This is a genomic window from Amycolatopsis sp. (genome assembly GCF_025464955.1).
Taxonomy (GTDB): Bacteria; Actinomycetota; Actinomycetes; order Mycobacteriales; family Pseudonocardiaceae; genus Amycolatopsis.
The window spans coordinates 1-55,848 of record NZ_JAODNM010000116.1 but is presented as its reverse complement, the minus strand read 5'-3'; the positions used below and the strand labels follow the sequence as shown (position 1 = coordinate 55,848).

Genomic DNA, 55,848 nt, shown 5'->3' with positions numbered 1-55,848 from the left:
GCTGGTCCACGGTGTCGACAGCGGCGGGGTGAGCCGGTGCCAAGCCGGTTGCGGGGAAGCGTTGGCGGGGGACACGCTGATCACGGCCAGCGCGGTACTGACGACGGCGCCGAGCAAGACCCAGCGTCTGGATTTCCGAAGCATCACAACACCTTTCTCAGATGAAGCGCCAGAGGTGATCGGGGGTGCCGTTGTCCGTCCACTGGGTGACCTGCGCGCCGTCGGCCAGCGACTGCTGGTCCACGGAAAGGACCTTGCCGCTGAGGACGTTCACGATCTTCGACCAGCCGCCGCCGGCGTCGACGATCTGCCAGACGTGGGCGGGTGTCCCGTTGTCCTTGAATTGCTGGACGTGGGCGCCGTCGACCAGGCTCTGGTCGTGCACGGCGAGGACCTTGCCGCTGTTGCGGTTGGCGATCCGGACCGTGCCGCCGCCGTTGTCGATCAGCGTCCAGACGTGGTCGGCGGTGCCGTTGTCGGTCCACTGCGTGACTTCGGTGATGTCCGCCAGCGACATGCCCGACACCGCGAGCACCTTGTTCGAGTGCTGGTTCTGGATGCGCATCCACCGCGTCGTGCTCGGCGCGGCTGGCACCATCAGGGCGAACGCGCCGCCCATCACCGGCCGCGCCGCGAACCCGCGTTGCGTGCCGTCGGCGACGACGTACCAGTCCGAGAACGGAACCCGTTGCGGGGAAGCGTTCGCGTAACTGTAGACACCTTCGACGAGGGTGTTCCGGATGTTCGGCTGGTCGGTGAGCCACGCTGCCGTCCACAGCTCCCAGTCGGCCTTGGTGTAGTTGTTGCGCGGATCGAGCAGGACGCCGTGGGCGCCCGAGTTCGCCTGGTACCAAGCGGCTTCCTGCGACGCGACCCCGGTCGGGACGAGGTCTAGCCCGAGCAGCCGGTCGGAAAAGCCGTTGTACTTCAAGCTCCACGAGCCGTCGTCGTCATAGGCGAGCTTGAGGTGCTTGCCCGACGAGTCTTGCCCGAGGCTCACCCACTGGCTGATGTAACTGCGCGAGACCGTCGCGTAGTGGTTCGCGTCGGCGGCGTTCCCGGCCGCGGTGGCGATGACGCCCATCGCGCCGACGCCGATGATCCCCTTCAGCGCGAGGTTGGCGCTGTGCGCGATGAACCCGGTGAAGTCGTCGGTCTGGTTCTGCAGGCCGGGGTCGAGCGCGTTGCCGACGAGGTACTCGGCCCACTGGTGCAGCATCGGGTAGTGCGTGGTGGCGAACGACCGCGCGTCGGCCGCCGGGAGCCGTTGGATCACCGCGGCGGCCATGATGAGCATGTTCGCCGACTCCTCGACGGGCATGTCCTCTTCTTTGCCGTCGTTGTGTCCGGTCGCGTTGGGGTAGCTCGAGCCGAGGTCGTGTTCGGCGAACTTGTTCGCCGCCGGCCAGCCGCCGTGCTCGGCGTAGTCGAGCACCGGTTCGAGCAGGAGCCGCAGGTAGGCCGGGGAAAGGTAGAGGTACGCGGGGAACGCCGGATAGGTGACGTCCACAGTGGACACATTGCCGTCCGACGAGATCTCCTTGAGGAACGCCCACGGCGAGCCGTTGCGGTCGGCCAGTTCGGTGCCGCCGACGGCTTGCCGCAGCGCCAGTGCGCACACCGCCGCGTAGTGTTCGCCGGTCGTGCCGCCGCCGGCCACCCGGACGGCGTCGTCGTGCACGCGCTGATCGAGCGCCACGGCTGAAGCCAGCGCGGCGCTGTAGTCGGCGTCGAACCAGTCGACCATGTCGTTCTGCGCGCCCCAATAGCGCGTCCACCAGGGCTTGAGCTGGGTGCCGAGGTAGCTCACCGCGGGCGTGCGGACGTGCCCGAGTGTCACGGTGAAGGCAGCCGACGACGTGCCGGGCGCGACCGTGCCGAGGTTCCGGTTGAGCCCGAGCACCGGCCAGCGGTCGTTGATCGCGCGCGGCTGCGCGGTGTCGGACGTCCCGTTGAGCGCGCCCTGCCCGGCCGATGCCGAGCGGACGACGGTGTCCTGCCCGATCTGCCAGGTCAGGCCGCTGCTGGGCGCCGCGACGACAAGTGATCCCCAGGATGCCTGGTCGCGATTCTCCTGCAGCACCCCGGGGTTGGCCGGCTGGCAGGTCAGGACCGTCATCCCGGCCGTCTGTGACTTCGACCAGGTGATCGGGGTGGTGCTGTCGCCGTGGACCCATTCGCCGGACGCGTCGAAGTGGATGTCGACGGTGTGACTCTTGCCGTCACCGCCGGCGGCCTGCACGGTGACGTAGCTCAGCGGGACGCTCTGACGCTGCAGATTGCCGAGGTCGACGGGGGAGAAGAACGTGACGGTCAGGGTGACCCCGCCGCCCGACAGCGTGTAGATCGATCGTGTCGCGGTGAGCTGCAGCGAGGTCTGGCTCATCATGCTCAACGCGGGGCCGCCGGGCAGCGCCGGGCTGCCGGCGAAGACGTACGGCGTGCCGTCGATCCGCGCGATCCCGCACAGCGCGGCGGTTTTGCCGGTCCAGAACGTGGGCCAGGAGCCGGGCAGCGTGTCGTCCGCGAGCCACGTCGACAGGTATGGCGATCGGACGGCCAGCGGGGTCGCGGGTGGTCTGATCGGACTGAACGTCGTTGCTGCTGCCGTCGGGCTCGTTGCGGCAGAAGCGATTCCGGTAGGGAACCAGGCCGTGCCGGCCGCGACGGCGGTGGCGATCCCGGTCCAGCGCAGCAGATCCCTGCGCGACAGTGCTGAATGTGCTGGGGCTGAACCTTCTGGGGAGGGGGAGGGAGAGCGGTGCATCGAGTGGTCCTTCCAAGGGTCTAAGCCGTGGGGAGCGAACCGATCGTGAGCAGGATGTTGGCGTAGTGGGCCTGGTCGCCGGTGGCGATGGTGGCTGCCAGGTCCGTGCTGCGGCAGGCGTCGTAGAAATCCTTGCGTGGCAAAGAGTCCATCGGGACGTCCGCGCCGAGATACCGCCGGTAGAGTGTCTCGACCGGACAGGATGAGCCGTCGTCCGGCGCCATCAGCGCGGCCGACTCGATCGGGCTGGCATCCACAATGGACTCCAGCACCTGTTCGACGGTCAGCAGTCCCGGCCGCAGGTTCAGGTGGATGACGCGGGCGAGCGAGTTCGTGTTGGTGTGGTGGGCGTAGTTGCCGTCCGCGATCAGGATCCGGCTGCCGTGGCCGGATTCGGCGAGCACGGTCAGCAGGTCAGGATGGATGAGCGGGTAACGCAGCATCGCGGACTCCCCAAGGCTAGATGGTTCAGTGACGGGGTCGGGCGCGGGCCAGTGACCGCTGGATGATCACCACGACCAGTAGGAAGGTGCCGCTGACCACGGACTGGTAGTTGCTGTCGAGGGTGCCGATCTGGTTGATGATGTTCTGGATGACGTTGCGCAGCAGCACGCCGATGACCGTGCCGAGCACCGTGCCGGCGCCACCGACCAGCAGCGTCCCGCCGATCACGACCACCGAGATGGCGTCGAGTTCGGTGCCGACACCGATCACGGTGACCCCGGACTGCAGGTACGCGGCGGTCATCGCGCCGGAGAACCCGGCCAGCAGCCCGCTGAGGGTGTAGACCATGACCTTGGTCCGAGCCACCGGTAGGCCCATCAGCAGCGCGGACGATTCGGAGCCGCCGGTCGCGAACACCGACTGACCGAACCGCGTCTGTCGCAAAAGGACACCGCCGAGCGCGCACAGGATCAGCGCGAGGTACACCGGATAGCCGATGCCCAGGAAGGTTCCGCGGCCGATTTGCAGGAACGCCGCGTTGCCGCTGATCTTGTACGTCGTCGAGCCTTCGTGGGTGATGGCGAGCAGCAGTCCGCGGGCGAACAGCAGCGACGCCAGTGTGACGATGAACGGCGCCATGCCGGTGCGCGCCACGAGCAGACCGTTGATCAGCCCGATCGCGCCGCACACGACCAGTGGCAACAGAAGTGCGACGAAGAACCCCCACTGCGAGCCGTATGCCGCGAGCACGCCGCCGAGCGCGTAGACCGAGCCGACGGACAGGTCGATGCCGCCGGTGATGATCACGAACGTCATTCCGAGCGCGATCACGGCCAGGAACGAGCTCTGCAACGCCAGATCGCGCAGGTTGTCGCCGGTCCCGAACTTCGGGTACGACAGCCACGCGACGATCACCACGAGCACCAGCACGATCGCCGCGCCCTGCCGCTGGAGCAGGCCGGTCATGAGTTCGCGGCGGGTCCGTGCGGCCAGCGCGGGCTCTGCCGGGTCTTCGGTAACAGGAGTCTGGACGGTCACCGGCTGCTCCTGTCACGTGCGGTGTAGACGGCGACGACGATGATCGCCGCCTGGACCATCTGGGCGGTCGAATCGGGGAGGTCGTGCTTGATCAGCGTGGCGTTGACGAGCTGCATGAGCACCGCGCCCATCACCGTCCCGAGGACGCGGACGCGCCCGCCGGTCAGCGGGGTCCCGCCGACCACGACCGCGGTGATCGCGGACAGTTCCATCAACAGGCCGACATCGGCCGGGTCGCTGGCGCCGAGCCGCGCTGTCGCGAGCACTCCGGCGACACCGGCGAGCACCCCGCACAACGCGTAGACGCCGACCAGCACGCGTTTGACCGGCAGCCCGGCCAACGTGCTGGCGGACCGGTTTCCGCCGATCGCGACCAGCCGGCGGCCGAACGTCGTGCGGCGCACGAGCAGCCCGACCAGCACCGCCAGCACCGCCGCGACCAGCACGCTGATCGGAATGCCGACGATGTCTCCGGTGCCCAGCGAAAGGAAGTCCGCGTCCCGGACCTCGACGAGCCGGCCGTGCGCGATCACCAGCGCCAGCCCTCGTCCGCCGACCAGTAACGCCAGTGTCGCGACGATCGGTTGGATGCCCACGTACGCGACCAGGAAGCCGTTGAACAGCCCGGCCGCGAGCCCGGCGATCAGCGCGACGACGATCGACGCGACGACGCCGTAACCGAGGTACAGCGGGATAAGTGCCGCTGACAACGACATCACCGCACCGACCGACAGGTCAACGCCTTCGGTACCGATCACCAGCGCCATACCCAACGCCACGATGCAGACCGGCGCGGCCTGGAGCAGCTGGGTGCGGAAGTTCGCCGCGGACAGGAAGTTCTTGGTGAACAGGAGATTGAACACGAGCAGCACGACGACGGCGAGATAGACGCCATACGCCTGAAGCCACGCTGACATGCGAAATGGCTTCGCACTCGCAGCGACGGCAGTGTCCATGGCAGTGTCAGTAGCGGTGTCAGACACCTTGGTTTCCTTCCGCGATCGCGGAGAGCACGTTGCCCTCGGTGACCTCGTCGCCGACGAGTTCGGAGACGACCGCGCCGTCGCGCAACACGATCAGCCGGTCGGCGCCGTCGATGAGCTCGTCCATCTCCGAGGAGATCAGCAGCACGCCGAGCCCTTCGGAGGCGAGTTCGTCGATCAGCGACTGGACTTCGGCCTTCGCGCCGACGTCGATGCCGCGTGTCGGCTCGTCCAGCAGCAGGACCTTCGGCTGCATGCACAGCCAGCGGGCGAGCAGCACCTTCTGCTGGTTCCCGCCGGACAGCTCGGAAACCAGCTGGTCGGGGCTCGACGCCTTGATGCGCAACCGTTTCATGAACGTGTCGACGACCTTGTCCTGCTTGGCGCGGCTCACCAGACCGAAGCGGGACAGTCTGGGCAACGCCGCGAGCACGATGTTCTCGCGCACCGAGAGGTTGCCGATGATGCCGTCGGCCTTGCGGTCCTCCGAAAGCATGCTGATCCCGGCCCGCATCGCCGCCGGGACGCTGCCCGCGCGGACCGTCTTGCCGGCCAGCACGATCGTGCCGCCGTCGAGCGGCAGCGAACCCGCGATGGCACGCGCCGTTTCACTGCGGCCCGAACCGAGCAGCCCGGCCAGCCCGACGACCTCGCCGGGGCGGACGGTGACCGACACCCCGGACAGGCGATGCGGGCTGGACAGGTTTTCCGCCTGGAGCAACGGTTCTTTCCCGGCGTGGCTGTCGGCGCCGAAGCTGGTCGCGCCGTGACGTCGGATGTCTCCGACGTCACGGCCGAGCATGAGCGACACCAGCTCGATGCGGCTGAGCCCGGCGAGCTCGCCGGTATGGACCAGTTTCCCGTCCCGCAGCACGGTTACGCGGTCCGCGATGCGGTAGAGCTCGTCCATCCGGTGACTGACGTAGACCACCGCGATGCCCTCGCCGCGCAGTCGTCCGATGACCGCGAGCAGCGTCTCCACTTCACGGGGCTCGAGCGACGACGTCGGCTCGTCCATGATCACCACCCGCGCGTCGACCGAAACCGCGCGCGCCAGCGCGACCATCTGCTGCGCGCCGACGCCGAGGCTGCCGAGCGGACGCCGGACGTCGCCGATGATGCCGTAGCCCTTGAGGAGCTCGGCCGCCATCTTGTTCAGCTTGGGCCAGTCGATCAGGCCGAACCGCGTGCGCGGCTCGCGGCCGAGGTAGACGTTGCCGGCGATGCTGCGCAGTGGGATGAGGTTGACCTCCTGGTAGATCGTGGAGATCCCCGCCTGCTGAGCCTGGATCGGCGTGGCGAAGGTGACCTGCGCACCCCTGCACCGCAGCTCACCGCCGTCCGGCTGGTGGACCCCGGTCAGTACCTTGATCAGGGTCGACTTGCCGGCCCCGTTCTCTCCGACGAGCGCGTGCACCTCGCCGGGGAGGACCGAGAACGCCACGCCGTCAAGGGCTTTGACGCCGAGGAACTCCTTCGAGACTCCGACGACCTCCAGTACCGATTCCAGCACCGATTCCATTGACGTGCTCCCCTTGCCGACGCCGGTCAGAACGAGTTGCCGACCTTCTGGGCCGCGTTCGTCTCGTCGTACTGGTCGTCGGTGATGATCACCTTGGCCGGCACGGACTTGCCGTCCTCGAAGTCCTGCAGCGCCTGGAAGGCGAGGTTGCCGAAGCGGGGGTTCGACTCGATGACGGCGTTGTAGCTGCCGTCGACGATGAGCTGCACCGCGTTGTGCGTGCCGTCGACCGAAACGACCTTGATGTCCTTGCCCGGGTTCTTGCCCGCGGCCTTCAGCGCGTTGACCGCGCCGATGCCCATTTCGTCGTTCTCGGCGTACACCGCGGTGATGTCGGGGTGGCTCTGGATGAGCTGCTCCATCACCGACTGGCCCTTGGACCGGTCGAAGGCACCGGTTTGCTCGGCGATGACGGACAGCCCCTTCGCGGTGGCGAGTTGGTCCTTGAAGCCCGCCGTCCGGTCGGTGGTGACGTTGTTGCCGGACGAGCCGAGCAGCACGGCGACCTTGCCGGTGCCACCGGTCACGCGGATCATCTCGTCCGCCGCGCGCTTGCCCTGCTCGACGAAGTTCGAGCCGATGAACGTCAGGTAGTCCGTGCAGACCGGCGAGCTGACCTGCCGGTCGATGGTGACGACCGGGACCTTCTTCGCTTTCGCGGCGTCGAACGCGGGCTGGAGGCCGTCGGAGTTCAGCGGCGCGACGATGAGCAGTTGCGCGCCCTTGTCGAGCATCGACTTGATGTCGCTGATCTGCTTGTTGAGGTCGCTCTGCGCGTTGGTGGTCAGCAGGTGGGCAGCAGGGATGCCCAGCTTCGCGGCCTGGTCCTTGATCGACTGCGTCTCGGTGATGCGGAACGGGTTGTCCTCTTTTTCGGACTGGGAGAACCCGATGACCGCGGTCTTCAGGTCGACCTTCGGGTAGCCGGTCTGCGTCAGCGTGCAGCCGGGACCGGCCGCGGCCTGCGACGGAGCGGCGGACGCGGCCGGCCCGCCGCTGCTGCTCGGGGCGGCGCCGCTGTTTTCGCTCTTCGCGCAGCCCCCGAGCGCGACGGTGGAGGCCATGGCGGCCAGCAGCACGGTGACTTGCGCTCGGCGGCGACGCAGGGGGTGGGTTGAGACGAACATGGCTGCTCCTTGGATCTGCGCGGGTGGGGAGAGGATCCACGGTGACCCGGGTCACCTGCTGGGAATGTTTTTACATCGTTGATACAACGTTGTAAAGACATCGGATGCCTGGTTACACTCACGGCGCGCACTCAGTCGGCTAAGGGATGCCCGCCGAAGGGACGCTCTCGAAGGGACGCTCTCGAAGGGACACTGCCGATGGTCGCCACGCTCAAGGACGTCGCCACGTTGGCCGGGGTCTCGGTGAAGACGGTGTCCAACGTCGTCAACGGCTACGCTTTCGTGAAGCCGGAAAACCGCCGTCGCGTGGAGGAAGCGCTCACTGCCACGGGTTATCGGCCCAATGTCGGCGCGCGGAACCTTCGCCGCGGTCGCACCGGTTTCATCGCGCTGATGGTCCCCGAGCTGAGCATCCCGTACTTCGGTGAGCTCGCCGGGCTCGTCATCACCGCGGCGCAGAAGCAGGACTGGAGTGTGCTCATCGAGCAGACCCAGGGAACGCGCGACCGCGAGCGCCGCACGCTGGCGTCGCTCGGTCCGCACATGGTCGACGGCGCGATCGTGAGCCCTGAAGCGCTCGAAGCGGAGGACTTCGCCGGCGTCACTGGGGGAGTGCCGCTTGTCATGCTCGGTGAACACGCCGTCGACGTGCCGCTGGACCACGTCGCGATCGACAACGTCCTGGCCGCGCGAACGGCTGTCGGGCACCTGACCGGGCTGGGCCGCCGCCGGATCGCGGCCATCGGGCAGAACCCGCACCGCGGGACGGCGGCGTTGCGGCTGGAGGGCTACCGATCTGCGCTGGCCGAGGCGGGCCTCCCGCAGCCGGACGAACTCGTCGCGCCCGCGTTGAACTACCACCGGCGCGACGGCGCCGAGGCGATGGCGCATCTGCTGAGCCTCCCGGAACCGCCCGACGCGGTCTTCTGCTTCAACGACCTGCTTGCCATCGGTGCGCTGCGGGCGGCCGCGGAACGGGGTTTCCGGGTGCCGGCGGACATCGCGATCGTCGGCTTCGACAACACCGAGGAGAGCGCGTACAGCCTGCCGTCGCTGACCACGATCGCGCCGGACAAGACCGCCATCGCGCAGACGGCCGTGGACCTGATCCGTCGTCGCTCCGAGCCCGGCGAGCCGTTCGAACGGCAGGACGTCCAGACGCCGTTCTCGCTCGAGATCCGGGAAAGCACCGGCACCTGAGGTTGTCACTAAGCTGTCCCGATGGAGACCGAAGGCCATGACCCGCAGGCCTGCGACAGCGCGCTGGCACGCGCGTTCGGGTTCCTCGGGAAGCGCTGGAACGGCATCCTGCTGGCGACGTTGCTCAACGGGTCGGCGGGCTTCTCCGAGCTGAGGCGCGCCGTGGCGGGCATCAGTGACTCGGTGCTTTCGGAGCGTCTCAGCGGTTTGGTCAAGGCCGGTCTGGTGCAGCGCTCAGTCGACGCCGGTCCGCCCATCGCCGTGTCCTACGCGCTGACTTCGCGCGGTGCCGCGCTGCTTCCCGCGCTCCGCGAGCTGACAACCTGGGCCCAGAACAACCTGCCCACTTAGCCGCTGGTGGAGACTCGTGAGTGTTCCGGCCGGTGAGAACCGGCCGGAACACTCACGAGTCCTGGGCGTTCCGTCAGCTCGAAATCCCGACCAGGTCGCCCTTGCCGAATTCGACGCCCTTGCGTTCCTTGCCCACCGCGGTGAGCACGATGACCGCCAGCAGCACCGGGCCGATCGTCCACACCAGCGCGAACGAGTAGCTGTGATGTTCGGCGAGCGACTGCTGGATCGGCAGGTTCAACGATGCCAGCAGGTTCCCCAACTGGTAGGTGACCCCGGGGTAGAACCCGCGGACCTCGTCCGGCGACATTTCGCTCAGGTGCGCGGGAATCACGCCCCAGGCGCCTTGGACCACGAGCTGCATCAGGAACGAGCCGAGGACGAGCAGGCCGGTGCCGTGGTCGACGGCGAAGATCGGGATGACCGGCAATCCGAGCACCGCGGCGAAGATGATCGTGTGCCGGCGGCCCAACCTCTCCGACAACGTGCCGAACGTCAGCCCGCCGATGATCGCGCCGACGTTGTAGATCACCGCGACCCAGGTTGCCGTGGACGCCGAGAGCCCCGCACCGCCGTGTTCGGTCGCTTTGAGGAACGTCGGGTACACGTCCTGGGTGCCGTGGCTCATCCAGTTGAACGCGGTCATCAGCGCGATCAGGTAGAGGAAGCGCCGGATCACCTTCGGCCGGAACAGCACGTCCTTGATCGAGGTGCGGCTCGCGCGCATCTTCGCCTGCGCGGCCTCCCAGACCTCGGACTCCTTGACCCGCGAGCGGATCAGCAAGCTGAGCAGTGCCGGGAGGATGCTCAGCGCGAAGATCCAGCGCCAGTTGAGGTCGAACGCGGAGTGGAACAGCAGGTACGCGAGCGCGGCGAGCAGATAGCCGAACGCGTAGCCCTCCTGCAGGAGTCCGGAGAAGAACCCTCGGCGGGAGACCGGGATCTTCTCCATCGCCAGCGCCGCGCCGAGGCCCCATTCGCCGCCCATCCCGATGCCGTAGATGAAGCGCAGGATCAGCAGCACGGTGAAGTTCGGCGCGAACGCGCAGAGCAGCCCGGCGGTCGAATACAGCACGACGTCGACCATCAGCGGGATCCGGCGGCCGACGCGGTCCGCCCACAGCCCGAACACCAGTGCGCCGACCGGCCGCATGACCAGCGTCGCCGTCGTGATGAACGCGAGCTGGGTTGTCGTGGCGCCGAACGACTTGTCCTTGGCGATGTCGGCGATGATGAAGACGACGATGAAGTAGTCGAACGAGTCCATCGTCCAGCCGAGCACGGCCGCGAGGAACGAGTTCCGCTGGTCAGAAGTCAGACGTTGCTTCTGCTTGCCCGAAGCGGCCGATTTATCCACAAAGGTCCCTTTCTTCGGATTCGCGAAAGCCTCCGGGGAAGGGTTTACACCCAACAACAGTAGTTGGGCAAAGAGCCGCGCGGGGTGCTACAACGGATCATGTCGTTGCCCCAGGACTCCCACGTCCACACCGAGTGGTCGTGGGATGCCATGCGCGGTTCGATGACAGCGTCGTGCGCGCGGGCGGTCGAGATCGGGCTGCCGTCGCTCGCGTTCACCGAGCACGCCGACCTCACCCCGTGGACGATCCAGCCCGACCACGTCCAGTACCTGCCCGAGCATTTCCAGGTCCTTTTGCGGCCCGACGGCCTGTTCGAAGCCCCGGCCATGAACGTCGACGGCTACCTGGAGTGCGTCGAGGAGTGCCGCGAGCGGTATCCGGGCCTGCGCATCCTGTCCGGGGTCGAGCTGAGCGAGCCGCACTGGCACGCAGACCGGGCCGACGCGCTGCTGCGGTCGACGGCGTTCGACCGGATCCTCGGTTCGGTGCACACGATCAGGAACGAAGACGGCAACCACCTGGCCGACCTGCTGACCGGGCGGTGGCCGTTCGAGCGGGTCATCCGCGAGTACCTGGCCGAGGTGCTGGAGCTGGTCGAGTCCTCGAGCGAGTTCGAAGTCCTGGCGCACATCGACTACCCCGCGCGCCACTGGCCGGATCCCGTCACGCCGTACGCACCCGAGGCGTTCGAGGACGAGTTCAGGACGGTCCTGCGCGCGCTGGCCCGCAGCGGACGTGCGCTGGAGATCAACACCAAGGTCCCGCTGCGCGCCGAAGTTGTCCGCTGGTGGCATGAAGCCGGAGGAGACGCGGTGAGCTTCGGCAGCGACGCCCACGACCCGGTCGACATCGCCCGCGGCTTCGCCGAAGCGGCCGCAATGGCCGAGTACCACGGTTTCCACCCCGGCCGCGACCCGCACGACCTCTGGCGGCGGCACCTGTGACGGGCGTTCAGATCTTGGCGACGGCCAGCCTCAGTTCCGCGCAGGTCTGCGCCGTGCCGGGGAAGACCGCGACCATGCCGGTCATCGCTTTGGCGGCGCGGGAGTCGAGGACGCAGGCGATCAGCGGCGGCGCGATGCGGGGCTGCCCGTCGGGAATCCACTGGTAGACGTCGTCAGTCCAGGCGCTCCGGCAGATCTCCATGGCGCCGCTGGCCGCGTCGCCGTCGGAGATGCCGAACAGGACGTGCTGGTTAGTCGCGACGCTGCCGATGTCGGCTGTCCGGTAGCAGTACGCGCCGCTGCGGTCGGTGGGGGCGGCGTAGCGGATTCCGTGGGCAGGGGTGGTCAGCGCGGCGGAGTGCGACATCGCGGCGATGATCCCGCCCACGGCAAGCACCACTGCTGCCGCCGCGCCGCCCAGTGCCAGCTTCGATCGACGTCGGACAGCGCGAGCGCCGACGGCCTCGATGGCTTCGAAGTCGAGCGTGACCGGCGGCTCGTCGACGCCTAGTGCCCGCTCGAACAGCTCATGTTCGGTCATCGCAGCTTCAGCCCCTCGGTCGTCACAACGGATTCGCCCAGCAGGGACCTCAGCGTGTCCAGGCCTCGTGCGCTCTGGGACTTGACAGTGCCTTCGCTGACTTTCAGCGTCGACGCCGTCTGCGACACCGAAAGATCGCAGTAGAAGCGAAGCACCAGCACTGCTCGCTGGCGCGGAGCGAGGTGGTCCAGCGCGCTTCGGACGTCGAAGCCGTCTTCGCCAGGCGGCGCGCTCGCCCGCTCCGGGGGCGACGTGAGCACTTCGGCCCGGCGATGCGGGCGCCGCGCTTCGTCGATGGCCAGCCGTGAGATGACCTTGCGGGCATACGCGTCGACGCCTTCGAGGTCGATGCGGTGCCAGTGCTTGTACAGGCGCACCAGCGCGACCTGGACGAGGTCCTCGGCCACGGCCCAGTCCCCGCACATCAGGAACGCCGTCCGCCGCCACGGCACCGTCCGCTCACGCGCTGTCTGGGCGAAAGCCCGTCGATCTGCCACCGTGCACCCCCTAGGCCCCTCCATACGAGCGGAACCCCTCCGCGGGTTGCACGTGTCAGCAGCTGAGTGTGGGACTCACCGACCGCTAACCACGCCCACTCGCCCCGGTCCTTGCTGCGGTAAACGCAACCAGCCCAGTCCAATCAGCCCCTCAACCACCATGGACCCACACAGACGACACAAGAGCCACAAAACGACTCGGGGGACCTTCGCGCAGTACGAAGGTCCCCCGAGCCGGAACGAGCTCAGACGGTGGTGGTGGTCCGTTCGGCGGCCGCCCGCGGAGCGAGGTGGCGTTGCACCAGCGCACCGAACAGGACGCCCATGGTCGTCCACATGACCAGCTGGGTGCCCAGCGAGGCGATGCGGAAGTTCCACAGCACGTTCGCGGGGAAGCCGTTCGGCGTCTCGCTGATGACCGGCATCAGCGCCTCGACGACGGCGACGACCACGATGAACGCGAGGATGGACACCAGCGCCGCGTTCCACGCGCCCAGCCGGGGTACGAGCCGCCTGCCGAGATAGGTCGCGGCGACGGCCAGCGCGAGGGACACCACGACCATGACGACGTAGATGATCGTCCGCTGGTCGATGGTGTCCGGGTTGCCGATCGACGGCGGGTTGGACGGGTACTTCAGGAACGGCACGACGAACGCGGTGAGGTAGCCGCCGAGCGCGACGACCACGGCCGTCGCCTTCGGGCTGAGTCGTCCGATCCGGCCGTGCGCGACGGCGAAGGCCAGCGCGAACAGGCCGCCGAACGCAACCGCGTAGACGAGCACGCCGGTGGCGAGCCCCAGCGTGCTCTGGATGCCGCGGCTGACCAGCTCGGGCTCCGGCGGGTCGCCCTTGGCCGCGTTCAGCGCGGACTCGAAGCCGATCGCGCTGCCGACCTGGGGTTCACCGAAGAGCCGGGCGAACGCGAGCGCGAGTACGCCCGCCACCACTCCGGACAGCATGCCGCGGATCAGGAGAAGTCTCATCATGCGGAGGTTCGCCTGCCGATCAGTGGCAAGGGAAACCGAGGAGGTGCCGGGCGTCGTGCACGAACTCGTGCACGTAGTGCCCCGATACGAGCGAGGTGGCGCCCTGCTCGGCGCCGACGAAGTACAGCGCGAGGACGGCGAGGAAGCCGATGAAGATCGCCCACGGCAGAACCTGGCGCAGCGGGATGCGGATCGGAATCGGAACCGACGCGGGAAGGGGAGCGGCAAGGCTCATGGCGGTACCTCCTTGGGTTGACGCGACCCTCTAGATGGTGCTGGTTAACTCGTTGACGTCTGGGTGTCTGACTCACGAGTCCCAGGCGGGACGCGTTCACAGTGGCGCGACCGTGCCGGTTTCACACCGGCTTACGCCAGACGTCGGTCGATAGACCGTAGGCACCGTGTGAGGTGGGTGTCAATCAGCCGAATCGGTTGCGAGATCATCCTCACCCACCGTCCCGAGTCCCCGAGGGAGTTCCCAGCGGATGACCACCCGCCTGATCCTGGTCTGCCACGCGCCGACAGCCGCCACCCGCGCGGCCGATTTCCCCGACGACGAGCCGCTCGACGAGCACGGAACCACGCAGGCCGAGGCCAATGCCGGGGCGTTGCGCCGGGTCGGTGCCGTGTGGTGCGGCCCCGAGAGACGCTGCTCGCAGACGGCCGCGGCGCTCGGGGTCTCCCCAGTCGTCGACCCCGCGTTGGCGGATCTTGACGTCGGCTCGTGGCGAGGTCACGGGCTTGCCGACCTCGAGAGCCTCGACCCGACCGCGCTGATGTCCTGGCTGACCGAGCCCGAAGCCGCCCCGCACGGCGGCGAGTCGCTGCGCGGGTTGCTCGACCGGACGGCCGCGTGGCTCGACGGCCTCGGCGACGACGCCGGACGCGTCGCGGCGATCACCCATCCCTCGGTGATCAGGGCCATCGTCGTGAACGTCCTGGGCGCGCACGCGGAGTCGTTCTGGCGCATCGACGTCTCGCCGCTGTCGCAGACCATCGTGTCGGCGCACGGCGGCCGCTGGACGCTGCGCGAGACCGGGCATCCACTGGCCGACAGCAGAGGAGAGCCATGACGGACGCGTTTCCCAAGATCGGCGCGCCGGCCACCCGGGCGCTCGCCGCGGCTGGTTACACGCGGCTGGAGCAGCTGACCGAGGTCTCCGAAGCCGAGCTCAGTAAGTTGCACGGTATGGGCCCGAAGGCGCTCGGCATCCTCCGCGCGGCGCTCGCCGAGCAGGGCCGGACGTTCGCCGACGCCGGCTGAACGCCTGCCTCCCCGAAGTTTCGGGGGGAGGCAGGCCTGTTCAACCGAGCAACTCGGCCACTGTGCCCGCGGCCACGGTCCGGCCGCCCTCGCGGACGGCGAAACCGAGCCCGACGGTCATCGCGACCGGCTTGCCGAGCTCGACGGTGAACTCGGCGTCGTCACCGGGCCGCGCGATGCCCGCCTCGCCGAGCCCCACCACACCGACGACGTCACTCGTGCGGAAGTGGAACTGCGGCCGGTAGTTGTCGGCGAACGGCGTCCGGCGCCCGCCTTCTTTCTCCGACAGCACGTACACGTTGGCGCGGAAGCGGTGGTGCGGCGTCACGCTGCCCGGCAGGCAGAGCACCTGCCCGCGCCTGACTTCGTGCCGCTTCACCCCGCGCAGGAGCACCGCGGCGTTGTCCCCGGCCTGCGCCTGGTCCAGTGCCTTGCCGAAGGTCTCCAGCCCAGTGCAGACGCTGGTCACGGTCGGCCCGAGCCCGACGACCTCCACCGCCTCGCCGACACGGATCGTGCCCTGCTCCACGGCCCCGGTGACCACCGTGCCGCGGCCGCTGATGGTCAGCACGTTCTCGATGGCCATCAGGAACGGCTCGTCGAGCAGCCGCGGCGGCACCGGCACGTGCTCGTCGACCGCGGCGAGCAGGTCGACGACGCGCTGAGACCACTCCGGGTCGCCGTCGAGCGCCCGCAGCCCGGAGACGCGGACCACCGGCACCGTGTCGCCGTCGAACCCGTACTGCGTGAGCAGCTCGCGGACCTCCAGCTCCACCAGGTCCAGCAGGTCCTCGTCGGCGACGAGGTCCGCCTTGTTCAGCGCGACCACGATGTGCGGCACCCCGATCCGCCGCGCGAGCACGACGTGCTCCCGCGTCTGCGGCATGGAACCGTCCTGCGCGGACACGACCAGGATCGCGCCGTCCAACTGGGCGGCGCCGGTGATCATGTTCTTGACGTAGTCCGCGTGGCCGGGCATGTCGACGTGCGCGTAGTGCCGGGTCGCCGTCTCGTACTCGACGTGCGCGATGTTGATGGTGATCCCGCGCTCGATCTCCTCGGGCGCGCGGTCGATGCGGTCGAACGCGACGAAGCTGTTCGTCGCGCCCTCGCGCTCGGCGAGCACCTTCGTGATCGCGGCGGTCAGCGTCGTCTTGCCGTGGTCGACGTGGCCCATGGTGCCGATGTTCAGGTGCGGCTTCGTCCGCACGTACTGCTGCTTGCTCATGATTTTTCCCTTGCGGTGGCCGAAAAATAGCGCGAGACCGACGCGTGACCACCCTTCTCCGCCGGTCCCGCGGAAAGGGAAAGGAGAAGGGTCAGCTTCGAGCGCCGGCCGCCCACGGCGACATCGCGCCCGGCAGGGACAGGCCTGCGGGCGTTGCGATATCGGTCACCGGGAACATGGGACAACGATGTCAGGACCAGGTGGCCGTTGTCATCCGATTTTGGGTGGCTGCGAGGATGGCGGCATGACACTTCGCGTGGCTGTACCGAACAAGGGATCGTTGAGCGCCGACGCCATCAGGCTGCTGACCGACGCCGGGTACCGCGCGCATCGTGACCACCGCGAGCTGCGGAGCATCGACAACGAGAACGACATCCTGTTCTTTTTCCAGCGCCCCAAGGACATCGCGACCTACGTCGGCTCGGGCTCGCTCGACGTCGGGATCACCGGGCTGGACCTGCTGGTGAACTCCGGCGCGCCGGCGAAGTCCATTCTGGACCTCGGGTTCGCGAAGGCGTCGTTCCGCTTCGCCGCGCCGCCGGGCGGGATCTCCACCATCGCCGAGCTCGACGGGTGCCGCGTCGCGACGAGCTTCCCGGCGCTGGTGGAGAAGCACCTGGCCGAGACCGGGATCAAGGTCGACCTCGTCCAGCTCGACGGCGCGGTCGAGAACGCCATCGAGCTCGGCGTCGCCGATGCGGTCGCCGACGTCGTCGAGACCGGCGAGTCGCTGCAGAAGGCGGGGCTCGTCACGTTCGGTGAGCCGCTGATGCGGTCCGAAGCGATCCTCGTCCAGAGCACCGCCCGGACTCTCGACGACGAGCAGACCGAAGCGGTCCGGTCGCTGGTCGAACGGCTGCGTGGCGTCCTGAACTCGCGGATTTACGCGATCATGGACTACGACTGCCCGAAGGTCGCCCTCGAGCGGGCATGCGCGCTGACCCCCGGCCTCGAGTCGCCGACCCTCTCGCCGATGGCCGACGAGAACTGGGTCGCCGTGCGCTCGCTGGTCAAGCGGCGGGAATCGCAGCGGATCATGGACGAGCTCCAGAAGATCGGCGCGAAGGGTATCCTCGTCACCGCCATCGAAGGCTGCCGCGTCTAGCGGTCAGTTGCCGCTGAGCATGGACAGGACGTTGTCGTAGGTGCCGTTGGCCTCGGCGTAGCGCAGGAACTTGACGTTCTCTACGAGGATTTCCCGGGCATCGGGCTGGGTCCGTAGCAGGTTCATGGCCTCGGCGAGGAAGTCCTGCAGTGGCATGGCCTGCTCGCTGTCCTGCTGCCCCAGCAGGGTCGTCCGCACGGCCGGCGGGACCAGTTCGATCACCTGGACCGCGGTGCCGGCGAGCTGGACGCGCAGGCTTTCGGTAAAGAAGTGGATCGCGGCTTTGGTGGCGTTGTAGGTCGGCGTCAAGGGCAGCGGTACGAACGCCAGCCCGGAGCTGACGTTGATGATGACGGCGTCGTCCTTGGCCACCAGCTGGGGCAGGAAGGCGTTGACCAGCCGGATGGGGCCGAGCAGGTTGGTGGTGACGGTGTCCTCGGCGACCTGCAAGGAGCCGGCATCGAGGAGGATTTCCGGCAGCATGATGCCCGCGTTGTTGACCAGGACGTTCACCTCCGGATAGGTAGTGGTCACCGTCTCGCTGAGGTGGGCGATCGACGCGGGGTCGGTGACGTCGAGGACGATCGTCTCGATGCCGGGGTGGTCGGTCGTGATCTGATCGAGCAGCTCCTTGCGCCGTCCGGCGACGATCACCTTGTTGCCGGCCTCAAGAAAGCGCAGGGCCAGACCGAGCCCGATGCCCGAGGTGCCGCCGGTGATCAGAATCGTGTTGCCCGTGGCCTTCATGGGAATGTTCGCTCTCTTCCGGTGCGGGGCTGAGGTGCCCCGCACCGCCAACTATGCGGGCGACTCCGGCCGGGCGGGAGAGGAGCGCTTATCCAGGGATTCGCGATCCCTGGCGAGACGCAGGTCGACTCAGAGTGAGTCGTACATGGCGGCCAGCCGGTTCAAGACCTCGGTGGCGACGGACAGCGAAGCCTCGTCCAGATCGGCGAGACTTTCCTTGAGCAGCAAGGAAAGATGGTCCTCCCGCTCGGTGTGCCGGAGTCGGCCGCTCTCGGTCAGGGCGACCGTCGAGGTTCGGCGGTCGCCGGTGCTCGCCCGGTCGCGGGTGACGAAACCGGCGGCTTCCAGGCCGTTGACCAGCTGAGTGACCGCGGCGCCGGTGGTTTCCACCCGCGTCGCCAGTTGGCCGACCGTCATCGGGCCTGCCTCGGCCAGGCTCTTCAACGCCCGTGCATGGGCCAGCGAAAGCGCGTCCCGGCTTCGGGTCGCGCGTCCTCGCAGCCGCGAGTCCGCAGCGCTGAGCCGGTACGCGCCGCGCGCGAGTTCCTGGATGGCCTCGGTGCGTTCGGCAGAGGCGGGTCGGTCGGTCACGTTCGCATCCTTCCTGATTTGTCGGCAGCTTGCGGGTCTGGGGATGATGAGCTACTTTAGCTAAGTACTTAGTCAAATGGTTGGAGGCATCATGACGACACGGTCGGAAGGACAGAACTGGTCCCTGGATCTCGCCCTGGCTCAGGGCGGATTCGACGCACTGCACCCGGGAGCCAAGCCGACGCTCGAGCAGCTGGGTCACGACACCACTGATTTCGACAAGGTGTTCGCGCTGGTCAAGAGCGGGGCGATGCTGCCGAAGGCCTGGGCGACGATCGCGGCGCAGGCCGAAGAGCGGGCGCGGCACCACGAGCTGCACGGTTTCGGTAGGGCGGCTTCGGACCTCTACCTGCGCGCCGCGGTGATGTTCGGCCGAGCCCAGTACTCCCTGTTTGACGCCGGCGACGAGCGGAAGACGTTGCTGCGCGGGCGATGCGATCACTGCGTCGAGCGGCTGGGCGTGCTGCGGGGAAACACCGTGCGCCGGGTCGAGCTGGACTTCGAGGGCGAAAAGATCTTCGGGCTGTTGCACCTTCCTGCCGGGCCTGTGTCCGGGGCGCCGGCGGTGATCCTGGGGCCGGGGATGGACATGATCAAAGAGGACTACATCTATGCCGCCGAGCGGTACTACACCTCGAGAGGTGTTGTCGCCCTGTCGATCGAAGGCCCGGGTCAGGGTGAGTCGCGGGCCAGGGGACTGGTCGTCGACCTGGACAACTACAGCCGGGCGATCGAGACCTACGCCGCGTATCTCGCCTCGCTGCCGGAGGTCGACGAGACTCGGATCGGCATGTTCGGGATCAGCATGAGCGGGTACTGGGCGCTGCGGGCAATGGCGTTATCGGGCACGCGGTTGCGTGCCGCGGCCACGATGGAAGCCGTCATCGGTGACTTCGAGACCATCTTCGAGCGCGCCCAGCCGAGCTTCAAGAACAACTACCTGTACATGTCGGGATACGAGGACGAAGCGGCTTTCGACCGCGAGGTCAAGGCCGCCATGCCATTGGGCGACCTGCTTTCCGGGATTCGGCGGCCGGTGCTGGTGGGAGTCGGCGAATTCGACGAGCTGACACCGGTCGAGCGGGCACTCGCCGCCTACGAAAAGATCTCCGCACCGAAGGAGATGCGCGTCTACGAGGACGAATTCCACCCACTCGGCGGAGTTGCCGCCGAGATGTTCTCCTTCTCCGCCGAATGGATCGTCCGTGCCCTCGACGGCGACTTCGACGAACCGGGTCGCGACGAGCGGTACTTCGTGCACCGCGACGGCCGCACGACCGACGGATCGGCCGACCCGATCTGGTGGTCGGGCGGAGTACCCGCGGGCCTCGCGAAGGTCCGATAAGGACACCGACAGGTCCGCGGACGCTTAGTCGATCCAGTAGCGGCGTTTCGCCGCGCCTCCCGGCTTTTCGTACTCCAAGGACTCGAACACCCCGCCCGCCCGTTCGATAATGGTGGCCGAGCCGGTGTTCGTCTCGTCGCAGGTCACGAGTACCCGGTCGACCCCGACGGATCGGGCGATGATCACGGACTGCCGCAGCATCTCGGTGGCGTAGCCCCGCCTCCGGTGCTGCGGCAGCACGGCGTAACCGATGTGGCCACCGAAGCGCAGGAGATAGTCGTTGAGCGAATGACGGATGCTCGCGCGCCCGACGAGTTCGCCGTCGACCTCGGCCACCAGGAAGGTGTCCTGGACGAAGCCTTTCGGCATTTCGATCCCGGTGCGCATCCGGTCGAGCCGCATCAGGTAGGTACTCCACCGCATGGGCGGCAGGTAGTGCAGAGCGAACGTGAACTCGTCGAGTGCCAGCGACTCGTGGGCCGAGAGGACTGCGGCCTCGTCGTCCAGCCGGAGGGGCCGGAGGCGAAGCCCGGTGCCGGTCGACGTCTTGTCCGGCGTTCGGTGGGTGACCGTCATCCCGCCACGATAGCCAACACCATGCGACGCTTGCCGCTTCCACTGCTTGAGAGCGCAAGGACCGGCGTCGCACTTTTGCGCTTTTGTGGGGTTTCTTAGTTTCTAAGAGACCGCAAGTCGCCGTCGAGTTGCGTGGCGGTGGAGGCTAGGGGCCGGGTGTGGGACTCGGTTCCGTCAGTGTGGGACTCGCCGACGGGGTGCGTGGGACTCGCCGACGGCGCCGGGGTATACCGCGAGTCCCACGATCGGGGCGCTGAGTTCCACGTTCGCGACCCCAGCGCATATGACCGAAGCGTGGACAAAAGTCCCCACGCGTCATTCGTTAATTACGACTCGCGCGGTTTTTGACAGCATTCTTCGAATGAATGTGCGCCTCGGGAAATCTGCTGTCCCAAAACCCACATCCACGTTTTTTCTTATTCCGCCGGTCCTATTCCGGGGGTATTCTCAAGTTGAAGCTCGCGGGGGGCAATCACCTTGAACAGGAGTCACAATGTCGAGATCTCTCGGTTCGGTGGCCGCGTTGGTAGCGGCGGTTCTGGCGGTACCAGCTCTGGCAGTTCCCGCTCTGGCAGTTCCCACTGCGGATGCGGCCACGGCGGCGCGCGTCGCGACGTGGGGGCCGAGCATGACGATCGGCGGCCCCGACTTCACCGACCAGACGATCCGGATGGTGGTCCATACCACCGTCGGCGGATCGTCCGTGCGTCTCAAACTGTCGAACCTGCGCAGCACCACACCGCTGTCCGTGGGCGCGATGGATGTCGCCCTCCAGTCGGACAAAGCCACCGCTGTCGCGGGTTCGCACCACTCGGTCACGTTCTCCCACGCGAAAACCGTGACGATCCCGGCCGGGGCGGAGGTGTTCAGCGATCCCGTCCCGATCACGGTCGCGCCGCAAAGCAGTCTGCTGGTCAGCCTCTACCTGCCTCGGGCGACCAGTTCCGCCACCTGGCATTCCGACGCCTTCGACACGACCTACCTGTCCAAACCGGGAAACCACACCGCCGAAGACGAGGACGGCAACTACATCACCGCCACGACCTCCTGGTACTACCTGTCCGGAATGGACGTCGTGGCACCGGCCGCCCGCGGCACCGTCGTGGCCTTCGGTGACTCGATCACCGACGGCTACAACACCCCGGGCGGGGCGTACCACACCTGGCCCGACGATCTGGCCCGCCGGCTTGGCGGCGGCCACCCACTGGGAGTGGTGAACGCCGGCCTCGGTGGCAACCGGGTGCTGACCGACGTCCCCAATATCTGGCAGGGGGTCAGCGCGATCAAGCGGTTCGCCCACGACGTGCTCGGCCAGCCCGGCGTCCGCGACGTGATCCTGATGGAAGGGATCAACGACATCGGCAACAACGCCGGTCCAAACGGCGGCCCGCTCACCGCGCAGGACCTCATCGGCGGTTACCAAAACCTCATCGCCCAGGCCCACACGGCCGGTGTCCGGATCATCGGGGGCACGATTCTCCCGGACTTCGGTGCCGGCTACTACAGCGCTTCCGCCGAAGCGATCCGGCAGGCCGCGAACACCTGGATACGCACCAGCGGCGCCTTTGACGGCGTTGTCGACTTCGACAAGGCAGTGCAAGATCCCTCCAACCCGGCAGCACTGAACCCGGCCTTCGATTCGGGTGACCATCTCCACCCGAACGAAGCCGGCATGCAGGCACTCGCGAACGCGATCGACCTGGGACTGCTGAAGTGAGCAGGCGTCTGGGGACATCGAGTCCCGTTGCGGGGTAAGAGGTCCCCAGACGCCTGCTGCTTTCCCGTGCGGAGTTCTTACTGCACCGTGAATCCGTCGACCAGGAAGTACGTTCCACTCAGCTTGGTCACGGTCAGCGTGTGCGGTCCGGCGGCCAGTCCCGATACCGAGTAGAGCGGGTGCTGGGACTGTCGCTGGGCCGTGTTGGCACTGACCGTCGGCTGCGCGGCGCCGTCGAGCGTGACGCCGACATCTCCCTCGTCGGAGTTCGTCTCGGTCAGGAAGGAGATCCCGGTTCCGGTGAACGTGATCGTCGCGGAATCACCGTTCTGCTGCGTGTAGTGGACACCGTTGTCGAGATCGCCAAGGCCGCGCGAACCACTTGACGACCAGCTGCCGGTGTAGCCGATCCGCAGATCGTCGTCGTCGAGGACCTTGCCGGTGGTCTTTCCCGGCCCGGCCGCGTCGATGATCGCCTGCGCCGGCGCGGGCCAGCGGCCGTCCGGGACCACGGTCGAGGGCTTGAAGGCGATGTTGGTGCCGTTGTTGTTGAACCGGTCGGTGTCGGTGTAGTTGTCGTGAATGGAGTCGTCGTGGATGCTCGGCGTCCACAGGTTCAGCCACAGCGAGCCGTTGCTGAACTCCACCACGTTGTCATGGGTGTTCCACAACGAGCTGCCCTCGTCGTGGTAGATCATGTTGCACCCGCCGATGCACTCGCCGAGGACGTTGCCGTCGAACTCCGAACCCGAAGCCTCACCGCCGAGGGTGTAGACCGGGCCCCCGTCGCTCAACGTGCCCATGACGCTGTGCACATGGTTGCCGACCACGTGGTTGCCGCCGGTGTAGGTCGTGCCGTGCCGGCAGTTCGGCAGGCCCTGCTTCGCCTGCAACGTGCAGTCCGAAGCCCAGCCCCAGCCCCAGCCGATGGAGATGCCGGAGTATGGCGTGTAGCCGATGTCGTTGTGCGACAACGTGGTCCCGCGGCTGTGGCCGACCCAGATGCCGACGGCGTCCTTGTACTCCTGGCCCGGCCGCTGCACCACGCTGGTGGACACGGTGTTGCCACTGGTCATGAGTGAAGGCTGGGTCTGGTAGTAGTCGTCGACCTCGCCGATCGACACGCCGCCGCCCGATGTGTCCGTGATCGAGCTGCCGGTCACCGACGAGTTCTGCGTCTGGTCGGCAAGATCGATCCCGCTGGTTCCGGTGTGCTGGACGACGTCGCCGGTGAAGGAGATCCGCGAACCGCGGTGCACCTGCACCGCCGCCGGGATGCGGATCGGGGTCCGGGTGGTCGGATCCCACAGCACCCCGGCCTGGTTGTCGATGTAGCCCTGGGTGGTGGGGGCGTTCCACGTCGTGTAAGCGAAGGTGAGCCCGGTGAACGCGACGTCGTGCACCGGCGCGATGACGTCCGGGATGACGGTCATGCCGTCGATCAGCAGGTAGTCACCGCTGGTCTTGACCACGCGCACGGTGTGCTTGGCCTTGGTGAGCCCGGTGATCGAAACCATCGCTTGCTGGGCGAGCCGGGTGGGTCCGTTTCCGGAGACCGTCTGCACCTTCTTGCCGTCGACGTAGACGTCGGCGTTGCCTTCGCTGGCGTCGGTCTCGGACAGCACCTGGATTCCGGTCCCGGTGAAGGTGTAGCTGAACGCGTCACCGTTCGTTTGGGTGTAGTGCACGTCGTCGCCGAGGTCACCGAGGTGCCGCCCGTTCGAGACGTTCCAGGCACCGGTGTAGGTGGCACGCCAGTCGTTGTCGTTCAACGGGGCCAGATGACCCGGGGTGCCGGCGACGTCGAGGAGCTCCGGCGCGACGGGCAGTTCGACGTCGGCCTTGGTCAGGTCCTCCCCGGCCCGCGGGACGTAGTACAGCTGACCGGCGGCGCTGTCGAGGTAGAACTGCCCGGGGGTGCCGAGAAGCTGGTAGGAGTTCTCGAGCCAAGTGATCCCGTCCAGCGACGGCAGCCCCGCGCCGTTGAAGGGGAAACTCGGGTTGGGCACCGAGCTGTGGTTGTTGTTCCAGCAGGCCGGGTCGACGGTGAGGTCGGAACCGCCGGACGCGCTCGCGGTGATCGACGCCAGTGGGCAGCGCATCTGCTTCCACGCGTTGTTCTGCACGATCTCGACCCCGGGCGTGTTGGTCCACGAGGTGTAGGCGGGGTCGCTGGTGGTGAACCCGGTGCTGGTCACCGAGAAGCCCCCCGGGTTGTTCGCACTGCGAGCGCGGTCGGCACGGACACCGTCGACGAACAGTTCGCGGCTGTCGACGTCCTTCGGCACCTGCGCCCGGTAGATGTTCTTCGCGGCGTCGACCTGGGTGAAGCCGGTGACCCGTTGAGCGCCGCTGAGGACCGGGGTCTGGCCGGGCGCAGCCTGGTAGACGACCTGGTGACCGGGCCCGGTGCCGGAGTCCTGGACACCGAGTTGCAGGGGGCTCGTCAGCCGATAGGTCCCGCCGCTCAACTGGACCACGACATCGCCTTTGGCGTGTGGGACCAGGGTCCGGACCTGGTCGCGGGCCGTGTCCAGCGCACACGGGTCGTAGTTACTGCAGGACCGGCCGGAGCCGGTAGGGGAGGTGTAGAGGATGTCAGGGGCACGGCCTGGTATCGCCCCGAGTGTTCCGAGGGCGATGGCGGCGGTGACCAGGTGCGCGACAGCAGTGGCGATTCGCATCAGGTTCTCCAGCGGGGACGGCGAGAGTGTGAACTAGGCAGACATCCGATGAATATAGTCGGCAGACCACTGTTTGCACTGGTCCGAACGTGTCATGACTCGCTGTGCTGGTCAGTCGTCGGTTCTTTGACTGTCTGTCGACCACTAGACGGCGACCTCCGGCAAGTGATCGGGGAGTCGGGGAACGCCGACGGCCGGCTGTCGGCGTTCGGTGGTAGCCCTGAGTGCCTTAGTGGTTACGCGCCGATAACGCCGTTCGAGTCGCTTCGGGCAGTGAATGTTTCCCTTTCGTACCGATCGATGGTGAAGTGGCGATCGAATGTTAATTCGAGATCAAGCAATCGATGTGAAGTGCGCCGATCGCCGGATAGCCAGTCGTGATCAGTCCGACAAAAAGGACAATTCCCAAGGGTGAAAGAGAACGTTTTCAGCATTGATGCCAGTTAAAGTGTAGTAACCACGGCCGGGACATTTCCTTCTCTGGGCACGTATGGAACAATGCTGCAAGCCTGTTGCCGGGGGCTCGCTCTAGGGTCAGTGAAATGCGCGGAAAGGCCGATTCGCGGGACCTTCCCCGGCGGTGGAATGGCCTGGAATGACCGGCTCAGATTGAGGTAGCGATGGCGACTCCCGTTGAATCCCCCCAAAGTGCGCCGCCTGGCGGCGGTAAGTTCAAGAGATCGGTCGGCTTCTACGGACTGATGTTCATCTCACTGGGCTCGATCATCGGCTCAGGGTGGTTGCTCGGGGCGCTGAACGCCGCCAAGTCCGCCGGACCCGCTTCGCTGCTCTCCTGGGTGCTGGCGGCTGCGATGCTCGCCGTCCTGGCCCTGATCCACGCCGAACTCGGCGCCGCCTATCCGGTTGCCGGTGGTACGGCTCGGTTCCCGGCCTTCGCCTTCGGCGCCGTAGCCGGGTTCACCGCCGGTTGGACAGCCTGGCTCCAAGCCGTGGCCATCGCCCCGATCGAGGTCGAGGCGAGCCTGGCGTACCTGGACAATATTTCCTGGGTGAAGGACAACCTGAACCTGCTCAAGGAGAACGGCAGCCTGACCTTCAGCGGGTTCTGCTGGGCCACGCTGCTGATGATCCTCTTCACCACGATCAATATCGTCGGGGTGAAGCTGCTGTCGGAGAGCAACTCCGTCACGGTGATCTGGAAGACCGCCGTCCCGGTCCTCACCATCATCCTGTTGCTCACGCTCAGCTTCCACTCGTCGAACTTCCACGCGGGCGGTGGCTTCGCGCCGTTCGGCGCGCACGGCGTCTTCGCGGCTCTTCCACTGGGTGTGGTCTTCGCCTTGCAAGGCTTCGAACAGTGCATTCAACTGGGCGGTGAGGCCAAGAACCCCCAGAAGGACATCTCACGCGCGGTGATCGCCGCGATGATCATCGGCACCGTCATCTACATCGGCCTCGAGATCGCGTTCGTCGGCTCGCTCGATCCGGCGAACCTGATCCACGGCTGGGGGAACCCGATCGCCAAGGGAGACTTCGGTCCTTACGCGACGTTGGCCGTCGCGGCCGGCGCCGGCTGGCTGTCGTACGTCCTCTACGCGGACGCGTTCGTTTCCCCTGCCGGGACCGGCCTCGTCTATGTGGGTACCTCGGCGCGGCTGTCGTACGCGCTGGGCAAGGAGAAGCTGCTTTCGCCGAAGCTCGGCAAGCTCACCCTCCGCGGTGTCCCGATCTGGTCGATCCTCCTCGCGTTCGTGGTGGGCGAGATCGCTTTCCTGCCGTTCCCGAGTTGGCAGCAACTGGTCGGCGTGGTGACCTCGGCGACGGCGACCATGTACGCCTTCGCTCCGATTTCGCTGGCCGCGCTGCGCAAGCGCGACCCGGGCCGCCCCCGCCCGTACAAGCTCCCGGCGCCGAAACTGATGGCGCCGGTCGGGTTCGCGTCGGCCAACCTGATCATGTACTGGGCCGGTTTCGACATCACCTGGAAGATCGTGGTCGCGATCATCGTCGGGTTCGTCCTGTTCGAGATCACCCAGGCCGTCTCCAAGTCGGAGCGGGCGCTCGAAATGGAGTGGCGGTCCGCCTGGTGGATCGGTCCGTGGCTGATCGGCACCGTGGTGATCGGCTACCTGGGCCGGTACTCCAGTGTCCCGAACGCGGGAAACAAGAGCATCCTCCCCGAGTGGATCGACCTGGCCGTGGTCATCGCCTTCTCGCTGGTCATCTTCTACTGGGCCGTGAGCCTGGCGATGACCACAGACAAGGTCCAAGCCGCGGTGGCCAGGGAAGAGGACGAGATCGCCGTCGAGCCGGACATCCTCACCGCCTGACAGCTCGGTGAAAGCCCGGGAAAGCCTTCTATGCGAGGCTTTCCCGGGCTTTTCCATACCTAAGGCGTCTTTGCCTTCCAGAGGACGAGCGTGGCGCCCGTCGGATCGTCGATCACCACGAGCGAACCGGCCGGGAGCTCCGTTCGCTCTCGGACGACTTCGGCTCCCAGGGCTTTCGCCTGTTCCGTCGCCTGGTCGAGGTCGTCGACGGTCGGTGAGTGTGGGACTCGTAGACCTGAGTGTGGGACTCGCCGACTCGGCCCGCGAGTCCCACACTCACGGCGGCGAGTCCCACGTTCACGGCGCCGAGTCCCACACTCGGCTACCGACAGTGCTTTTGACCGCTCACCGACACGACACGACCGGCCCTCAGATCAGCGAGGAAGTCCCTATTCGCCCCGGTCCTTGCCGCTGTAAACGCCACCAGCACACATCAACCAGCACCCCGGGGACCCACGGATACGACACAAGAGTCTTAATCAGAGTAGGGCGGCGAAGCGTTTGGCGAAGGTGTGGACGTCTCCGGGCCAGCGGGCGGAGAGATACTTGCCGTCCTCGACGATGAAGGCCGGACGTTCGTCGTCGAGTGTGTCCCGCGAACGGCCACTGGTCTTCATCCGGTCGTCACGGGGTGCGTCGAGGAAGTCGGCCGGATCCGCCAGCGCCCTGGTGACCTCCTGCTGCACGGACATGTAGCCGTCCGGCTGGCCCGGTGCCTCGGAGTACGTCCGGTAGTAGTCGGGGTCCCAGAACCTCGTCCGGCGGGCGAGCCTCCACGCCGTGCCTTCGAGCTGCCAGGTCAAGGCGGTTGTGCGGTGCCCGTGGAGTACCGAACGGCCGGTCGCCGGGTCGGTGCTGCGGGCGGCGAGCAGGACACCGTGGCAGATCGCGGCCACCGGCAGGTCGCGGTGGAACGCGTCGACCACCAGCGTCTGCAGCACCGCGCTTTCCAGGTACTCGCGCATCCCGCGCGCGCGATGGCCGCCGGGCAGGAGGAGCGCCTCGAACTCTCCCAGCTCGATGTCTTCCCAGCGGATCGGAGAACGCCACGCCGCGTCGCCCAGTAGTGCGGAGTGGGCGGCCCGCGCCACGGAGTCCGCTCGCAGCACGCGCCCGAGGACAGGCAGCTTGCGAAGGCCGGGAACACGCCCCCACAGGTCCAGTCCCTCGCCGGTGACCATCAGCTCGTCGCAGTGTGCCTGCTTCCCGTCAGGGCTGGCGAAAACGACGTCGTGCCCGGCGTCGGTGAGCACCCGCCAGCTGACCGCCACTTCGGACGGGTCGGAATCCCTCGCGGGTACCGGGATCAGCACTTTCGCCACGTCTGCCTCCTACGAATTCGTGACCGCAGGATTCCAGGCGGCGGCTAGGTCAACGTCACCAGGGCCGACAACACGAGCACGACCGGCACGGCGACGGCGAGCGTCATCCCGGCGGCAAGCACGGCCAGCCCGATCAGGAGCAGTTCCGGACCGCGGACCAGTTGGGCGATCAGCCCGAACGGGATGAGCACACCTTCGTACGTGATCATCCCGAGCCTGCCGAAGTCGATGGCGGTGCGGGTCACCGTGCGGATCGCGGCGATGACCGCGACGACGACCCCCAGCGCCGCGCCGGCCGACCACGGCACCCCGAGCAGCAGGAGAACGCCGAACCAAGCGGCCGTCACGACCACGAGCCCGAGCTGGTCAGGGCGCACGAGATCCCACCGGAACGGCCGGTTGGTTCCCTCGTCGGTGGTCACGTCCGCCATTCTGGTCGTGACCGCCGACGCGGGCAAAACGATTACCGGCAGAGCATGTCGGTGACCGGGCGGGTGCCGGTGACGAGGAAGGCTGTCACAGCCGCGTCCCCACAGGCGTTGCCGTTCTGCAGGTACGACTGGTGGCCACCGGAGTCGACACTCACCAGCCGGGCTCGGCCACCGAGCGCGCTCCGCATCTTCAGCGCGCCGCTGTACGGAGTCTGCGGATCACGCAGGTTCTGCACCATCAGGATGTTCGACGGCCCGTTCGACGTCACCGTCACGGGCGCCTCGGCCGGTTTCGGCCAGAAGGCGCACGGCATGATGTTCGCCGGCATCCCCGCGGTCAGCGGGAAGAGCGCCTTGTCCACGGGTACAGCCTTTGCGTAGCTGTCCGTCGAACGCGGCCACGCGACGTCGTTGCAGACAGGCGCGATCCCGGAGGCGACGCCGTTCTGTATCGCGGCGGGCGGTACGACGGACGGCGGGGGCAGCGTCGGGCCTTCGGCGGCCTTCATCAGCGCCGCCAGTGCGGTGAAACCGGAATCCGAGTTGAGGGACTGCAGCATGACCGACCGCAGCACGTTCCCGTCCAGCTGCGGAGGCGACGCGCCAGGCCACGGCCGGGGGTGCTGGTCCAACTGAGCGGCCAGGCCGAGGAATTTCGCCCGTACGGCGTCCGACGTTGCCGCGACTCCGTTCTTCGCGCCCCATGCGGCGAAGTCGCCGAACCGGTCGGCTACCCCGATCGACGTGTTCCGCAGCCAGCCGCGTCCGACCAGCGCGGGATTGGGATCGTCGTTGCTGTCGAGTACGACACGGTCGGTGCGGCCCGGGAACAACGTCGTGTAGAGCGAGCCGACATAAGTGCCGTAAGACACGCCCAAGGCGGAAATCTTGCTTTCCCCCAAGGCTTTCCGGATGCTGTCCAGATCGCGCGCGTTGTTGAGGCTGGTGACATTCGGCAATTCGTCGCCACCGTTTCGGGCGCACGCCTCGGCGGTGCGCTTGGCCGCCGTGATGTTCGCCGTGATGTCGCCGTCCGGTGCAGGCCACGGCCGGAGCATCACGGGCGCGACGTCGGCGTCCGGCAGGTCGCACGAGACCGGGCTGCTCGCCCCGACCCCACGTGGATCGAAGCCGATCAGGTCATACCTGTCGAGCACCGCCTGGGGCATCTTCTTCGCCTGGGTGAGCATCTGCGCGGGTTTCGCGAGCCCGGACAACCCCGGCCCGCCTGGGATCAGCACCAGCACACCACGCCGGAGTTCCGGCCTGGCCGCGGAGATCCGGGAGATCTCGAGCGAGATCGTCTTCCCGGAGCCGTCGAGGTAGTTCAAGGGGACTTGGATCGTCGTGCACTCCTCTTGGCCGTTGTCGCAGCGTTGCCAGATGAGTGCGGGACGTTCGCCTGCCGAGGCTGTGCCGATGGTAGCCAGCGTGAGCGTCATGGCCACCACAACCAAGATCGGGGATGTTTTCCTCATCTGCCGAGGGTGTCGGGCGAGTGCGTTCCGCACCCTGGTGCTGTCAGGTGTCCGTGGGTAGGGCCAGCCCCAGTTTGTGCCGCATGAGGTCGACCGGGAGCGAGGGGTTGCTCCACGCCGAACGGCGGACCAGCAGGCTCTGATCCTGAGTCAGCGCGCGCAGGATCTCGGGCTCGGTACGGGGGTTGCTCGCGACTTCGCCGGGCGCGCTTCCCTCTTCCGCGATGGTGCGGAGCAGGTCCGGCGGGCAGTCCGGGTTCCACGCCAGTGTCTTGTACAGCTGGGGTCCGTGGAGGTCCGCCAGGCCGCGCAGCTGGTCGGGATTCAACTCGCGTAGCTGGGCGAGCCGCTTGCCGACGCCCGGATCCCGATCGGCGAGCAGCGCGGTGAGCAGGTCCGCGGGGAGGTCGGGACGGCAGGCGACGAGTGCGCGCACCTGTGCTCTCGGGGAGGCAGCGAGTTCACGCAATTCGGCCTCGGACGCCGACTCGATGCGAGGCACCACGTCCATCGTGCACTTGGTCGTCATAGCCAGTCGCGTCAGGAGTCCGAGTGGGACCGCGGGGTTTTCGATGACAGCTCGCCGCACTGCAGGTTCTGCGTCCTGGCCCAGGGATTCCATCAGCGAAACGGGGATTGACGGGTTTTCGGCGACCAACGCGCGGACTTGGGGTTCGGGGTCAGCGGCCAGCACGGGGTAGATGTCCCGATCGAGGTCTTCGCGTCCGGCCAGGCTGCTCCGAGCCCATTCGTCGGGCCAGTCGACGAAGGCTGCCATTCCGGCGATCGGGGTGGTGGGATTGGCCAAGGCGGAGATCCGGATCCGCCGACGGCCCGCCGAATGATCGGAACAACGTGCCGACGGTTGCGTACGACAGGCTGCGCATGTCTCGATGGGTGCGTCACCACCGCTACGCAGAAGCTCTGCCAGGATCTCAGGCGCGACCTCGTCGTTGCGCGCCAGCATGTCCCGGACCTCGACGTCCGGGTGCCGCGCCAACCTCCCGGCCACGTCCGACGGCAGTCGCGAAGACAGGGCGATTTCGCCGACGATTTCCGCGTCCTCGTCGTTCTCCATGAGCAGCACGACATCGAGCCGGTTCCAGGCCAGTTCGGCCACCTGCATCCGGACGGGCCGATCCGGATGCGTAACCAGTTCGAGTGCCCATTCCGCCGGTGCGCCTTCGCGGTGCATGGCGGCGAGGCGGGACTCGACGTCGTCGGGGACATCCTCGATCGGGATGTGCCCGAAGCGGATCAGGGTGTGGAGTACCCCAGGCCGGCCGCGGTTGGCGAGTGCCTTTGTCTGCGCGGACGTGAGATCCTCGCGCCAGATCAGGTCGCTGAGCAGGTGATCGTCCGCGGACACGGCGATGAACTCGTCGATCACTGAGCTCGGCAAGCCGGGGTTTCCCAGCAAGTCGCACAGTTCACGGTCTTCCGCCACGGTAGATCCCCCCAGAAAGCATGGCCGCGATCACGGCCGCCGCTTCTCCGATATAACCGATCCAGGTGCGGAACGCCTCGTGAGTGTTCCGGGGTTAGAACCGGCCTAACCACTCACCAGCCATACCGCCTACGGCCTTTCCCCGGCCGCGATTTCGGCGAACTCGTAGATCAGCGGCGAACGGCGGCTGGCGGTCCAGGCGAGGCAGACCTGGTTGGGGCCGATGTCGTCGACCGGGATGTGGACGACGTCCGGGCGGGTGTAGAAGTTCGCCGTGGACAGCGGGATCACCGAAAACCCGGCACCCGCCGCGATGTGCTCGAGCTTCTCCTCGACGCTGTGGATCCCCGGCAGCGGGCGGCGGGTGCCCTCGCGGAGTTCGACGGAGATGTCCCGCCATTCCGGGACCGCGTCGGGGTCCTGCAGGAGGTGGTCGCCGGCGAGGTCGCTGATGGCAAGGGTTTCCTTGCCCGACAGGCGATGGTCGACCGGCAGCACCACCACCCGCGGTTCGTCGAAGAGCGGGCGGACGCTCAGGTCCTGCTGGTCGATCGGCAACCGGACGACGCTGACATCGGCCCGGCCGTCGCGCAGGACTTCGACCTGGTTGTCCCACGAGGTCCGCACCAGCTCGACGGTCACGTCCGGGTGGCGGCCGGTCAGCGTGCGCACCCACGAGGTCACGGTGATCCCGGGCATGAACGCGATCGTGAAGGTCGACGAGCCGCGTGACGCCACGACCGCGCGCCGAAGCAGAGCTTCCGCAGACACGAGCAGCGGCCGGGCGTCATTGAGCGCCTGCTGTCCCGCCGCCGTCAGTTCGGTCGAGCGCTTGTCCCGGACGAACAGCTGGACGTGCAGCTCGTCCTCCAGGGCCCGGATCTGCCGGGACAGCACCGGCTGGGCGATGTGCAACCGCTCGGCGGCCCGACCGAAGTGCAGCTCTTCGGCCACCGCCACGAAATATCGCAGTTTGCGCAGGTCGACGTCCACATGACTCCTTCGACTGACTCTCCGGCAATACTCCCAGGGTATTGCCAGCGCGTCTGCCCGGATAATCCTGTATCATCGATCGTGCATGATTTTCGGATGATCAGGGGTTCGGAGCCGGGACAATGCGGGTCGGGCCGAGTAGGTTCACGGATGTGAAGGGTTCGACGGTGCGGGATGGGGACACGGGCCGGCGGCTGGCCGCCCTGCCGAACAGGCAGGTGCTGGCCGACACGGTCTACGAGCAGATCCGGACGTTGATCATGAACCACGGCATCGCGCCGGGGGACCGGGTCAACATCGACGAGATCGCTCGCGAGCTGGCGGTGTCGGGCACGCCTGTCCGCGAATCCCTGGCGCGCCTCGAGTCCGAAGGTCTGGTGAGCAGGCTCCCGCTGCGCGGCTACCGCGTCACCGAACTGTTGACCCGCCGCGAGATCGACGACCTCTACGCCCTGCGGTTGCTGCTGGAGCCGGCCAGCACCGCCCGCGCGGCCGCCGCCATGACCGACGCGCACGCCGCCGCGCTCCTGGCGGAGCTGAGCACATGCCCGTCGGCCCCGGCGGGTGACGGTTACGAGGGCTACAAGGCGTTGACCGCGCACGACGCCCGCCTCCACGAGCTGATCCTGCGCATCGCCGGGAACCAGGCCGTGGAGCAGGCATTCGTCCGGACGCACTGCCACCTGCACTTCTTCCGGCTTTCCTACAACCAGCCGGTCGGTGAACAGACCATCGACGAGCACCGCAAGATCGTCGACGCGCTGATCTCCGGCAAGCCGAACCCCGCCAAGGCGGCCATGACCCACCACCTGGAGACCGCCCGGGACCGCCTCCTGTCCCGCTTCTGACGTTCGCTCAGCTGACGTGCCTGCCGAGGAAGTCTCGGATGTACTCCGCGATCGCGTCCAGATGGGTTTCCAGCGCGAAGTGGCCCGTGTCGAGCACGTGCACCTCGGCCTTCGGCAGGTCCCGGACGAACGCCCGCGCGCCGTCCGGCCCGAAGATCCCGTCGTTCCCACCCCAGACGGCCAGTAGCGGTACCTGGGAATCCCGGAAGTACTGCTGGAACTCCGGGTATCGCTCCACATTGGACAGGTAGTCCCGGAACAGCGCGAGCTGGATCTCGTCGTTGCCCGGCCGGTCCAGCAATGCCACGTCGTGGATCCAGTTGTCCGGGCTGACCAGGCTTTCGTCGTTGGCGCCATTGAGGTACTGCCATTTCACGGCTTCCAGTGTCAGCGCGCCGCGCATCGGGCCTTCGGTGTCGGGCCCCGGCGCGGTGCCATAGGCGAACGCCGGCTTCCAGAAGTCCTCGACGAAACCGTCGGTGTAGGCGTTGCCGTTCTGGGTGATGACCGCGGTGATCCGAGTCGGCGCCCGCACGGCGAGCCGCCAGCCGACCGGGGCCCCGTAGTCCTGGACGTAGATCGCGAAACGGCCGACGTCGAGCCGGTCGAGCAGCTTGGCCGTCAGCTCCGCCAGCGCGTCGAAGGTGTAGTCGAACTCGCTCGCCAGTGGCATGTCGCTGACGCCGAAGCCGAGATAGTCCGGGGCGATCACGCGGTAGTCCTCGGCCAGCGCCGGGATCAGCTGCCGGAACATGTGTGAGCTGGTGGGAAATCCGTGCAGCAGCACCAGGACGGGCGCGTCCCGCGGTCCCGCTTCGCGGTAGAAGACGCGATGCCCGTCGATGGTTTCCGTGAGATGCCTGACCTCTACCATGCCTAACCCCTTTGACTGGTTTAACTGGCATCAGTGAAGCAGAGAAGACCTAACCAGTCAAGACGTTTAATCAAGTTAGACAGAGGTGCTGAGGTGAAGGTTCTGTGATCCCCGAGTGCTAGAGTGGTGGCTTGTCTCCCTTTCCATGAGGCGAGATCACGGTTTTCCTCTCCCGCAGGGAAATGTGACCGCAGGCCGGTGTCACCGAGCCGGGGCGGGCCATGCAACACCAATGTGGTGGACAAGGGTGAGATGACCACATCTGAGCCGCAGACAGTCGTAGCCGCAGCCGATAAAACAGCCGATACCAACTCGGACGTGATCACCAGCGAGCAGTGCTCGGCCTGCAAGCACGCCTGGGACAAGCACGACGCGCTCGGGGTGCGCTACTGCACCGCGACCACGGCGGGCTCGCTCTCCCGCGGCTGCATCTGCCGCTGACCAAAGGCGCTTTTCTCGGGAAGCGCCGACATCGGCGAGCGCTCGTCGTACGCTCAGCTCGACGAGCGTCGGCGAGCGATTGCCTGCTGGCGCTTCAACGACTTGAGCCCGTTCGCCGCGCGGACCATCCACAGCACGGCGATCACGCCCATCGCGGCCTCCAGGATCGTGGACTTCGTGTTCGTCGAGTCCTGCAAGAGGATGTAGAGGCTTGACGCGAAGACCACGCCCGCGCCGATCAAGCTGAAGTAGCCGATGCCCTGGTTCTTCGGGGTGAAGCGCCACCAGGGGTCGTTGGCCGGCCAGATCGGGCCTTGTGCGGAATCGCTCGACATGGGTTCCTCCTGTGTTTCTCATGGTCAACCGGACGTCATCCAGCCTGGTCCGGTCCGCGTCCCCGCACCTCGTCCCGGCGACTCGACTTGCCCCCGCGAACTCAGCCTTGAGGACTAGGCCGCTCCCGTCCGGGCGCTGGACGTGCGGATGGTGGGGAAGCGGGCAGACTCGGGGGATGAGCGGTACCGACGACGTGTTCTTCTCAGCGGAGGAGACATGACTGCCGACGACGTGTTCTTCTCAGCGGAGGAGACGTGACTGCCGACGACGTGTTCTTCTCAGCGGAGGAGTCATGAGCGCCGACGTGGGCGTTGCGGTTCGTCGCGGCCCGCTGGTCGCCGAGATCGCTGCCTTGGTCGTGTTCGTCGTTTTCGACGTCGTCGTCCTGCTGACCAGCAAAGTTCCGCCCGCGACTGGTCTGCTCGGGGCCGTCTACACCGCGTTGACGCCGTCCATCGGGCCGATGGCGGCGGTCCTGGCAGTGTTGCGGCGGCGCTTCGGCGGCCGGATCGGGCTGCTCGGTGGGTGTGTCGCGGGCCTGTCGCTGTTCAGCACCGCGATCAGTGCGCTCGCGTCGGCCACGCACACTCCGCTGAGGACCTTCCCGGGAGCGACGGAGACGTTCGCGCTGGCGTTGCTGCTCGGGGCGGGGTGCCGGCGGTTGCCGTGGCGTCCGGCGTCGGCGTTGGCCGTGGCGTCGGGTTTGGCGATGACGTCGGCGCAGCTGCTGCGCTACGGCACTGGCTCGCCCGCGGCGCTGTTCGCCGTGCCTGCCGCGCTGCTGTGGGGTGGCGCGCTCGCCGTCGGGCTGGTGCTGCGGGACACCGATTCGCGCCGGTCGGCCGAGCTCGCCGAGGTCCGGGCCGGGGAACGGTTACGCCTGGCCAGGGAACTGCACGACCTCGTCGCGCACTCGGTGACCGGCATCGTTGTGCGTGCCCAGGCGGCCCGGGTAACCGCGGTCAACCCGCTGGTCCAGGAGCGTGACCCGGTCGAGGTCTACGGCGAGATCGAAGAAGCTGGTGCCGAGGCATTGTCCGCGATGCGAAGACTGGTCGGGATGCTGCGCACGGCCGACGACACCGCGGAGACCGTCGAACCGGGCGGCATCGCGGACGCGGTCCGCCGTGCGGTGTCCGGCAACGAACGGGTCCGGCTCGACCTGCCGGACGGACTCGAGACGGCGCCGGCCACCCCGGAACTGTCGACGACTGTGCACCGGGTCGTCCTGGAAGCGCTCACGAACGTCAGGCGGCACGCGCCGACCGCCACCGAGGTCGCGGTCACCCTGCGGGTCCAGCTGGAACCGGACTTCGACCAGCTGGTCCTCGAAATCCTCAACGATGGCGCCGAATCCGCGCCGTCCGACCGCTCCCGGCGCGGGTACGGTCTGGTCGGCATGACCGAACGGGTGACCGCGCTGGGCGGTACGCTACGCGCCGGCGGGGAGCCCGGGCGGCGATGGCGGATCAGCGTGCGGCTTCCCCTCGGTGACCCAGCCGCGAACCATCACCTCCCGGAAGGACCCCGATGACCGTCCGCGTGCTCGTCGCCGACGACCAGACGCTGGTACGCACCGGATTCCGGCTCATCCTCGATGCCGAACCCGACATCGACGTCGTCGGCGAAGCGGCCGACGGTGAAGAGGCCGTCCGCCGGGCTCGGGAGCTGCGGCCCGACGTCACGCTGATGGACATCCGCATGCCGCTGGTCGACGGGATCCAGGCCACCAGGCTGCTGGCCGGTCCCGACGTCGCGGACCCGCTGCGGGTCGTCGTGGTCACCACGTACGACGTCGACGAGAACGTCTACGCCGCTTTGCGCGCAGGTGCGTGCGGGTTTCTGCTCAAGGATGCCGGACCGCGCCTGCTCGTCGAAGCCGTCCACGCCGCGGCGCACGGCGAGTCGCTGGTGTCGCCTTCGGTGACGACACGGCTGCTGGCGCGCTTCGCGAACGGCGCGACGAAACGCACGACCGCGCCGGTCGAGCCTTTGACGGCCAGGGAGCTCGAAGTCGTCCGAGCTGTCGCACGCGGCGGGACCAACGCGGAAATCGCCGCCGAACTGGTCATTTCGGTCTCGACGGTCAAGACTCACCTCGCCGGGGTCCAGCGCAAGCTTTTGGCACGCAACCGCACCGAAATCGCCATCTGGGCCTGGGAAACCCAGCTCGTCACCTAGCGCACCCGCACGACCAGCGTCCGCGCGACCAGGTCGCCGACCCGCTGGTGACGTCGGCCCGCCGCGATGGTCACCGCACCGACCAGTCCGAAAAGGACTCCGTCCACAACGGACAGCAGCCAGCGGATCGTGTAGGCCCGCAACGGCGGGGTACCGCCGCGTTCGGTGACGATGCGCAGGCCCAGCCACCGCATGGCCGGGGTCGCGCCATTCCCGCGATGCGGCAACCAGACGTCGATCACCCAGTTCCCGACGATCATGACGAGCAGGAACAGCGTGGCCGGGACGTAGATGACCACCGAGGGCCACCCCGCCAGCAGCGCTCTGAACGCGGCGAATTCCGTCAGCACCAGCACGGGAACGGCGGCCGCCGCGACGATCAGCCGATCGAGGCCCCACTGGACACCGCGCCGGAGCAGGACCTTGGTCGGGTCGGGTTCGGCACTGTCCACAGTCGCCATCATGCCATCGGGCGACAGCGTCCTCTCGCGGGTGGCGGCCTTCCCCCAAGGCGACATGGCGACCCAGGCAGTGCGTTGAACGCACTGCCTGGACCTTAAAGGGATCGGTGGTCGCGCTGGTGTGATCCGGCGTCGGTCTACAGAAGCGGGGACGGGAGCTGGGAGGCAGCTGAGTCCGCTGTCTCTGTCGCCAGGGTTCGGGCAGGACCCCTCGGGGCTTCTAGTGCGCCTCGGCGAACAGTTCGCCCGCGGCCACCGGGTTCCCCAGGTGGTAGCCCTGAGCCTGGTCGCAGCCCAGTTCGCGCAGGATCCGGATCTGCGCATCGGTCTCGACGCCCTCGGCGACGACAGTGAGGTTCACCGCGTGAGCCATGGCGACGATGCTCGTGACGATCGCCCTGGCGTCCTTCGAACCGACCAGGTCGGCGATGAACGAGCTGTCGATCTTGAGCGTGTCGACGGTGAGCCGTTGCAGCTGCGCGAGTGACGAGTAACCGGTACCGAAGTCGTCGATCGCCAGCCGGACGCCGATCTTGCGCAGCTGGGTGAGCAGTTCCGCGGCGGCTGTGTGGTCCCGCATCAAGGCGCTTTCGGTCATCTCCAGGCAAATGGCGTTCGCCGGCAGGCCGGTGGCCGCGAGCGCGTCGCCGACCATGCGCAGCAGGAGGGGATCTTCGAGCTGGCCGGAAGACAGGTTGACCGAAAGCACCAGGTCCGGACCGTGCAGTTGACGCTGGCGGACGAGCTCGCCGGTCGTGGTCTCCAGCACGTACTGGCCGATCAGGTGGATGAGCTCGCTTTCCTCGGCCAGCGCGAGGAATTCGGTCGGCGGGATTTCCCCGTGCACCGGATGGGTCCAGCGCAGCAGTGCTTCGATGGCGACGACCCGGCCGGTCCGGAGGTCGGTGATGGGCTGGTACGCCGTCCAGAGGCCGCCGTCGCGCACGGCTGTGCGGAGGTCCTGCTCGAGTCGGAGCCGGCGCTGGATGCCCTCGCGCAGCTCGACGTCGAAGAACTCGCACCGGCCGCGACCACGGGTTTTCGCCTGGTACATGGCGACATCGGCATCGCGGAGGAAATCGGCGGCGGTGCGAGGGTCCTCGCCGTCCGCCATCACGATGCCGATGCTGGCGTCCATGTGCAGTGGGCGTCCGTTGGCCGTGAGCGGGTGCCGGAGTGACTCGCGCAGTCGCTCGGCCAGCGCGGCGGCTTCGATCCTGTCGGCCGGGACGGTGGTGACCACGACGAACTCGTCACCACCGAGCCTGCCGACCAGGTCACCGGGGGAGGACGCGAGCTGAAGGCGCTTTCCGGCGGTCCTCAGCATCTGGTCGCCCTCGATATGCCCGAGGGAGTCGTTGATGACCTTGAAGTTGTCGAGGTCGATGAACAGCACCGTCGTGGTTTCCGGGCGGCCCGCCCGGCCCAGGATCTCGCCGAGGGTCCCGAGCACGACCGTGCGGTTGGCCAGGCCGGTCAGCGGGTCGTGGGTCGCTTCGTGTTCGAGCCGCTGCTCGATCGCCCTGTCTTCGGTTATGTCGGTGAACGAGGACACCACCGCCGTCGGAACGCCGTCGTACTCCGTGATCAGCGGGCGCGAGGTCACCCTGATCCAGACCTCCACCCCGTCCGGGCGGTGGATCCGCAGGACGAGTCCGGTTTCGCTGGGCGCGTTGACGACCGGATGCGGCGGGACCAGCTCGCCCGTCTCGTAGCGCGGCGCGAGGGCTGTCCAGGGCAACCCTGGCAGCTCGTCCGGGCGGCGGCCGAGGATCGCGTGGGCGGCTTGGTTCGCCGTCTCGACCACGCCGTCGGCGTCCAGCACGATGACGCCTTCGTCGAGTGAGGCGACGACCGTGGTGTAGTGCTGTTCGGCGCGTCGCTGGGCCGTTTCGTCCGCGCAGACGAGGACGTAACCGTGGTCCATGGTCGCGGCGGAGATCCTCACGGCGAGCGCGGAGCCGTCGGAGCGCCGGTGGTTCGCGGTGACGACACCGCCGGCCCGGACCACTTCTTCCGGGTCCAGCGAGGTGCCGACGGTTTCGGACACCTTGCGGCCGACGGCTTCGGCGGCGACGTGGCCGTAGACGGTCTCGGCGGCCGGGTTCCAGCTCGTTACGATGCCCCGGGCGTCGGTCGCGATGATCGCGTCGCTGACGTGGCCGATGATGGCGGCTTGGGCGCGCAACGCTGCGGCGGCGGCGGTCGGCGCGGTGACGTCGCGCATGATCACCTGGAACGCGGTGCGGCCGTTCCAGGTGGTGCGCACGGAGACCGATTCGACGTCCATCGCGGTTCCGTCGGTGCGCCGAAGGACCCCGATCGGCGAGTCCGGGACGCCGAACTGCCGGACGGGCACGTCCAGCAGCTCCCGGTAGTCCACCGCGCCCAGGAAGCGCACGGTCGCCGGGTTGACGTAGACGAACTTGCCGTCCTGGTGCACGAAGATCGCGTCCGGGCTGTCGTCGACGATGGCGCGGTACTGCTTGCCCAGCGCCTCGAGCTCGGCGTGGTGGTGCGCGGACTGCCGCTGGTCCGCGATGTTGGAAGCGAGGAAGCCGAGGACGTCGACATCGAGACCGGCGTCGGCCCGCAGATGCTCCCCGAAGGCGCTGGGCCCCATTTTCTCCCCCTGTCCACCACTGACGAGGGAGATTATTGCCCAGAGGATCAAGGGAAAGGAAATCCCTCGTAGGCGAAGGAGTTTCACGTAGGCATGCAATACAGAATCAACGCAACTGTTCAGGCTGTGATGTACAGTTCGAAGCATGCTGACGTGTGAGACCCGGGAAACGGCGCTGTCCAGGCTCGGCCGCGCGCTCGCCGACCCGACCCGCTGCCGCATCCTGGTCGCCCTGCTCGAAGGGCCCGGCTACCCCGCGCGGCTGGCCGAGCGGATGGAGCTGAGCCGGTCGAACGTGTCGAACCACCTGGCGTGCCTGCGGGGCTGCGGCCTGGTCATGGCGACCTACCAGGGTCGTCAGGTCCGCTACGAACTCGCCGACCCGCATCTCGCTCGGGCGCTCGAGCAACTTCTCGACGTTGTCCTCGCGGTCGAACCGACCGAAGCCTGCGAGCCTGCGCAGGTGCTTCGGTGACCTCGTCGTCTTGTACTGACGGCTGCTGTGCGCCTGTAAGCGTGCTGCCGGAGCGTAAAACAGCCCTGGTTCGCCGGGTGCGGCTGCTGGTCGCGGGCACCATCACCTACAACGTCGTCGAAGCCGTTGTCGCGATCTCAGCCGGGCGCGCCGCGTCCTCGGCCGCGCTGGTGGGTTTCGGGCTGGACTCCGTGGTCGAGGTCGCCTCGGCTGCCGCTGTCGCGTGGCAGTTTTCCGGGCGCGACCCGGAAGCGCGCGAGCGTGCCGCCATGCGCGTGATCGCCCTGTCGTTCTTCGCGCTGGCCGCGTATGTCACCGTCGAATCGATCCGCGCGCTGAGCGGCGCGGGGACGGCGGGGGAGTCGACCGTGGGCATCGTGCTGGCCGCGGTATCGCTGGTGGTCATGCCGGTTTTGTCCGGTGCTCAGCGCCGCGCCGGACGCGAACTCGGCTCCGCGAGCGCGGTGGCCGACTCCCGGCAGACGCTGCTGTGCACGTACCTGTCCGGGGTGTTGCTCGTCGGTCTGCTGCTCAACGGCCTGTTCGGCTGGTCGTGGGCCGACCCGCTGGCCGGGCTGGTCATCGCCGCCGTGGCGGTCAAGGAAGGCCGAGACGCCTGGCGCGGCGATCACTGCTGCTAGGACTCGTGAGTGTTCCGGCCGGTGAGAACAGGCCGGAACACTCACGAGTCGTTGCTGCGCCGCTCAGGCAGGCCGAAGGCGTGGTCCGGCGGGGTCGGTGTCGACACCGGGACGGCGTCGGTCAGGGGTTCGGCTTGTCCACGTAGTTTCCGCAGTTCGGCGCCGGTCACACAGCGGGACGGGAAGACGGCCGATGCCGCGCGCATGCGTACGGCCTCCTCGGGCAGCTCGTTCGCGGACGCGGCCAGCACGAGGTTGCCGAAGCGCCTGCCGCGCAGCACGCTCGGCTCGGCGAGCAGGAGGACGTGGCCGAACACCGCCGACACGGTCGCGATGACCCGCCGCGCGAACGGCAGGCCCGGCCCGTCGGAGATGTTGACCAGCAACGTGCCCGCCGGCCGCAGCACGCGGGCGAGCTCGTGGGCGAACTCGATCGTCGCCAGGCCGCCGGGCATTTCAGCGCGCTGGAAGGCATCCACCACGATGAGGTCGGCCGTCGAATCGTGCCGGGTGGCGACGCCCTCCCGGCCATCCGACACCCGCACGCGTAGCGAAGGCACGCTCCGCAGGTCGAGTTGCTCGCGGACGAGGTCGATGAGTGGGCCGTCGGCGTCCAGCACGAGCTGGCGTGAACCCGGGCGGGTGGCGGCGATGTAGCGCGGCAGCGTGCACGCCCCGCCGCCGACATGCAGTGCTTCCAGCGCGTCGCCGGGCTCGGGGAGACAGTCGATGACGTCACCGATCCGGCGGACGTAGTCGAACTCCAGGTGTGTGGGGTCGTCGAGGTCGACGTAGGACTGGGCGACGTCGTCGACCGACAGCATCCAGCCATTCGGCCGATCCAGGTCACGCAGTAGCTCCGCCGTCCCGAACCGGACCTCGTGCCGTCCCGGCTGCGGCCCGGCCGACGCCGCGCCCTTCGGCTTCGCCTGCCGCCCCTTCGGCTCCCGACCTCGCCCCATCTGTCCCCGTCCCTAGTCCGCCCGGTCCACAGTAGGCGTGGAACTCGCCGCCCTGAACGTGGGACTCGCGCGCCCGCCCGCGAGTCCCACGTTCGGCGGCGCGAGTCCCACGTTCGGTTAGGCGAGCAGGGTGTTCATGGTGGTGATTTCGGCTTGCTGGGCGGTGATGATCCGCTGCGCGAGCTGTTTTGCTTCGGGACTGGTGCCCTGCTTCAGCTCGGTGTTCGCCATGTCGATGGCGCCCTGGTGATGACTGAGCATCATCTGCAGCCACTGCTTGTCGAATGCGGCGTCGGTCGCCTTGCCGAGGCTGGTCATGTCGGCATCGGACATCATGCCGGGCATCCCCGACATGCCGGCCATGGGTGCGGCGGCGCCCCACTGGCCGAGCCAGCCCGTCATCAGCTGGATTTCGGGCGCCTGTGCCTGCTGGATCTGTTGTGCGAGCGCGATCACCTTCGGGTTCTTGGTCCGGCTCGGCACCAGTTTCGCCATTTCCACCGCCTGCTGGTGGTGCGGGATCATCTGCTGGGCGAACGTCGTGTCGGCCGTGTTGTGCGCACCGGGCGACGCCGCGGGCGAGGTGGACATGCTGGACATCGACGCGTGGTTGTCGTTCCCGCCGGAGCAGGCGGCCAGCAGGCTGATCGCGGCGGTCGCGGACAGGATGAAACCGAGAATGCGTGTTTTCGACATTTTCTGGGGTCCTCAAAGCATCGAGTGGTCAAGGGGCGGGACTGCACGGCGGCAGCGGCCCGATCACACTCGGAGGACACAGGCGGATTCCAGGATGTCGCGTCCCCGTCTCCACGGCGGCGCCCGCGCGGGAATACCCGCGGGTGCGGCACGGAACCGGGCTGTGCTCACTTCGGGCATCGACGTGAGGAGGAACAGTGTCTGTGCGAGGGCAAGGAGGCCGCCGAGCACAGCCAGGCACACGTGGAGCATGTCGCCCATGTCGGACGGGGCTTGTTGCTGGTCCGCGATGACCCCGGTCGGCATCACGACGGAGTGGTCCATGGTCATCGACGGACCGGGATCCGGCACGTGGTGCATGGCGACGACGCCCAGCGCGAGGGCGCACAGCAGCACCCAACGTGCGAACGGTCCCATCCGTGCTCGGCTCATCACCTTGCACATTACCCTTCTGGGTATGAAGACGATCACGGGTTCGGCGGCCCGAACCAGTGGGCGAGAACGGCTCAGGTCGAGTTCTGCTGCTCGGTCGTCCCAGCCGAACTCGAGGAGGTGGCCGGGCGGTTCCCGGGCCGGGAGGCGTGCATCAGCGTGACCAAGGCCGACATCGAAACCGCGTTGGGGTTCGAATCGCGGCGGCAGTGGTTCGCTGACCACAACGAGCGGGACGGCGGGCCGCCGCGGCAGATCTTCCTGACCGACCCGAGCGCGGCCAAGTCCGACGAGACCGTCTACGAACTCGCGATCCCACTCGGCTGGCGGCCCCGAGGGGTCCACGCACCCAGCCGCGCCGAAAATCTTCTCCACCTGTGTAGAGAATGGCCGCGCCGCTCCGAGTTACTCGTATCAGGCACGAAACGACTCACAAAGGACAAGGCCAATGGGCAAGATCGTTCTCTGGATGCAGGTTTCGCTCGACGGGTACGCCGAAGGGCCGGACGGCTCGTTCGACTGGCCGGTCATCACGCCCGAGCTGCAGCAGCACTTCGTCGACGAGCTGGGCGGGATGGACGCCTTCCTGTACGGGCGCAAGATCTACGAGATGATGGCCTCGTACTGGCCGATCGTCGAGCAGATTCCGTCCAGCACCGACGGTTCGATCCAGTTCGGCAAGCTGTGGGTCCCGATGCCGAAGCTCGTGTTCTCGAAGACCCTGGACAAGGCCGACTGGAACACCCGCGTGGTGTCGGACGGAATCGTTGACGAGGTCGCGAAGCTGAAGGTCGACGGCAAGACGGCCGCGCTCTTCGGTGGGGTCGACATGGCCGCGGAGTTCCTTCGACTCGGGCTGATCGACGAGTACCGGCTCTTCGTGCACCCCGTCGTGCTCGGCGGTGGACGGCGGTTGTTCCCCGTGCTCGACGACCGGACGCAGCTGAAGCTCGTCAAGTCGACGAGGTTCGATTCCGTCGTCCATCTGCATTACGCGCGCTGAGCACGGGTTTCGCGGTGCTCCTGAGGGCTCACGCCGCGAACGCGTTTGAACGCGGCGCTGAGCGCGAAGGGGCTCCCGTAGCCGACCTGGCGGGCGACTGCGCCGATTGTGGTGTCGGGTTCGGCCAGCAGGTCGGCGGCCAGGGTCAGGCGCCAGCCGGTGAGGAACGCCATCGGTGGCTCGCCGATCAGCTCGGTGAAGCGGCGGGCCAGCGCCGCGCGGGAGACACCCGTTTCGGCGGCCAGCTTCGTGACGGTCCAGGGATGGGCCGGGTTGTTCTGAAGAAGACGCACCGCCAGGCCGACCACCGGATCGCCGTGCGCGCGGTACCACGCGGGACCTTCGGCGCGCTGCGCGGCGAACCAGGTCCGCAGGACCGCGATGAGCAGCAGGTCGAGCAGGCGGTCGAGAACGGCCTCCTGCCCCGGCTCGTCTTTGACGATTTCGTTGCCCAGCAACGGGATCAGCGGGCAATCCCACTCGTCGTCGCGGAGTACGACCAGTGGTGGCAGCGCCCCGAGCAACCGGCGGCTGATCTCCCCGGTGAACTGGTAGGTGCCGGTCAGCAGGCTCGTCGAGCCGTCCGCGCGGCGCCCCCAGGTGCGGACACCGAGGTCCATCGCCTGCTCCAGGGGCTCCCCGTCCGGGGTGGCGCAGTGCTGCCCGAGGTGGATCACGATCTGCGGGACGGTGGCCGGGTCGTCCGCGACGGTGTATGGCTCGGGGCCGCGGACGATCGCCACGTCACCGGCCCCCATCCGGACGGCGTCACCCGCGTCGGGCACGACCCACGCTTCGCCGCGCAGCACGGCCATCACGGTCAACGGCGCCTCGTCATGGATCCGCAGCGACCACGGCGGATCCATGATCGAGCGGAGCAGGAAAGCGCCGCGGGCTCTCGGGCCGTCGAGGAGGCCGGTCAGTGCGTCCACTCGGTCAGTTTAGACGGATGAACATGGAAACGAGTCTCTCGATCATGGACCGTCTCACCTTCGGCGGCTTGACTGAACCGCATGACATTGACGCGCACAGCCGTGCTTCTCCTCGCGGTCATCGCCACCGGGCTGATCGCGGGCCTGTTCTACACCTTCGCGATTGCGGTCATGCCCGCGCTCAACCAGGCCGATGACCGGACGTTCGTCGTCGCCATGCAACGGATCAACGTCGCGATCCTCAACCCCTGGTTCCTGATCTGCTTCCTCGGCGCGCTACTGCTGACGGCGTTGGCGGGCGTATTCACCCTGCTCGCCGACAGTCACGGGGTCCTGCCGTGGATCATCGCGGCTTTTGTTCTCTACCTGGCGATGTTCATCATCACGGCCGCGATCAACGTCCCGCTCAACAACGAACTCGAGGCAGCCGGGAACACCGACCTCGCAGCCGTGCGCGCGCGGTTCGAGGCGACTTGGGTCGGCTGGAACGTCGTCCGCGCGTTGACGTCTACGGCCGCCTTCGGTTGCCTCGCCTGGGCTTTGGTCGCGCAGAGCCGCACTGGTTGAGCAGAGCCGTTAGTTGAGCAGAGCCGTTAGTTGAGCAGAGTCTGCCAGTTGGCAGGCACTCGCTCCGCCGGGCCGGGAACCGCCTGGTCGTGCGGGTGATGGGTCGGCGCCGCGAGTTCCGGGCCGTCGTAGAAGGCTTCGTCCGGGTAGCTCCAGAACCAGTCTTCCCCCGGTTCGAAGCTGGTGACGATGGGGTGCCCGGTCGCCTTGACATGCGCGCTGGCGTGCTGGGCGGGAGAGCTGTCGCAACACCCGATGTGCCCGCATTGCGTGCAGCGGCGGAGGTGGAACCACCAGCCGCCGGCGGCGTCGCAGTCGACGCAGCCCGTGCCGCTCGGTGGGACGGACGGTTCGATCGCAGCCATGAAAGGCACCTTACCCGCGGGGGCTACCGCCCGCTGCGGACGAAGCCGTGGCGGCAGGCGTAACCGATGGCTGGGACTTCGCGTCGCTTGGCTGTTGGCCGAGTCACATCTTGATCAAAGATGAACTGCGCGGAGCCGCACTTCGTGTCACTGATGTCCGGGAAGGAAGCGTCATCCGACGCACGTCCTAGGGAGTTTTCCATGCGCAAACTCACCATCGCAGCAACCACCTTGGCCATGGCCGCGGCAATCGCCGCCGTCGACATTCTGCTGGCACAATCCGGTTCGGCTCAGCCGGCGACCGGCCTGGCCCTTACCCATAATGAAACCACCCCCTCGGCCACGACCAGCCCGGTGGACGTGCCGCCCGGGCAAACGCGGGTCGCGGACATGTGGGTCGAAACCGGTTCCCAGGTCTACACCTGCACGACTGGAAGCTGGACATTGCTCGAGCCGGCCGCGGTCCTGCGTTCCGGAAACGCCCTGCTTCTGCACACCAGGGGTCCACAGTGGATTTCGCCGGCCGACGGGAGCGCGGTGCAGGGCGCCGTCGTCGCCAGTGTGCCCCGGACCAACGCGATACCGGAACTGCTGCTCAAGTCCACGGCCAACCGGGGAACGGGTCTGCTGGGTTCGGTCGACTTCGTTCAGCGGTTGGCCACCCAGGGTGGTGTCGCTCCCAGCGGTAGCTGCACGATCGGTGCTCAGGTCGCTGTTCCTTACTCGGCCGAATACCGCTTCTTCAAGCCGACGCCGGCTCCCGGCTACTGACCTGCGCTCCGTCCTCGTCGTGGTAGCGCCACCACGACGAGGACGGGCCGTCAGCGCGCGCTGTCAAGAACTCATTGCGCTCCGGCGGCCGGTCGCTCATGCTGCTTCGATCCTGACGTACCGGGAGGGCACATGAGCACCGAAACATCGCCTCGGCAGAGCCGCGGCCTGGAAGTCCGGTCGATCGACTACGTGCCGTTGGCCGAGCGCCACGGCAAGATCTGGCACATCGGGCCGCTGTGGTTCATGAGCAACGCCCAGATCGCGACACTCGCCGTCGGGCTGATCAGCATCACCACCGGTGGAAACCTGATCTGGTCGCTCATCGCCATCGCCGCGGGTACCTTGGTGGGCACGCTGTTCATGGCGGCCCATTCGGCACAAGGCCCGCAACTGGGCCTGCCGCAGATGATCCAGTCGCGTCCACAGTTCGGTTACCGGGGCGCACTGCTGGTCTGGTTCTTCGCTTACGTGCAGTACGCCGGTTTCAACGTGTTCAATACCGTGCTCGCCGGCCAGGCGACTTCGGCCGCGGTGCACCACGGTTCGGAGAAGCTCTGGTTCTGGATCGTGACCGTCATCGCGGTGGTCATCGCGTTGTTCGGCTATTCCCTGATCCATCGGTTCGAGCGCTATCTGGCCTACCTCACCATCGCGATGCTGCTCCTGCTGACCATCGCCGCGCTGACGAAACTCAGCGTCCCCGCCGGCTCCTACGACCTCGGGCAGTTCAAGGCCGTGCCGTTCCTCGGCCAGCTGGGGGTTGCGGCGGGGTATCAGATCTCCTGGGCTATTTACGTTTCGGACTATTCGCGCTACCTTCCGCCGGACGTCACCGTGCGCCGCACCTTCCGATGGACGTTCTGGGGCAGCGCGCTCGGCGGGGTGTGGGTCATGTTCCTCGGTTCCTTTATCGCCGCCGCGGCCGGGGAGAACTTCGAAACCATCGGGTCGATCAAGGAAACCGCGGACAAGCTGTTCGGCGGTTTCGGCAGCATCGCGTTGTTCGTCGCGGCGCTCGGCCTGGTCTCGGTGACGGCGTTGAACATGTACGGCGGGTCGCTGACGCTGATCTCCTCGATCGACAGTATCCGCCGGGTACGGCCGACCCTGCTCACCCGGATCGTCACGATCGGCGTGACCGCCGCGCTGTCGCTGGTGTTCGCCAACGTCGCATCGGCGAACTTCCTCGGCAACTTCAATAATTTCCTGCTGCTGGTGCTCTACTTCTTCATCCCATGGACGGCCATCAACCTCACCGACTACTTCATCGTGCGGAAAGGCCACTACGCGATCGCCGAGATCTTCAAACCCGCCGGCATCTACGGCCGCTGGGGCAGGCAGGGAATCATCGCATACTTCGTGGGTTTCGCGGTGATGGTCCCGTTCTTCTCCGCCGGGACGTTGTTCGTCGGGTTCGCCGCCCACGCCATGGGCGGCGCCGACATCTCGATGTTCATCGGCCTGCCGGTGGCCGCGGTCCTCTATTGGTGGCTCTGCCGGGGTATCGACGTCGACGCCGAACGCGCCCTCGCCGACGCCCAAGCCGCCGAACTGGGGTGAGCTGTACCACCTCGCGTATTAGCCGGCGTGCCCCCTGGTTCGATTGATTCGAACCAGGGGGCGCTGTCGTTCGATATCGGTTTGCGGTCCTTCGTGGAGTGTCCCGTGCGCGAGGTTCGCCCTTACGGCTATTGTTCGTGGTGCTCGGAACGCCGAGAGGGTTCTTCACGCAAGTCAGAGGAAGAAACGATATGGCTCAGAAAGTACATGTAGAGATCGTTGACGACCTCGACGGCGGGGCTGCCACGCAAACCGTGCCGTTCGGTCTCGACGGGGTTTCCTACGACATCGACCTGTCAGACGAGAACGCGAGCCACCTTCGCGATGAGCTGGCCAGGTTCGTCGCCGCCGCGCGTCGCACCGGCGGCCGCAAGATCCGTCAGGCCGCCGGCGAGTCTTCCGCCCCGGCCAACGACAACGCCCGGCAGATTCGTGACTGGGCGCGTGCCAACGGTTACTCGATTTCGGACCGCGGCCGCGTTTCGAAGGAGATTTCCGAGGCTTACGAGCTGGCTCAGGCCGAGCCCGTCGCCCCGGAGCCGGTGAAGGCGACCCGCAAACGCGCGACCCGCAAAAAGGCGTCTGCTTCCGCGTGATTGTCACGCTCGGTCGTAGTTTCGACGCCGACCGTGCCGCCCGCGGCGATTCCCGAATTGTGGGAATCGCCGCGTAGGGCGGGCGATGTCCGGTCAGTAGAACTTAGTGTTGCGTGGTGGTCTCGGCCAGCCGCCGCGTGAGATAGCGGCGTTCGGCGTCTGTGCCGGCCAGTGCCAGAGCTTCGGTATAAGCGGCGGCCGCTTCGGCCATTTGGCCGCTCCGGCGGAGCAGGTCGGCCCGTGTGGCCGGTAGTAAATGATAGTTCGCCAGTTTCCCGGACGCTTCGAGCGCGTCGAGCAGAACCAATCCCGCGACTGGTCCGTCGGCCATGGCGACGGCGACAGTCCGGTTGAGTTCGACCACCGGAGAAGGAACCAGTTCGGTCAGCCGACGGTAAAGTGTGGCGATCTGAACCCAGTCGGTTTCCGCCGCGGTGACGGCGGTGGCGTGGCAGGCGGCGATCGCGGCCTGAACCTGGTACGCGCCGGCCCGGCCATGCCGCAAAGCCGATTCAAGTAATTCGACGCCTTCGGCGATCTGTCCGGCGTCCCATCGTGAACGGTCTTGCTGCTCCAAAGTGACGAGCGTGCCTTCCTTGTCGACCCGGGCGTCGCGCCTCGCGTCCTGGAGGAGCATGAGCGCGAGCAGGCCCTGAATCTCGGGTTCGGCGGGCATGAGCCGATCGAGAACCCGCGTCAGCCGGATGGCTTCCCCGCTGAGCTCCTGGCGCACAAGTTCGGTTCCGCCGCTTGCCGCGTAGCCCTCGTTGAACAGCAGGTACAACACGGCCAGCACGGCGGCTGTCCGATCGGGCAGCAGGTGGGCCGGCGGGACACGATAGGGGATACCGGCGTTCTTGATCTTTTGCTTGGCGCGCACCAAGCGTTTGGTCATCGTCTGCTCTTCGACGAGGAATGCGCCGGCGATCTCCGCGGTGGTCAGGCCGACGAGCGTGCGCAGGGTCAGTGCGACCCGCGCCTCGAACGACAGCGCCGGGTGGCAGCAGGTGAAGATCAGCCGCAGCCGGTCGTCCGGAATCGCGCTCTCGGCCGAGTCCGGTTCGTCCTCGACGGTCGCCATCGCGACCTCCCTGAGCTTGGCGGCGCCCACGGCCGCCCTGCGGATCCGGTCGGTCGCGCGGTTGCGGGCCGCGGTGGTGAGCCAGGCCCCGGGCCGCCGCGGGACACCGTCGCGCGGCCAGGACCGCAGTGCCAATGCGAAAGCCTCCTGCGCGCATTCCTCGGCGAGGTCCCAGTCGCCGGTCACCTTGATCAAGGTGGCCACGACCCGGCCCCATTCCTCTCGAAAGGCCGCGGTGACCGCCGCTTCGACCTCCGGCGTCAAGTCCCGTCCTCCCTGTTCGTGCTGGGCTGGTTCACAGACCGTACCTGCGTGGGCGTGCACTTCGTGAGCGCCCGAGTGCGGCTCGCGCGCGTACGGGTAGTTGCCGTACGAGCGCGAATCGGACTTAACCGTTGACTTGATCTGGCGTGTCTGTAACCCTTGGACCTCGCAGTGCAAGATATGTGCAGAGTTGTGGAAATCCCGAACATCTGCCCGTAAATTCGGGTAGTCGTCCCCACCGTGTCCCCTCCTCCCGACGTCCCCCTGCTTCAGCTGAACCTCTGCCTCCGTTACCGCTTCGGCCTGCCCTTCGCCGAATCGGGGTCTTGTCGTACCCCCTTGTCACAGCTCCTTCTCCACCCCTTGTCAAAGAAGATGAGTGAGGAATCCATGAGAGCGAAGCGTCTGACGTCGCGGTTAACCACCACGGCGCTCGCGGCAGGTCTGTTCCTGTTCGCCGTTCAAGTCGTGCCGACCACGGCCGACGCCGCACCGAACCTGGCCAAGGGCGCGGTGGCCGCGGCCAGCAGCGTCGACGGCGCCCAGACCGCGTCGAAGATCAACGACGGCGACCAGAACACCTTCTGGGAGAGCGCGGGCAAGACCTTCCCGCAGTGGGCACAGGTGGACCTGGGCACCGTGCGCAGCGTCGACGAGGTCACACTGAAGGTCCCGGCCGGCTGGACGTCCCGCACACAAACGCTGGCAATACAGGGAAGCAGTGACGGGACCACGTTCGACACCGTGGTCGTGTCCGGCGCGCACACCTTCGAACCGTCTTCGGGCAACACGGTGAAGATTCCGTTCCCGGCCACGGTCACCCGGTTCCTCAGGGTGAACATCACCGCCAACACCGCGAGCCAGGACGCGCAGCTGTCCGAGGTCGAGGTCGCCGCGACGCCCGCTGCGACGACGAACCTGGCGCAGGGCAAGACGTTGACGTCGAGCACCACGCAGTCGGGCTTCCCGGCCGGCAACGCCAACGACGGCAACCAGAGCAGCTACTGGGAGAGCGCCAACAACTCGTTCCCGCAGTGGCTGCAGGTCGACCTCGGCGCGTCGGTGAGCGTCAACCAGCTCGTGCTGAAGCTGCCGCCGTCGACGGACTGGGCGACCAGGTCGCAGACCCTCGCGGTGCAGGGAAGCACGAACGGGAGTGCGTTCTCCGACATCGTCGCGTCGGCCGGGTACTCGTTCAACCCGGCCAGCGGCAACGCGGTGACGATCAACTTCAACGCGACCACCACCCGGTACGTGCGGCTGAACATCACCGCCAACACCGGCTGGCCCGCCGGACAGGTGTCGGAGTTCGAGGTCTACGGCCCGAGCACCGGGGACACGCAGGCCCCGACGGCGCCGACCAGCCTCGCGTTCACCCAGCCGACGACCGGCCAGGTCAAGCTGACCTGGGCCGCGGCGACGGACAACGTGGGCGTCACGGGATACGACGTCTACGCCAACAACACCCTGGTGACCAGTGTCGCCGGGAACGTGTTGACCTACACCGACAACCAGTCCGCGAGCGCGACGGTTTCCTACTATGTAAGGGCGAAGGACGCCGCGGGCAACGTCTCGGCGAACAGCAACACCGTCACCCGCACCGGCTCGACCGGTGACACGCAGGCGCCGACAGCGCCGTCGAACCTGGCGTACACGCTGCCGGCTTCGGGCCAGATCAAGCTGGTCTGGGGCGCGTCGACGGACAACGTCGGCGTGACGGGATACGACGTCTACGCCAACAGCGCGCTGGTGGGCAGCGTTGCCGGGAACGTGTTGACCTACACCGACAGCCAGTCCGACACAACGACGGTCTCCTACGCCGTCAAGGCCAAGGACGCGGCCGGCAACACCTCGGGCGCCAGCAACACCGTCACCCGCGCGGGCAGCGGCACCGGCGGCGGCACGAACCTGGCGGTCGGCAAGCCGATCACCGCGTCGTCCACGGTGCTCAACTTCGTCGCCGCCAACGCGAACGACGGCAACGTGGCGACCTACTGGGAGGCGAGCTCCAACCCGGGCACGCTGACCGTGGCGCTGGGCGCGAACGCCGACGTCAGCAACGTGGTGCTCAAGCTCAACCCCGACGGCGCGTGGTCCACCCGGACGCAGACCATCGAGGTACTCGGGCGCGAACAGAGCTCGACGGCGTTCACCAGCCTGCTCGCCCCGGCGGTCTACACATTCAACCCGGCCAGCGGCAACACGGTGACCATCCCGGTCACCGGCCGTGTCGCCGACGTCCAGCTCAGGTTCACCACCAACTCCGGTGCGGGCGGCGGCCAGGTCGCCGAGTTCGCGGTCAACGGAGTCCCGGCACCGAACCCGGACCTGACCATCTCGGGCCTGACGTCCTCGCCGGGTTCGCCCGTGGAGACCGACGCCCTGACCTTGTCCTCGACGGTCAAGAACATCGGGACGGCCGCGTCCGGCCCGACGAACGTCAACTTCTACCTCGGCACGAAGCTGGCCGGCACGGCGAACGTCGGCGGCTTGGCGGCCGGTGCGTCCAGCACGGTTTCGGCGAACGTCGGTCCGCGTGACGCGGGCAGCTACGCGTTCAGTGCCAAGGTCGACGAGGCGAACACCGTCATCGAGCAGCACGACGACAACAACAGCTTCACCAGCCCGACACCGCTGGTCGTCGCCCCAGTGGCCAGCTCCGACCTGATCGCCTCCCCTTCAGGCTGGACCCCGGGCAACCCGTCCGCGGGCAACGCCGTGGCGTTCTCGGTGTCGATCAAGAACCAGGGCACCGTCGCTTCCGCGTCCGGCGCCCACAACGTCACGCTCACCGTCACCGACGCGACGTCGGGTGCGGTGGTCAAGACACTGACCGGGGCCTTCGCCGGGGTCATCGCGTCGGGTGAAACGGCGGCGCCGGTCAACCTCGGCTCGTGGACCGCGGTCAACGGCAAGTACACCGTCAAGACCGTGATCGCGACCGATGCCAACGAGTTGCCGGTCAAGCAGGCCAACAACACCAGCTCCCAGTCGCTGTTCGTCGGTCGCGGCGCGAACATGCCGTACGACAACTACGAAGCCGAAGACGGGGTACTCGCCGGTGGCGCGTCCGTCGTCGGTCCCAACCGGACAATCGGTGACCTCGCGGGTGAGGCGTCCGGTCGTAAGGCCGTCACCCTGAACAGCACCGGATCCTCGGTCGAGTTCACCACCAGGGCCAGCACCAACACGCTGGTCACGCGGTTCTCCATCCCCGACGCCGCGGGTGGCGACGGGATCAACGCGAGCCTCGACGTCTACGTCAACGGCACGCTGCTCAAGCCCATCAACCTCACCTCGAAGTACTCGTGGCTCTACGGCGCGGAAACCGGTCCCGGCAACTCGCCGAGTGCCGGCGGGCCGAGGCACATCTACGACGAGGCGAACCTGATGCTCGGGACCACCGTCCCGGCAGGCAGCAAGATCAAGCTGCAGAAGGACGCCGCCAACACGACGAACTACGCGATCGACTTCGTCAGCCTCGAACAGGTCACGCAGATCGCCAACCCGGACCCGACGAAGTACGCGGTGCCCGCCGGGTTCGGCCAGCAGGATGTCCAGGCCGCGCTCGACAAGGTGCGTCAGGACTCCACGCTGGTCGGCGTCTACCTGCCCGCCGGTGACTACCAGATCACCGGCAAGTTCAACGTCTACGGAAAGGCGACCAAGGTCATCGGCGCGGGCCCCTGGTTCACCAGGTTCTTCGCTCCCACGACGCAGGACAACACCGACGTCGGCTTCGACTCCCAGTCGACCGCGAACGGATCGACGTTCGCGAACTTCGCCGTCTTCGGTAACTACACGTCCCGCATCGACGGTCCGGGCAAGGTGTTCAACTTCTCGAACGTCTCGAACATGACGATCGACAACATCTGGACCGAGCACATGATCTGCATGTACTGGGGTGCCAACACGGACTTCGTCACGATCTCGAACTCCCGGATCCGTGACACGTTCGCCGACGGCATCAACATGACCAACGGAAGCACGGACAACCACGTCGTCAACGACGAATCCCGGGCGACCGGGGACGACAGCTTCGCGTTGTTCTCCGCGATCGACGCCGGTGGTGCCGACGAGAAGAACAACGTGTTCGAGAACCTGACGTCCCTGCTCACCTGGCGCGCTGCCGGGGTCGCGGTGTACGGCGGTTTCACGAACACCTTCCGCAACATCTACATCGCGGACACGTTGGTCTACGCCGGTATCACCATCAGTTCGCTCGACTTCGGCTATCCGATGAACGGGTTCGGGACCGATCCGACGAACCTGCAGAACATCTCGATAGTCCGGGCGGGCGGCCATTTCTGGGGCGGCCAGACGTTCCCCGGTATCTGGGTGTTCTCCGCTTCGAAGGTGTTCCAGGGGATCCGGGTGTCCGATGTGGACATCACCGATCCGACGTACAGCGGGGTCATGTTCCAGACCGACTATGTCGGCGGGCAGCCGCTGTTCCCGATCAAGGACACCATCTTCACCAACATCACGATCACGGGCGCGCACAAGAGCGGTGACGCTTTCGACGCGAAGTCCGGGTTCGGGCTCTGGGCCAACGAGCTGCCGGAAGCGGGTCAAGGCCCGGCTGTCGGCACGGTCACCTTCAACAACCTGAAGATGAGCGACAACGCCCTGGACGTCAAGAACACGACGTCCACCTTCACCATCGTCAACAACCCGTAGGAGGTTCGGCAACCGCAGTGGGCTCGTGAGCGTTGCGGCCGGTTCTAACCGGCCGCAACGCTTACGAGTCTCTATGGCC

Annotated in this window: 54 protein-coding genes and 1 riboswitch (1 of these 55 only partly in view); of the genes, 21 read left to right on the top strand and 33 right to left on the bottom strand. The window is 67.3% G+C overall.

The genetic code is table 11. The features are described 5' to 3' along the window. From JWQ81_RS27630 to JWQ81_RS27600, 7 genes are all read right to left on the bottom strand, one after another. On the bottom strand, window positions 1–144 hold the start of the coding sequence (locus tag JWQ81_RS27630; protein ID WP_297546038.1) for a LamG-like jellyroll fold domain-containing protein. It extends 2,367 nt beyond the left edge of the window; only the first 144 of its 2,511 coding nucleotides appear in the window; its start codon is at window positions 142–144; the stop codon falls past the left edge of the window. A gap of 13 nt (window positions 145–157) precedes the next feature. Further along, a complete protein-coding gene (locus JWQ81_RS27625; protein ID WP_297546036.1) occupies window positions 158–2,767 on the bottom strand; it encodes a DUF5127 domain-containing protein in 2,610 nt (869 codons plus the stop codon). A gap of 20 nt (window positions 2,768–2,787) precedes the next feature. After that, window positions 2,788–3,210 carry an RbsD/FucU family protein gene (locus JWQ81_RS27620; RefSeq protein WP_297546035.1) on the bottom strand — a complete coding sequence of 141 codons (423 nt, stop codon included), beginning with the start codon at window positions 3,208–3,210 and terminating at the stop codon, window positions 2,788–2,790. Window positions 3,211–3,235: 25 nt separating this feature from the next. Beyond that, on the bottom strand, window positions 3,236–4,177 hold the full coding sequence (locus JWQ81_RS27615) for an ABC transporter permease (RefSeq protein WP_297546047.1): 942 nt from the start codon (window positions 4,175–4,177) through the stop codon (window positions 3,236–3,238). Between the two features lie 68 nt (window positions 4,178–4,245). After that, window positions 4,246–5,166, bottom strand: coding sequence for an ABC transporter permease (locus JWQ81_RS27610; RefSeq protein ID WP_297546033.1), 921 nt, complete (start codon window positions 5,164–5,166; stop codon window positions 4,246–4,248). Window positions 5,167–5,224: 58 nt separating this feature from the next. Further along, complete coding sequence (locus JWQ81_RS27605) at window positions 5,225–6,754, bottom strand: sugar ABC transporter ATP-binding protein (protein WP_297546031.1); 1,530 nt, start codon at window positions 6,752–6,754, stop codon at window positions 5,225–5,227. Between the two features lie 26 nt (window positions 6,755–6,780). Then, window positions 6,781–7,818, bottom strand: coding sequence for an ABC transporter substrate-binding protein (locus JWQ81_RS27600; RefSeq protein ID WP_297546046.1), 1,038 nt, complete (start codon window positions 7,816–7,818; stop codon window positions 6,781–6,783). A 261-nt stretch (window positions 7,819–8,079) separates the two neighbouring features. Between JWQ81_RS27600 and JWQ81_RS27595 the strand changes: the two genes are divergently transcribed. Both JWQ81_RS27595 and JWQ81_RS27590 read left to right on the top strand, forming a co-directional pair. Beyond that, window positions 8,080–9,081, top strand: a complete 1,002-nt coding sequence (locus JWQ81_RS27595) for a LacI family DNA-binding transcriptional regulator (protein ID WP_297546029.1) — start codon at window positions 8,080–8,082, stop codon at window positions 9,079–9,081. A 21-nt stretch (window positions 9,082–9,102) separates the two neighbouring features. After that, window positions 9,103–9,432: a helix-turn-helix domain-containing protein gene (locus tag JWQ81_RS27590; RefSeq protein ID WP_297546027.1), complete on the top strand. Its 330-nt coding sequence runs from the start codon at window positions 9,103–9,105 to the stop codon at window positions 9,430–9,432. Window positions 9,433–9,505: 73 nt separating this feature from the next. Here the strand turns inward: JWQ81_RS27590 and JWQ81_RS27585 are convergent, their stop codons facing one another. Continuing rightward, window positions 9,506–10,699, bottom strand: coding sequence for an MFS transporter (locus JWQ81_RS27585; protein WP_366942342.1), 1,194 nt, complete (start codon window positions 10,697–10,699; stop codon window positions 9,506–9,508). A gap of 189 nt (window positions 10,700–10,888) precedes the next feature. Between JWQ81_RS27585 and JWQ81_RS27580 the strand changes: the two genes are divergently transcribed. After that, on the top strand, window positions 10,889–11,734 hold the full coding sequence (locus JWQ81_RS27580; RefSeq protein ID WP_297546023.1) for a PHP domain-containing protein: 846 nt from the start codon (window positions 10,889–10,891) through the stop codon (window positions 11,732–11,734). A gap of 7 nt (window positions 11,735–11,741) precedes the next feature. Here JWQ81_RS27580 and JWQ81_RS27575 read toward each other — a convergent pair whose 3' ends face one another. The 4 genes from JWQ81_RS27575 to JWQ81_RS27560 form a co-directional block, all read right to left on the bottom strand. Further along, window positions 11,742–12,275 carry a hypothetical protein gene (locus JWQ81_RS27575; RefSeq protein WP_297546021.1) on the bottom strand — a complete coding sequence of 178 codons (534 nt, stop codon included), beginning with the start codon at window positions 12,273–12,275 and terminating at the stop codon, window positions 11,742–11,744. Then, window positions 12,272–12,772: a SigE family RNA polymerase sigma factor gene (locus JWQ81_RS27570; protein WP_297546019.1), complete on the bottom strand. Its 501-nt coding sequence runs from the start codon at window positions 12,770–12,772 to the stop codon at window positions 12,272–12,274. The genes JWQ81_RS27575 and JWQ81_RS27570 overlap by 4 nt, the downstream gene beginning before the upstream one ends. 245 nt (window positions 12,773–13,017) lie before the next feature. After that, complete coding sequence (locus tag JWQ81_RS27565; protein WP_297546018.1) at window positions 13,018–13,758, bottom strand: CbtA family protein; 741 nt, start codon at window positions 13,756–13,758, stop codon at window positions 13,018–13,020. Between the two features lie 19 nt (window positions 13,759–13,777). Continuing rightward, window positions 13,778–13,993, bottom strand: a complete 216-nt coding sequence (locus tag JWQ81_RS27560) for a CbtB-domain containing protein (protein WP_297546017.1) — start codon at window positions 13,991–13,993, stop codon at window positions 13,778–13,780. Window positions 13,994–14,059: 66 nt separating this feature from the next. Beyond that, a riboswitch (cobalamin riboswitch) is annotated at window positions 14,060–14,124 on the bottom strand. Between the two features lie 119 nt (window positions 14,125–14,243). On the opposite strand from JWQ81_RS27560, the gene JWQ81_RS27555 reads away from it, so the two are divergent. Together JWQ81_RS27555 and JWQ81_RS27550 are read left to right on the top strand one after the other, a co-directional pair. Next, window positions 14,244–14,831: a histidine phosphatase family protein gene (locus JWQ81_RS27555; RefSeq protein WP_297546016.1), complete on the top strand. Its 588-nt coding sequence runs from the start codon at window positions 14,244–14,246 to the stop codon at window positions 14,829–14,831. Next, the gene (locus JWQ81_RS27550; RefSeq protein WP_297546014.1) at window positions 14,828–15,022 is read left to right on the top strand and encodes a DNA-binding protein; all 195 of its coding nucleotides are present in this window, start codon (window positions 14,828–14,830) and stop codon (window positions 15,020–15,022) included. Before JWQ81_RS27555 ends, JWQ81_RS27550 begins: the two co-directional genes overlap by 4 nt. A gap of 40 nt (window positions 15,023–15,062) precedes the next feature. Here the strand turns inward: JWQ81_RS27550 and tuf are convergent, their stop codons facing one another. Further along, window positions 15,063–16,250 (bottom strand): elongation factor Tu, encoded by a 1,188-nt coding sequence (gene tuf / locus JWQ81_RS27545; RefSeq protein WP_297546013.1) that lies wholly within the window; start codon window positions 16,248–16,250, stop codon window positions 15,063–15,065. 244 nt (window positions 16,251–16,494) lie between these two features. On the opposite strand from tuf, the gene hisG reads away from it, so the two are divergent. Continuing rightward, window positions 16,495–17,355 (top strand): ATP phosphoribosyltransferase, encoded by an 861-nt coding sequence (gene hisG / locus JWQ81_RS27540; protein ID WP_297546011.1) that lies wholly within the window; start codon window positions 16,495–16,497, stop codon window positions 17,353–17,355. A gap of 3 nt (window positions 17,356–17,358) precedes the next feature. Here hisG and JWQ81_RS27535 read toward each other — a convergent pair whose 3' ends face one another. Together JWQ81_RS27535 and JWQ81_RS27530 are read right to left on the bottom strand one after the other, a co-directional pair. Then, window positions 17,359–18,102 carry an SDR family oxidoreductase gene (locus JWQ81_RS27535; RefSeq protein WP_297546010.1) on the bottom strand — a complete coding sequence of 248 codons (744 nt, stop codon included), beginning with the start codon at window positions 18,100–18,102 and terminating at the stop codon, window positions 17,359–17,361. Between the two features lie 129 nt (window positions 18,103–18,231). After that, window positions 18,232–18,693 (bottom strand): MarR family transcriptional regulator, encoded by a 462-nt coding sequence (locus JWQ81_RS27530; RefSeq protein ID WP_297546009.1) that lies wholly within the window; start codon window positions 18,691–18,693, stop codon window positions 18,232–18,234. Window positions 18,694–18,784: 91 nt separating this feature from the next. Between JWQ81_RS27530 and JWQ81_RS27525 the strand changes: the two genes are divergently transcribed. Beyond that, complete coding sequence (locus JWQ81_RS27525) at window positions 18,785–20,038, top strand: alpha/beta hydrolase (RefSeq protein WP_297546007.1); 1,254 nt, start codon at window positions 18,785–18,787, stop codon at window positions 20,036–20,038. A 24-nt stretch (window positions 20,039–20,062) separates the two neighbouring features. Here JWQ81_RS27525 and JWQ81_RS27520 read toward each other — a convergent pair whose 3' ends face one another. Continuing rightward, a complete protein-coding gene (locus JWQ81_RS27520) occupies window positions 20,063–20,614 on the bottom strand; it encodes a GNAT family N-acetyltransferase (protein WP_297546006.1) in 552 nt (183 codons plus the stop codon). A gap of 493 nt (window positions 20,615–21,107) precedes the next feature. Here JWQ81_RS27520 and JWQ81_RS27515 point away from each other — a divergent pair, with 493 nt between their 5' ends. Then, the gene (locus JWQ81_RS27515; protein WP_297546004.1) at window positions 21,108–22,331 is read left to right on the top strand and encodes an SGNH/GDSL hydrolase family protein; all 1,224 of its coding nucleotides are present in this window, start codon (window positions 21,108–21,110) and stop codon (window positions 22,329–22,331) included. 77 nt (window positions 22,332–22,408) lie between these two features. On the opposite strand, the gene JWQ81_RS27510 is transcribed toward JWQ81_RS27515, so the two are convergent. Next, complete coding sequence (locus JWQ81_RS27510; RefSeq protein WP_297546002.1) at window positions 22,409–25,015, bottom strand: hypothetical protein; 2,607 nt, start codon at window positions 25,013–25,015, stop codon at window positions 22,409–22,411. A 620-nt stretch (window positions 25,016–25,635) separates the two neighbouring features. Between JWQ81_RS27510 and JWQ81_RS27505 the strand changes: the two genes are divergently transcribed. Beyond that, on the top strand, window positions 25,636–27,306 hold the full coding sequence (locus tag JWQ81_RS27505; RefSeq protein WP_297546001.1) for an APC family permease: 1,671 nt from the start codon (window positions 25,636–25,638) through the stop codon (window positions 27,304–27,306). Window positions 27,307–27,365: 59 nt separating this feature from the next. On the opposite strand, the gene JWQ81_RS45110 is transcribed toward JWQ81_RS27505, so the two are convergent. From JWQ81_RS45110 to JWQ81_RS27480, 6 genes are all read right to left on the bottom strand, one after another. Further along, entirely contained in the window at window positions 27,366–27,638 is a 273-nt protein-coding gene (locus JWQ81_RS45110) for a VOC family protein (RefSeq protein WP_366942341.1), read from the bottom strand. A gap of 147 nt (window positions 27,639–27,785) precedes the next feature. Further along, a complete protein-coding gene (locus JWQ81_RS27500) occupies window positions 27,786–28,628 on the bottom strand; it encodes a type 1 glutamine amidotransferase domain-containing protein (RefSeq protein WP_297546000.1) in 843 nt (280 codons plus the stop codon). A gap of 44 nt (window positions 28,629–28,672) precedes the next feature. Then, on the bottom strand, window positions 28,673–29,050 hold the full coding sequence (locus JWQ81_RS27495; protein ID WP_297545998.1) for a hypothetical protein: 378 nt from the start codon (window positions 29,048–29,050) through the stop codon (window positions 28,673–28,675). Between the two features lie 41 nt (window positions 29,051–29,091). Further along, window positions 29,092–30,537, bottom strand: coding sequence for an alpha/beta hydrolase (locus tag JWQ81_RS27490; protein WP_297545996.1), 1,446 nt, complete (start codon window positions 30,535–30,537; stop codon window positions 29,092–29,094). A 43-nt stretch (window positions 30,538–30,580) separates the two neighbouring features. Continuing rightward, entirely contained in the window at window positions 30,581–31,984 is a 1,404-nt protein-coding gene (locus JWQ81_RS27485) for a hypothetical protein (RefSeq protein WP_297545994.1), read from the bottom strand. A 129-nt stretch (window positions 31,985–32,113) separates the two neighbouring features. Next, entirely contained in the window at window positions 32,114–32,977 is an 864-nt protein-coding gene (locus JWQ81_RS27480; protein WP_297545992.1) for a LysR substrate-binding domain-containing protein, read from the bottom strand. Window positions 32,978–33,129: 152 nt separating this feature from the next. On the opposite strand from JWQ81_RS27480, the gene JWQ81_RS27475 reads away from it, so the two are divergent. Then, on the top strand, window positions 33,130–33,825 hold the full coding sequence (locus tag JWQ81_RS27475; RefSeq protein WP_297545990.1) for a GntR family transcriptional regulator: 696 nt from the start codon (window positions 33,130–33,132) through the stop codon (window positions 33,823–33,825). 7 nt (window positions 33,826–33,832) lie between these two features. On the opposite strand, the gene JWQ81_RS27470 is transcribed toward JWQ81_RS27475, so the two are convergent. Beyond that, the gene (locus JWQ81_RS27470; RefSeq protein ID WP_297545988.1) at window positions 33,833–34,699 is read right to left on the bottom strand and encodes an alpha/beta hydrolase; all 867 of its coding nucleotides are present in this window, start codon (window positions 34,697–34,699) and stop codon (window positions 33,833–33,835) included. Window positions 34,700–34,951: 252 nt separating this feature from the next. On the opposite strand from JWQ81_RS27470, the gene JWQ81_RS27465 reads away from it, so the two are divergent. Next, window positions 34,952–35,140, top strand: coding sequence for an RGCVC family protein (locus JWQ81_RS27465; RefSeq protein ID WP_297545986.1), 189 nt, complete (start codon window positions 34,952–34,954; stop codon window positions 35,138–35,140). A 53-nt stretch (window positions 35,141–35,193) separates the two neighbouring features. Here JWQ81_RS27465 and JWQ81_RS27460 read toward each other — a convergent pair whose 3' ends face one another. Beyond that, a complete protein-coding gene (locus JWQ81_RS27460; protein ID WP_297545984.1) occupies window positions 35,194–35,475 on the bottom strand; it encodes a hypothetical protein in 282 nt (93 codons plus the stop codon). A gap of 293 nt (window positions 35,476–35,768) precedes the next feature. Here JWQ81_RS27460 and JWQ81_RS27455 point away from each other — a divergent pair, with 293 nt between their 5' ends. Continuing rightward, window positions 35,769–37,010: a histidine kinase gene (locus JWQ81_RS27455; RefSeq protein WP_297545982.1), complete on the top strand. Its 1,242-nt coding sequence runs from the start codon at window positions 35,769–35,771 to the stop codon at window positions 37,008–37,010. Next, window positions 37,007–37,657: a response regulator transcription factor gene (locus tag JWQ81_RS27450; protein WP_297545980.1), complete on the top strand. Its 651-nt coding sequence runs from the start codon at window positions 37,007–37,009 to the stop codon at window positions 37,655–37,657. Before JWQ81_RS27455 ends, JWQ81_RS27450 begins: the two co-directional genes overlap by 4 nt. Here the strand turns inward: JWQ81_RS27450 and JWQ81_RS27445 are convergent. After that, window positions 37,654–38,109, bottom strand: coding sequence for an RDD family protein (locus JWQ81_RS27445; RefSeq protein ID WP_297545978.1), 456 nt, complete (start codon window positions 38,107–38,109; stop codon window positions 37,654–37,656). The genes JWQ81_RS27450 and JWQ81_RS27445 overlap by 4 nt on opposite strands. A gap of 229 nt (window positions 38,110–38,338) precedes the next feature. Continuing rightward, window positions 38,339–40,741 (bottom strand): EAL domain-containing protein, encoded by a 2,403-nt coding sequence (locus JWQ81_RS27440; protein ID WP_297545976.1) that lies wholly within the window; start codon window positions 40,739–40,741, stop codon window positions 38,339–38,341. A 145-nt stretch (window positions 40,742–40,886) separates the two neighbouring features. Between JWQ81_RS27440 and JWQ81_RS27435 the strand changes: the two genes are divergently transcribed. Together JWQ81_RS27435 and JWQ81_RS27430 are read left to right on the top strand one after the other, a co-directional pair. Then, window positions 40,887–41,216, top strand: a complete 330-nt coding sequence (locus JWQ81_RS27435) for a metalloregulator ArsR/SmtB family transcription factor (RefSeq protein ID WP_297545974.1) — start codon at window positions 40,887–40,889, stop codon at window positions 41,214–41,216. A gap of 41 nt (window positions 41,217–41,257) precedes the next feature. Continuing rightward, the gene (locus JWQ81_RS27430; RefSeq protein WP_297545973.1) at window positions 41,258–41,857 is read left to right on the top strand and encodes a cation transporter; all 600 of its coding nucleotides are present in this window, start codon (window positions 41,258–41,260) and stop codon (window positions 41,855–41,857) included. Between the two features lie 41 nt (window positions 41,858–41,898). Here JWQ81_RS27430 and JWQ81_RS27425 read toward each other — a convergent pair whose 3' ends face one another. The 3 genes from JWQ81_RS27425 to JWQ81_RS27415 form a co-directional block, all read right to left on the bottom strand. Then, window positions 41,899–42,819: a spermidine synthase gene (locus tag JWQ81_RS27425; RefSeq protein WP_297545971.1), complete on the bottom strand. Its 921-nt coding sequence runs from the start codon at window positions 42,817–42,819 to the stop codon at window positions 41,899–41,901. Between the two features lie 117 nt (window positions 42,820–42,936). Beyond that, entirely contained in the window at window positions 42,937–43,515 is a 579-nt protein-coding gene (locus tag JWQ81_RS27420; RefSeq protein ID WP_297545969.1) for a DUF305 domain-containing protein, read from the bottom strand. 63 nt (window positions 43,516–43,578) lie between these two features. Next, window positions 43,579–43,947, bottom strand: a complete 369-nt coding sequence (locus JWQ81_RS27415) for a hypothetical protein (protein ID WP_297545967.1) — start codon at window positions 43,945–43,947, stop codon at window positions 43,579–43,581. Window positions 43,948–44,395: 448 nt separating this feature from the next. Between JWQ81_RS27415 and JWQ81_RS27410 the strand changes: the two genes are divergently transcribed. Continuing rightward, the gene (locus JWQ81_RS27410) at window positions 44,396–44,950 is read left to right on the top strand and encodes a dihydrofolate reductase family protein (RefSeq protein WP_297545965.1); all 555 of its coding nucleotides are present in this window, start codon (window positions 44,396–44,398) and stop codon (window positions 44,948–44,950) included. Here the strand turns inward: JWQ81_RS27410 and JWQ81_RS27405 are convergent. Further along, window positions 44,938–45,882, bottom strand: a complete 945-nt coding sequence (locus tag JWQ81_RS27405) for an AraC family transcriptional regulator (protein ID WP_297545963.1) — start codon at window positions 45,880–45,882, stop codon at window positions 44,938–44,940. The two genes, JWQ81_RS27410 and JWQ81_RS27405, sit on opposite strands and share 13 nt — an antisense overlap. Before the next feature lie 81 nt (window positions 45,883–45,963). Here JWQ81_RS27405 and JWQ81_RS27400 point away from each other — a divergent pair, with 81 nt between their 5' ends. After that, on the top strand, window positions 45,964–46,449 hold the full coding sequence (locus tag JWQ81_RS27400) for an anthrone oxygenase family protein (protein WP_297545961.1): 486 nt from the start codon (window positions 45,964–45,966) through the stop codon (window positions 46,447–46,449). 26 nt (window positions 46,450–46,475) lie between these two features. Here the strand turns inward: JWQ81_RS27400 and JWQ81_RS27395 are convergent, their stop codons facing one another. Beyond that, window positions 46,476–46,814 carry a UBP-type zinc finger domain-containing protein gene (locus tag JWQ81_RS27395; protein WP_297545959.1) on the bottom strand — a complete coding sequence of 113 codons (339 nt, stop codon included), beginning with the start codon at window positions 46,812–46,814 and terminating at the stop codon, window positions 46,476–46,478. Window positions 46,815–47,015: 201 nt separating this feature from the next. Here JWQ81_RS27395 and JWQ81_RS27390 point away from each other — a divergent pair, with 201 nt between their 5' ends. The 3 genes from JWQ81_RS27390 (at window position 47,016) to JWQ81_RS27380 (ending at window position 49,744) form a co-directional block, all read left to right on the top strand. Beyond that, window positions 47,016–47,585, top strand: a complete 570-nt coding sequence (locus tag JWQ81_RS27390; RefSeq protein WP_297545958.1) for a DUF3455 domain-containing protein — start codon at window positions 47,016–47,018, stop codon at window positions 47,583–47,585. A gap of 132 nt (window positions 47,586–47,717) precedes the next feature. Next, window positions 47,718–49,148 carry a cytosine permease gene (locus JWQ81_RS27385; protein ID WP_297545957.1) on the top strand — a complete coding sequence of 477 codons (1,431 nt, stop codon included), beginning with the start codon at window positions 47,718–47,720 and terminating at the stop codon, window positions 49,146–49,148. A 191-nt stretch (window positions 49,149–49,339) separates the two neighbouring features. After that, window positions 49,340–49,744: an Lsr2 family protein gene (locus JWQ81_RS27380; protein ID WP_297545955.1), complete on the top strand. Its 405-nt coding sequence runs from the start codon at window positions 49,340–49,342 to the stop codon at window positions 49,742–49,744. 103 nt (window positions 49,745–49,847) lie between these two features. Here JWQ81_RS27380 and JWQ81_RS27375 read toward each other — a convergent pair whose 3' ends face one another. After that, complete coding sequence (locus JWQ81_RS27375; protein WP_297545954.1) at window positions 49,848–51,089, bottom strand: RNA polymerase sigma factor; 1,242 nt, start codon at window positions 51,087–51,089, stop codon at window positions 49,848–49,850. Between the two features lie 390 nt (window positions 51,090–51,479). Here JWQ81_RS27375 and JWQ81_RS27370 point away from each other — a divergent pair, with 390 nt between their 5' ends. Continuing rightward, the gene (locus JWQ81_RS27370; protein ID WP_297545952.1) at window positions 51,480–55,769 is read left to right on the top strand and encodes a discoidin domain-containing protein; all 4,290 of its coding nucleotides are present in this window, start codon (window positions 51,480–51,482) and stop codon (window positions 55,767–55,769) included. The last annotated feature ends 79 nt before the right edge of the window (window positions 55,770–55,848 follow it).

Bases quoted from the DNA above. Each gene is read 5' to 3' on its own strand.
- JWQ81_RS27605 (WP_297546031.1), bottom strand. From the start codon at position 6,754: ATGGAATCGGTGCTGGAATCGGTACTGGAGGTCGTCGGAGTCTCGAAG.
- JWQ81_RS27435 (WP_297545974.1), top strand. From the start codon at position 40,887: ATGCTGACGTGTGAGACCCGGGAAACGGCGCTGTCCAGGCTCGGCCGC.
- JWQ81_RS27520 (WP_297546006.1), bottom strand. From the start codon at position 20,614: ATGACGGTCACCCACCGAACGCCGGACAAGACGTCGACCGGCACCGGG.
- JWQ81_RS27440 (WP_297545976.1), bottom strand. From the start codon at position 40,741: ATGGGGCCCAGCGCCTTCGGGGAGCATCTGCGGGCCGACGCCGGTCTC.
- JWQ81_RS27390 (WP_297545958.1), top strand. From the start codon at position 47,016: ATGCGCAAACTCACCATCGCAGCAACCACCTTGGCCATGGCCGCGGCA.
- JWQ81_RS27620 (WP_297546035.1), bottom strand. From the start codon at position 3,210: ATGCTGCGTTACCCGCTCATCCATCCTGACCTGCTGACCGTGCTCGCC.
- JWQ81_RS27580 (WP_297546023.1), top strand. From the start codon at position 10,889: ATGTCGTTGCCCCAGGACTCCCACGTCCACACCGAGTGGTCGTGGGAT.
- JWQ81_RS27615 (WP_297546047.1), bottom strand. From the start codon at position 4,177: ATGACCGGCCTGCTCCAGCGGCAGGGCGCGGCGATCGTGCTGGTGCTC.
- JWQ81_RS27465 (WP_297545986.1), top strand. From the start codon at position 34,952: ATGACCACATCTGAGCCGCAGACAGTCGTAGCCGCAGCCGATAAAACA.
- JWQ81_RS27470 (WP_297545988.1), bottom strand. From the start codon at position 34,699: ATGGTAGAGGTCAGGCATCTCACGGAAACCATCGACGGGCATCGCGTC.
- JWQ81_RS27400 (WP_297545961.1), top strand. From the start codon at position 45,964: ATGACATTGACGCGCACAGCCGTGCTTCTCCTCGCGGTCATCGCCACC.
- JWQ81_RS27510 (WP_297546002.1), bottom strand. From the start codon at position 25,015: ATGCGAATCGCCACTGCTGTCGCGCACCTGGTCACCGCCGCCATCGCC.
- JWQ81_RS27420 (WP_297545969.1), bottom strand. From the start codon at position 43,515: ATGTCGAAAACACGCATTCTCGGTTTCATCCTGTCCGCGACCGCCGCG.
- JWQ81_RS27585 (WP_366942342.1), bottom strand. From the start codon at position 10,699: ATGGACTCGTTCGACTACTTCATCGTCGTCTTCATCATCGCCGACATC.
- JWQ81_RS27575 (WP_297546021.1), bottom strand. From the start codon at position 12,275: ATGACCGAACATGAGCTGTTCGAGCGGGCACTAGGCGTCGACGAGCCG.
- JWQ81_RS27385 (WP_297545957.1), top strand. From the start codon at position 47,718: ATGAGCACCGAAACATCGCCTCGGCAGAGCCGCGGCCTGGAAGTCCGG.
- JWQ81_RS27460 (WP_297545984.1), bottom strand. From the start codon at position 35,475: ATGTCGAGCGATTCCGCACAAGGCCCGATCTGGCCGGCCAACGACCCC.
- JWQ81_RS27370 (WP_297545952.1), top strand. From the start codon at position 51,480: ATGAGAGCGAAGCGTCTGACGTCGCGGTTAACCACCACGGCGCTCGCG.
- JWQ81_RS27455 (WP_297545982.1), top strand. From the start codon at position 35,769: ATGAGCGCCGACGTGGGCGTTGCGGTTCGTCGCGGCCCGCTGGTCGCC.
- JWQ81_RS27550 (WP_297546014.1), top strand. From the start codon at position 14,828: ATGACGGACGCGTTTCCCAAGATCGGCGCGCCGGCCACCCGGGCGCTC.
- JWQ81_RS27525 (WP_297546007.1), top strand. From the start codon at position 18,785: ATGACGACACGGTCGGAAGGACAGAACTGGTCCCTGGATCTCGCCCTG.
- JWQ81_RS27555 (WP_297546016.1), top strand. From the start codon at position 14,244: ATGACCACCCGCCTGATCCTGGTCTGCCACGCGCCGACAGCCGCCACC.
- JWQ81_RS27395 (WP_297545959.1), bottom strand. From the start codon at position 46,814: ATGGCTGCGATCGAACCGTCCGTCCCACCGAGCGGCACGGGCTGCGTC.
- JWQ81_RS27505 (WP_297546001.1), top strand. From the start codon at position 25,636: ATGGCGACTCCCGTTGAATCCCCCCAAAGTGCGCCGCCTGGCGGCGGT.
- JWQ81_RS27625 (WP_297546036.1), bottom strand. From the start codon at position 2,767: ATGCACCGCTCTCCCTCCCCCTCCCCAGAAGGTTCAGCCCCAGCACAT.
- JWQ81_RS27410 (WP_297545965.1), top strand. From the start codon at position 44,396: ATGGGCAAGATCGTTCTCTGGATGCAGGTTTCGCTCGACGGGTACGCC.
- JWQ81_RS27595 (WP_297546029.1), top strand. From the start codon at position 8,080: ATGGTCGCCACGCTCAAGGACGTCGCCACGTTGGCCGGGGTCTCGGTG.
- JWQ81_RS27610 (WP_297546033.1), bottom strand. From the start codon at position 5,166: ATGTCAGCGTGGCTTCAGGCGTATGGCGTCTATCTCGCCGTCGTCGTG.
- JWQ81_RS27535 (WP_297546010.1), bottom strand. From the start codon at position 18,102: ATGAAGGCCACGGGCAACACGATTCTGATCACCGGCGGCACCTCGGGC.
- JWQ81_RS27380 (WP_297545955.1), top strand. From the start codon at position 49,340: ATGGCTCAGAAAGTACATGTAGAGATCGTTGACGACCTCGACGGCGGG.
- JWQ81_RS27560 (WP_297546017.1), bottom strand. From the start codon at position 13,993: ATGAGCCTTGCCGCTCCCCTTCCCGCGTCGGTTCCGATTCCGATCCGC.
- tuf (WP_297546013.1), bottom strand. From the start codon at position 16,250: ATGAGCAAGCAGCAGTACGTGCGGACGAAGCCGCACCTGAACATCGGC.
- JWQ81_RS27490 (WP_297545996.1), bottom strand. From the start codon at position 30,537: ATGAGGAAAACATCCCCGATCTTGGTTGTGGTGGCCATGACGCTCACG.
- JWQ81_RS27600 (WP_297546046.1), bottom strand. From the start codon at position 7,818: ATGGCCTCCACCGTCGCGCTCGGGGGCTGCGCGAAGAGCGAAAACAGC.
- JWQ81_RS27565 (WP_297546018.1), bottom strand. From the start codon at position 13,758: ATGATGAGACTTCTCCTGATCCGCGGCATGCTGTCCGGAGTGGTGGCG.
- JWQ81_RS27415 (WP_297545967.1), bottom strand. From the start codon at position 43,947: ATGAGCCGAGCACGGATGGGACCGTTCGCACGTTGGGTGCTGCTGTGC.
- JWQ81_RS27425 (WP_297545971.1), bottom strand. From the start codon at position 42,819: ATGGGGCGAGGTCGGGAGCCGAAGGGGCGGCAGGCGAAGCCGAAGGGC.
- JWQ81_RS27450 (WP_297545980.1), top strand. From the start codon at position 37,007: ATGACCGTCCGCGTGCTCGTCGCCGACGACCAGACGCTGGTACGCACC.
- hisG (WP_297546011.1), top strand. From the start codon at position 16,495: ATGACACTTCGCGTGGCTGTACCGAACAAGGGATCGTTGAGCGCCGAC.
- JWQ81_RS27515 (WP_297546004.1), top strand. From the start codon at position 21,108: ATGTCGAGATCTCTCGGTTCGGTGGCCGCGTTGGTAGCGGCGGTTCTG.
- JWQ81_RS27590 (WP_297546027.1), top strand. From the start codon at position 9,103: ATGGAGACCGAAGGCCATGACCCGCAGGCCTGCGACAGCGCGCTGGCA.